The 55,941-nt window shown below is 63.5% G+C and carries 53 protein-coding genes, 1 tRNA gene and 1 pseudogene (1 of these 55 only partly in view); 25 read left to right on the top strand and 30 right to left on the bottom strand.

Going from position 1 to position 55,941, the window contains the following annotated elements:
- The first annotated feature begins 353 nt into the window (after positions 1–353).
- From NKJ08_RS16625 to lpdA, 4 genes are all read left to right on the top strand, one after another.
- Complete coding sequence (locus NKJ08_RS16625) at positions 354–1,586, top strand: 3-methyl-2-oxobutanoate dehydrogenase (2-methylpropanoyl-transferring) subunit alpha (RefSeq protein WP_352528093.1); 1,233 nt, start codon at positions 354–356, stop codon at positions 1,584–1,586.
- A gap of 2 nt (positions 1,587–1,588) precedes the next feature.
- A complete protein-coding gene (locus NKJ08_RS16630; protein WP_352528091.1) occupies positions 1,589–2,602 on the top strand; it encodes an alpha-ketoacid dehydrogenase subunit beta in 1,014 nt (337 codons plus the stop codon).
- An 11-nt stretch (positions 2,603–2,613) separates the two neighbouring features.
- Positions 2,614–3,942 carry a dihydrolipoamide acetyltransferase family protein gene (locus NKJ08_RS16635; protein WP_352528089.1) on the top strand — a complete coding sequence of 443 codons (1,329 nt, stop codon included), beginning with the start codon at positions 2,614–2,616 and terminating at the stop codon, positions 3,940–3,942.
- A 177-nt stretch (positions 3,943–4,119) separates the two neighbouring features.
- Positions 4,120–5,514: a dihydrolipoyl dehydrogenase gene (gene lpdA / locus NKJ08_RS16640; protein ID WP_352528087.1), complete on the top strand. Its 1,395-nt coding sequence runs from the start codon at positions 4,120–4,122 to the stop codon at positions 5,512–5,514.
- A gap of 245 nt (positions 5,515–5,759) precedes the next feature.
- Here the strand turns inward: lpdA and NKJ08_RS16645 are convergent, their stop codons facing one another.
- Positions 5,760–6,863: a saccharopine dehydrogenase family protein gene (locus NKJ08_RS16645; protein ID WP_352782346.1), complete on the bottom strand. Its 1,104-nt coding sequence runs from the start codon at positions 6,861–6,863 to the stop codon at positions 5,760–5,762.
- A 123-nt stretch (positions 6,864–6,986) separates the two neighbouring features.
- Here NKJ08_RS16645 and NKJ08_RS16650 point away from each other — a divergent pair, with 123 nt between their 5' ends.
- The 3 genes from NKJ08_RS16650 (at position 6,987) to NKJ08_RS16660 (ending at position 9,393) form a co-directional block, all read left to right on the top strand.
- Positions 6,987–7,415 carry an Lrp/AsnC family transcriptional regulator gene (locus NKJ08_RS16650; protein WP_352528083.1) on the top strand — a complete coding sequence of 143 codons (429 nt, stop codon included), beginning with the start codon at positions 6,987–6,989 and terminating at the stop codon, positions 7,413–7,415.
- 355 nt (positions 7,416–7,770) lie between these two features.
- Positions 7,771–8,136, top strand: coding sequence for a RidA family protein (locus NKJ08_RS16655; RefSeq protein ID WP_352528081.1), 366 nt, complete (start codon positions 7,771–7,773; stop codon positions 8,134–8,136).
- 21 nt (positions 8,137–8,157) lie between these two features.
- Positions 8,158–9,393 carry an amidohydrolase/deacetylase family metallohydrolase gene (locus NKJ08_RS16660; RefSeq protein WP_352528079.1) on the top strand — a complete coding sequence of 412 codons (1,236 nt, stop codon included), beginning with the start codon at positions 8,158–8,160 and terminating at the stop codon, positions 9,391–9,393.
- Between the two features lie 93 nt (positions 9,394–9,486).
- Here the strand turns inward: NKJ08_RS16660 and NKJ08_RS16665 are convergent, their stop codons facing one another.
- From NKJ08_RS16665 to NKJ08_RS16695, 7 genes are all read right to left on the bottom strand, one after another.
- Positions 9,487–9,873, bottom strand: coding sequence for an ester cyclase (locus NKJ08_RS16665; RefSeq protein ID WP_352528077.1), 387 nt, complete (start codon positions 9,871–9,873; stop codon positions 9,487–9,489).
- Between the two features lie 17 nt (positions 9,874–9,890).
- Positions 9,891–11,678: an NAD(P)/FAD-dependent oxidoreductase gene (locus tag NKJ08_RS16670; RefSeq protein WP_352528075.1), complete on the bottom strand. Its 1,788-nt coding sequence runs from the start codon at positions 11,676–11,678 to the stop codon at positions 9,891–9,893.
- Between the two features lie 145 nt (positions 11,679–11,823).
- A complete protein-coding gene (locus tag NKJ08_RS16675) occupies positions 11,824–13,857 on the bottom strand; it encodes an aldo/keto reductase (protein WP_352782348.1) in 2,034 nt (677 codons plus the stop codon).
- A gap of 57 nt (positions 13,858–13,914) precedes the next feature.
- Positions 13,915–15,012 (bottom strand): ABC transporter ATP-binding protein, encoded by a 1,098-nt coding sequence (locus tag NKJ08_RS16680; RefSeq protein ID WP_352528071.1) that lies wholly within the window; start codon positions 15,010–15,012, stop codon positions 13,915–13,917.
- An 8-nt stretch (positions 15,013–15,020) separates the two neighbouring features.
- Entirely contained in the window at positions 15,021–15,872 is an 852-nt protein-coding gene (locus NKJ08_RS16685) for a carbohydrate ABC transporter permease (RefSeq protein WP_352528069.1), read from the bottom strand.
- On the bottom strand, positions 15,869–16,729 hold the full coding sequence (locus NKJ08_RS16690; RefSeq protein ID WP_352528067.1) for a carbohydrate ABC transporter permease: 861 nt from the start codon (positions 16,727–16,729) through the stop codon (positions 15,869–15,871). Before NKJ08_RS16690 ends, NKJ08_RS16685 begins: the two co-directional genes overlap by 4 nt.
- Before the next feature lie 220 nt (positions 16,730–16,949).
- The gene (locus tag NKJ08_RS16695; RefSeq protein WP_352528065.1) at positions 16,950–18,221 is read right to left on the bottom strand and encodes an extracellular solute-binding protein; all 1,272 of its coding nucleotides are present in this window, start codon (positions 18,219–18,221) and stop codon (positions 16,950–16,952) included.
- 106 nt (positions 18,222–18,327) lie between these two features.
- Between NKJ08_RS16695 and NKJ08_RS16700 the strand changes: the two genes are divergently transcribed.
- Positions 18,328–19,200 carry a helix-turn-helix domain-containing protein gene (locus NKJ08_RS16700; RefSeq protein ID WP_352528063.1) on the top strand — a complete coding sequence of 291 codons (873 nt, stop codon included), beginning with the start codon at positions 18,328–18,330 and terminating at the stop codon, positions 19,198–19,200.
- A 24-nt stretch (positions 19,201–19,224) separates the two neighbouring features.
- On the opposite strand, the gene NKJ08_RS16705 is transcribed toward NKJ08_RS16700, so the two are convergent.
- The 4 genes from NKJ08_RS16705 to NKJ08_RS16720 all read right to left on the bottom strand — a co-directional run bounded on the left by NKJ08_RS16705 (position 19,225) and on the right by NKJ08_RS16720 (position 21,845).
- Positions 19,225–20,460 (bottom strand): M24 family metallopeptidase, encoded by a 1,236-nt coding sequence (locus tag NKJ08_RS16705; RefSeq protein WP_352528061.1) that lies wholly within the window; start codon positions 20,458–20,460, stop codon positions 19,225–19,227.
- 113 nt (positions 20,461–20,573) lie between these two features.
- Entirely contained in the window at positions 20,574–20,864 is a 291-nt protein-coding gene (locus tag NKJ08_RS16710; RefSeq protein ID WP_352782352.1) for a DUF6881 domain-containing protein, read from the bottom strand.
- A 132-nt stretch (positions 20,865–20,996) separates the two neighbouring features.
- The gene (locus NKJ08_RS16715) at positions 20,997–21,281 is read right to left on the bottom strand and encodes a hypothetical protein (protein ID WP_352528057.1); all 285 of its coding nucleotides are present in this window, start codon (positions 21,279–21,281) and stop codon (positions 20,997–20,999) included.
- A 216-nt stretch (positions 21,282–21,497) separates the two neighbouring features.
- A complete protein-coding gene (locus tag NKJ08_RS16720) occupies positions 21,498–21,845 on the bottom strand; it encodes a hypothetical protein (RefSeq protein WP_352528055.1) in 348 nt (115 codons plus the stop codon).
- A gap of 396 nt (positions 21,846–22,241) precedes the next feature.
- Here NKJ08_RS16720 and NKJ08_RS16725 point away from each other — a divergent pair.
- A pseudogene (locus NKJ08_RS16725) lies at positions 22,242–23,109 on the top strand (ferritin-like domain-containing protein).
- 141 nt (positions 23,110–23,250) lie between these two features.
- Here the strand turns inward: NKJ08_RS16725 and NKJ08_RS16730 are convergent.
- A tRNA-Gly gene (locus tag NKJ08_RS16730) sits at positions 23,251–23,325 on the bottom strand.
- Between the two features lie 228 nt (positions 23,326–23,553).
- Here NKJ08_RS16730 and NKJ08_RS16735 point away from each other — a divergent pair.
- From NKJ08_RS16735 to NKJ08_RS16750, 4 genes are all read left to right on the top strand, one after another.
- Complete coding sequence (locus tag NKJ08_RS16735; protein WP_352778625.1) at positions 23,554–24,051, top strand: prolyl-tRNA synthetase associated domain-containing protein; 498 nt, start codon at positions 23,554–23,556, stop codon at positions 24,049–24,051.
- 86 nt (positions 24,052–24,137) lie between these two features.
- The gene (trxA, locus tag NKJ08_RS16740; protein WP_352528051.1) at positions 24,138–25,130 is read left to right on the top strand and encodes a thioredoxin; all 993 of its coding nucleotides are present in this window, start codon (positions 24,138–24,140) and stop codon (positions 25,128–25,130) included.
- 163 nt (positions 25,131–25,293) lie between these two features.
- Positions 25,294–25,965 (top strand): LON peptidase substrate-binding domain-containing protein, encoded by a 672-nt coding sequence (locus tag NKJ08_RS16745; RefSeq protein ID WP_352528049.1) that lies wholly within the window; start codon positions 25,294–25,296, stop codon positions 25,963–25,965.
- A 245-nt stretch (positions 25,966–26,210) separates the two neighbouring features.
- Positions 26,211–26,453, top strand: a complete 243-nt coding sequence (locus tag NKJ08_RS16750) for a Trm112 family protein (RefSeq protein ID WP_352528047.1) — start codon at positions 26,211–26,213, stop codon at positions 26,451–26,453.
- Between the two features lie 221 nt (positions 26,454–26,674).
- Here the strand turns inward: NKJ08_RS16750 and NKJ08_RS16755 are convergent, their stop codons facing one another.
- The 3 genes from NKJ08_RS16755 to NKJ08_RS16765 are packed head-to-tail and all read right to left on the bottom strand — an operon-like array spanning position 26,675 to position 32,437.
- Positions 26,675–29,959: an error-prone DNA polymerase gene (locus NKJ08_RS16755; protein WP_352528045.1), complete on the bottom strand. Its 3,285-nt coding sequence runs from the start codon at positions 29,957–29,959 to the stop codon at positions 26,675–26,677.
- Entirely contained in the window at positions 29,956–31,434 is a 1,479-nt protein-coding gene (locus NKJ08_RS16760; protein WP_352528043.1) for a DUF6504 family protein, read from the bottom strand. Before NKJ08_RS16760 ends, NKJ08_RS16755 begins: the two co-directional genes overlap by 4 nt.
- Entirely contained in the window at positions 31,376–32,437 is a 1,062-nt protein-coding gene (locus tag NKJ08_RS16765) for an ImuA family protein (protein ID WP_352528041.1), read from the bottom strand. The genes NKJ08_RS16760 and NKJ08_RS16765 overlap by 59 nt, the downstream gene beginning before the upstream one ends.
- Before the next feature lie 183 nt (positions 32,438–32,620).
- Between NKJ08_RS16765 and NKJ08_RS16770 the strand changes: the two genes are divergently transcribed.
- The gene (locus NKJ08_RS16770; RefSeq protein ID WP_352528039.1) at positions 32,621–33,043 is read left to right on the top strand and encodes a metallopeptidase family protein; all 423 of its coding nucleotides are present in this window, start codon (positions 32,621–32,623) and stop codon (positions 33,041–33,043) included.
- A gap of 336 nt (positions 33,044–33,379) precedes the next feature.
- Here the strand turns inward: NKJ08_RS16770 and NKJ08_RS16775 are convergent, their stop codons facing one another.
- Together NKJ08_RS16775 and NKJ08_RS16780 are read right to left on the bottom strand one after the other, a co-directional pair.
- Complete coding sequence (locus NKJ08_RS16775) at positions 33,380–33,586, bottom strand: DUF1737 domain-containing protein (protein WP_352458330.1); 207 nt, start codon at positions 33,584–33,586, stop codon at positions 33,380–33,382.
- 25 nt (positions 33,587–33,611) lie between these two features.
- Positions 33,612–34,493 carry an HpcH/HpaI aldolase/citrate lyase family protein gene (locus tag NKJ08_RS16780; protein WP_352782356.1) on the bottom strand — a complete coding sequence of 294 codons (882 nt, stop codon included), beginning with the start codon at positions 34,491–34,493 and terminating at the stop codon, positions 33,612–33,614.
- Positions 34,494–34,776: 283 nt separating this feature from the next.
- On the opposite strand from NKJ08_RS16780, the gene NKJ08_RS16785 reads away from it, so the two are divergent.
- The 4 genes from NKJ08_RS16785 to NKJ08_RS16800 are packed head-to-tail and all read left to right on the top strand — an operon-like array spanning position 34,777 to position 39,784.
- Positions 34,777–36,333: a DUF4153 domain-containing protein gene (locus NKJ08_RS16785; protein ID WP_352528035.1), complete on the top strand. Its 1,557-nt coding sequence runs from the start codon at positions 34,777–34,779 to the stop codon at positions 36,331–36,333.
- A 4-nt stretch (positions 36,334–36,337) separates the two neighbouring features.
- Entirely contained in the window at positions 36,338–37,030 is a 693-nt protein-coding gene (locus NKJ08_RS16790) for a response regulator (protein WP_352528033.1), read from the top strand.
- Positions 37,018–38,586, top strand: a complete 1,569-nt coding sequence (locus tag NKJ08_RS16795) for an ATP-binding protein (RefSeq protein ID WP_352528031.1) — start codon at positions 37,018–37,020, stop codon at positions 38,584–38,586. The genes NKJ08_RS16790 and NKJ08_RS16795 overlap by 13 nt, the downstream gene beginning before the upstream one ends.
- 31 nt (positions 38,587–38,617) lie before the next feature.
- A complete protein-coding gene (locus NKJ08_RS16800) occupies positions 38,618–39,784 on the top strand; it encodes an NAD(P)/FAD-dependent oxidoreductase (protein ID WP_352782357.1) in 1,167 nt (388 codons plus the stop codon).
- 72 nt (positions 39,785–39,856) lie between these two features.
- Here NKJ08_RS16800 and NKJ08_RS16805 read toward each other — a convergent pair whose 3' ends face one another.
- Entirely contained in the window at positions 39,857–40,282 is a 426-nt protein-coding gene (locus NKJ08_RS16805) for a GNAT family N-acetyltransferase (RefSeq protein WP_352528027.1), read from the bottom strand.
- 168 nt (positions 40,283–40,450) lie between these two features.
- On the opposite strand from NKJ08_RS16805, the gene leuD reads away from it, so the two are divergent.
- Positions 40,451–41,056 carry a 3-isopropylmalate dehydratase small subunit gene (gene leuD / locus NKJ08_RS16810; RefSeq protein ID WP_352528025.1) on the top strand — a complete coding sequence of 202 codons (606 nt, stop codon included), beginning with the start codon at positions 40,451–40,453 and terminating at the stop codon, positions 41,054–41,056.
- Between the two features lie 62 nt (positions 41,057–41,118).
- Positions 41,119–42,048: an Ivy family c-type lysozyme inhibitor gene (locus NKJ08_RS16815; protein WP_352528023.1), complete on the top strand. Its 930-nt coding sequence runs from the start codon at positions 41,119–41,121 to the stop codon at positions 42,046–42,048.
- On the opposite strand, the gene NKJ08_RS16820 is transcribed toward NKJ08_RS16815, so the two are convergent.
- Positions 42,045–42,236: a hypothetical protein gene (locus tag NKJ08_RS16820; protein ID WP_352528021.1), complete on the bottom strand. Its 192-nt coding sequence runs from the start codon at positions 42,234–42,236 to the stop codon at positions 42,045–42,047. The genes NKJ08_RS16815 and NKJ08_RS16820 overlap by 4 nt on opposite strands.
- Before the next feature lie 52 nt (positions 42,237–42,288).
- Between NKJ08_RS16820 and NKJ08_RS16825 the strand changes: the two genes are divergently transcribed.
- The 3 genes from NKJ08_RS16825 (at position 42,289) to leuB (ending at position 44,275) form a co-directional block, all read left to right on the top strand.
- The gene (locus tag NKJ08_RS16825; protein WP_352528019.1) at positions 42,289–42,684 is read left to right on the top strand and encodes a RidA family protein; all 396 of its coding nucleotides are present in this window, start codon (positions 42,289–42,291) and stop codon (positions 42,682–42,684) included.
- Positions 42,681–43,031 (top strand): VOC family protein, encoded by a 351-nt coding sequence (locus tag NKJ08_RS16830; protein ID WP_352528017.1) that lies wholly within the window; start codon positions 42,681–42,683, stop codon positions 43,029–43,031. The genes NKJ08_RS16825 and NKJ08_RS16830 overlap by 4 nt, the downstream gene beginning before the upstream one ends.
- Before the next feature lie 140 nt (positions 43,032–43,171).
- A complete protein-coding gene (gene leuB / locus NKJ08_RS16835; protein WP_352528015.1) occupies positions 43,172–44,275 on the top strand; it encodes a 3-isopropylmalate dehydrogenase in 1,104 nt (367 codons plus the stop codon).
- Positions 44,276–44,333: 58 nt separating this feature from the next.
- On the opposite strand, the gene NKJ08_RS16840 is transcribed toward leuB, so the two are convergent.
- Together NKJ08_RS16840 and NKJ08_RS16845 are read right to left on the bottom strand one after the other, a co-directional pair.
- On the bottom strand, positions 44,334–45,047 hold the full coding sequence (locus NKJ08_RS16840; RefSeq protein ID WP_352528013.1) for a DUF805 domain-containing protein: 714 nt from the start codon (positions 45,045–45,047) through the stop codon (positions 44,334–44,336).
- An 87-nt stretch (positions 45,048–45,134) separates the two neighbouring features.
- The gene (locus tag NKJ08_RS16845) at positions 45,135–46,970 is read right to left on the bottom strand and encodes a DEAD/DEAH box helicase (protein WP_352528011.1); all 1,836 of its coding nucleotides are present in this window, start codon (positions 46,968–46,970) and stop codon (positions 45,135–45,137) included.
- A 456-nt stretch (positions 46,971–47,426) separates the two neighbouring features.
- Here NKJ08_RS16845 and NKJ08_RS16850 point away from each other — a divergent pair, with 456 nt between their 5' ends.
- Positions 47,427–48,461, top strand: coding sequence for an aspartate-semialdehyde dehydrogenase (locus tag NKJ08_RS16850; RefSeq protein ID WP_352528009.1), 1,035 nt, complete (start codon positions 47,427–47,429; stop codon positions 48,459–48,461).
- Positions 48,462–48,682: 221 nt separating this feature from the next.
- On the opposite strand, the gene NKJ08_RS16855 is transcribed toward NKJ08_RS16850, so the two are convergent.
- Positions 48,683–49,090, bottom strand: coding sequence for an ACT domain-containing protein (locus NKJ08_RS16855; protein WP_352528007.1), 408 nt, complete (start codon positions 49,088–49,090; stop codon positions 48,683–48,685).
- Between the two features lie 190 nt (positions 49,091–49,280).
- Between NKJ08_RS16855 and NKJ08_RS16860 the strand changes: the two genes are divergently transcribed.
- Entirely contained in the window at positions 49,281–49,544 is a 264-nt protein-coding gene (locus tag NKJ08_RS16860) for a YMGG-like glycine zipper-containing protein (protein ID WP_352528005.1), read from the top strand.
- Between the two features lie 81 nt (positions 49,545–49,625).
- Here the strand turns inward: NKJ08_RS16860 and rpsP are convergent, their stop codons facing one another.
- The 7 genes from rpsP to NKJ08_RS16895 form a co-directional block, all read right to left on the bottom strand.
- The gene (gene rpsP, locus NKJ08_RS16865; protein ID WP_352528003.1) at positions 49,626–50,027 is read right to left on the bottom strand and encodes a 30S ribosomal protein S16; all 402 of its coding nucleotides are present in this window, start codon (positions 50,025–50,027) and stop codon (positions 49,626–49,628) included.
- A gap of 51 nt (positions 50,028–50,078) precedes the next feature.
- Positions 50,079–50,405, bottom strand: a complete 327-nt coding sequence (locus NKJ08_RS16870) for a chorismate mutase (RefSeq protein ID WP_352782361.1) — start codon at positions 50,403–50,405, stop codon at positions 50,079–50,081.
- Between the two features lie 7 nt (positions 50,406–50,412).
- Positions 50,413–52,017, bottom strand: coding sequence for a signal recognition particle protein (gene ffh, locus NKJ08_RS16875; protein WP_352528000.1), 1,605 nt, complete (start codon positions 52,015–52,017; stop codon positions 50,413–50,415).
- A gap of 410 nt (positions 52,018–52,427) precedes the next feature.
- Positions 52,428–53,396, bottom strand: coding sequence for a CPBP family intramembrane glutamic endopeptidase (locus NKJ08_RS16880; protein WP_352527998.1), 969 nt, complete (start codon positions 53,394–53,396; stop codon positions 52,428–52,430).
- Between the two features lie 147 nt (positions 53,397–53,543).
- Positions 53,544–54,146, bottom strand: coding sequence for a DUF1236 domain-containing protein (locus NKJ08_RS16885; RefSeq protein ID WP_352527996.1), 603 nt, complete (start codon positions 54,144–54,146; stop codon positions 53,544–53,546).
- Between the two features lie 64 nt (positions 54,147–54,210).
- Complete coding sequence (locus tag NKJ08_RS16890) at positions 54,211–55,305, bottom strand: zinc-binding metallopeptidase family protein (protein ID WP_352527994.1); 1,095 nt, start codon at positions 55,303–55,305, stop codon at positions 54,211–54,213.
- 91 nt (positions 55,306–55,396) lie between these two features.
- Positions 55,397–55,941, bottom strand: partial view of a flavin monoamine oxidase family protein gene (locus NKJ08_RS16895; protein WP_352782363.1) — the 3' end only. The gene runs 703 nt beyond the window's last position; the window shows 545 of its 1,248 coding nt (coding positions 704–1,248); its start codon lies off the right edge, out of view — the gene reads right to left on this strand; the stop codon is at positions 55,397–55,399.

The following is a 55,941-nucleotide window of genomic DNA, read 5'->3' on the forward strand; positions in this document are numbered from 1 at the left end:
TTTGGGGCGCGGTCCCCCTCTCGGTGTGGGCTTCGCCGAGCCACCTCCCCCCAGTTTCGTGGGGCGAGGAACCCAGGCTGGCATGAAGCCGCGACCTCGGGCAGGACAGTGGGGCGCGAAGGAACTCGACCGAGCGATCCTGCCATAGGCAATACGTGTTCTTGCGCCAGACCAGGCGGGACCATTCGCCAAATTGCGCATGGCGGCGGAAGATAGACAAGAAATTTCGCCGCCATATCTGCATCTTGTCTGCCGGGGGAAGCAGCCTGCGATAGCGAAGCCCTGCCCGACGAATTGGCACTGCTTCGGCGGTGTGCAACTATCCTGTCGGGCAACAGTGGAGGACCGAGACCATGGCCGATGCCGGAATGTTGCGCTTCCATGTTCCGGAACCCGAGGTGCGGCCGGGCGGGACGCCGGATTTTTCGGATGTGACCATCCCCAAGGCCGGCTCGGTGCCGCGCCCGGAGATCGACGTCGATCCGCGCACCATCCGCGATCTGGCCTTCTCGATCATCCGCGTGCTCAACCGCGCCGGCGAGGCCGTCGGGCCGTGGGCCGGGCTGCTTTCCGATGAGGAACTGCTGGAAGGCCTGCGCCACATGATGACGCTGCGCAGCTTCGATGCGCGCATGCAGATGGCGCAGCGCCAGGGCAAGACTTCCTTTTATATGCAGCATCTCGGCGAAGAGGCGGTGAGCTGCGCCTTTCGCAAGGCGCTGGCGGCGGGCGACATGAACTTTCCGACCTATCGGCAGGCCGGCCTGCTCATAGCCGATGGCTATCCGATGGTCACGATGATGAACCAGATCTATTCGAACGAAGCCGATCCGCTGAAGGGCAGGCAACTGCCGATCATGTATTCGTCGAAGGAGCACGGCTTCTTCTCGATCTCCGGCAATCTGGCGACGCAGTACATCCAGGCGGTCGGCTGGGCGATGGCTTCGGCGATCAGCAATGATTCGAAGATCGCCGCCGCCTGGATCGGTGATGGCTCGACGGCCGAGTCCGACTTCCATTCGGCGCTGGTCTTCGCCTCGACCTACAAGGCGCCGGTCGTGCTCAATGTTGTCAACAACCAGTGGGCGATTTCGACCTTCCAGGGCATCGCCCGCGGCGGCTCCGGCACTTTCGCCGCCCGCGGCCTCGGCTTCGGTATCCCGTCGCTGCGCGTCGACGGCAACGACTATCTCGCCGTCCATGCGGTCGCCAAATGGGCCACGACACGTGCGCGCAGCAATCTCGGGCCGACGCTGGTCGAATACGTCACCTACCGCGTCGGCGCCCATTCGAGCTCCGACGACCCGTCCGCCTACCGGCCGAAGGCCGAATCCGACGCCTGGCCGCTCGGCGACCCGATCGTCAGGCTGAAGAACCATCTCATCCAGCGCGGCGTCTGGTCGGACGAACGCCACATCCAGGCTGAAGCGGAGATCCTCGAAACGGTGATCGCAGCGCAGCGGGAGGCCGAGCGCCACGGCACGCTGCATGCCGGCGGCAAGCCCTCGGCGCGCGACATGTTCGAGGGCGTCTATGCCGAGATGCCGCCGCATCTCAGGCGCCAGCGCCAGCAGGCAGGGGTCTGACCATGCCAAGGCGGACTATGATCGAGGCGATCCGCGACGCCATGGACGTGTCGATGGCGCGCGACGAGCGCGTCATCGTATTCGGTGAGGATGTCGGCTTCTTCGGCGGCGTTTTCCGCTGCACGCAGGGCCTGCAGGCGAAGTATGGCAAGAGCCGCTGCTTCGATGCGCCGATCAGCGAGGCCGGCATTGTCGGCTCGGCCATCGGCATGGCCGCCTACGGCCTGAAGCCTTGCGTCGAGGTGCAGTTTGCCGACTATGTTTACCCGGCCTATGACCAGATCGTCTCGGAGGCGGCGCGGCTGCGCTACCGGTCGAACGGCGATTTCACCTGCCCGATCGTGGTCAGGATGCCGACCGGCGGCGGCATTTTTGGTGGCCAGACCCACAGCCAGAGCCCGGAAGCGCTGTTCACCCACGTCTCCGGCTTGAAGGTCGTGGTGCCGTCGAACCCGCATGACGCCAAGGGCCTGTTGATCGCCGCGATCGAGGATCCCGATCCGGTGATCTTCCTGGAGCCGAAGCGGCTCTACAACGGCCCCTTCGACGGTCACCACGAGCGGCCGGTGACGCCGTGGTCAAAGCATGAGCTCGGCGAAGTCGCCGACGGCCACTACACGGTGCCGCTCGGCAAGGCGGTGATCCGGCGGCCGGGCGCTGCGGTCACCGTGCTTGCCTACGGCACGATGGTCTATGTCGCCCAGGCGGCGGCCGAAGAAACCGGCATCGATGCCGAGATCATTGATTTGAGAACGCTGCTGCCGCTCGACCTCGAGACGATCGTCGCCTCGGTAAACAAGACCGGGCGCTGCGTGATCGTGCACGAGGCGACGCTAACATCGGGGTTTGGCGCCGAACTTTCGGCGCTGGTTCAGGAGAACTGCTTCTATCACCTGGAAGCGCCGGTGGCGCGGGTCACCGGCTGGGACACGCCTTATCCGCATGCGCAGGAGTGGGACTATTTTCCCGGTCCCGCCCGGCTAGGCCGCGCGCTCGTCGAAACGATGGAAGCCTGAGGGGGAAGACGATGGGCGAATATGTCATCAAGCTGCCCGATGTCGGCGAAGGCGTCGCCGAGGCCGAGTTGGTCGAATGGCAGGTCAAGGTCGGCGATCTCGTGCGCGAGGACGCCGTGCTTGCCGCGGTCATGACCGACAAGGCGACGGTCGAAATTCCTTCGCCCGTCGATGGCGAGATCCTCTGGCTTGGCGCCGAGATCGGCGACACGGTGGCGATCGGCTCGCCAATCGTCAGGTTGAAAGTGGCCGGCGACGGCAATGTGGCGCCGGAGGATGCCAAGGCGGAAAAGGCTGCAAAGGCCGAGGCGCCGACAAAGGCAGCAGCCTCCAAACCCGAAGCCGCGACACCGGTCCTGAAGCCGTCGCCAAAGATGGCCGAGACACAAGCGAAACCAGCGCCGTCTCCGGTCGTACCGAAAAGCGCGTCGCAGCCCTCGGTCGCCCGTGCGCCGCGTCCGGAAGGCGAAAAGCCGCTGGCCTCGCCCGCCGTCCGCCTCAGGGCGAAAGAGGCCGGCATCGACCTTCGGCAGGTTGTGGGGAGCGGCCCGGCCGGCCGCATCCAGCATGAGGATATCGAGGCTTTCCTGGCGCGCGGACCGCAGCTCGCGAAGGTTTCCGGCCTTGCCCGCAACGAGACAATCGAGGACGTCAAGATAGTCGGCCTCAGGCGAAAGATCGCCGAGAAGATGACGCTGGCCAAATCGCGCATCCCGCACATCACCTATGTCGAGGAGATCGACGTCACCGCACTCGAGGATCTGCGCGCCGCGCTCAACAAGGAGAAGCGGCCGGGCGCAGACAGGCCGAAGCTGACGCTGCTGCCGTTCCTGATGCGGGCGATGGTCAAGGCGATTGCCGACCAGCCCAACCTCAACGCGCTGTTCGACGACGAGGCCGGCATCATCCACCAGCATGGCGGCGTGCATATCGGCATCGCCGCACAGACGCCTGCGGGGCTGGTGGTGCCGGTGGTCAAGCACGCCGAAGCGCGCGACATCTGGGACTGCGCAGCCGAGGTTGTCAGACTTGCCGAGGCGGCAAAATCCGGCACGGCGACGCGCGACGAGCTCTCTGGATCGACCATTACCATCACCTCGCTCGGCGCCATGGGCGGCGTCGCGACGACACCGGTGATCAACCACCCGGAAGTGGCGATCATCGGCGTCAACAAGATGATGGTCCGGCCGGTATGGGACGGCACGCAATTCATCCCGCGCAAGATGATGAACCTGTCCTCCAGCTTCGACCATCGCGTGGTCGACGGCTGGGATGCCGCGGTGTTTATCCAGCGGATCAAGACGCTGCTGGAAACGCCGGCGCTGATTTTTGTGGATTGAAGTAATGAGAACGTTCGCAAAGCCCCCCTCACCCGGCCTCCGCTTTGCTACGGCCACCCTCTCCCCGAGGGGAGAGGAGGTCGCCAGCGCCGGCGCCTGCCTCTTCTCCCCAGCGGGGAGAAGGTGGCCGCGAAGCGGCCGGATGAGGGGGCCTTTCTTCGCCAAAAAGAGCGTGACATGAAAGAAATCTCCTGCAAGCTGCTGGTCATCGGCGCCGGTCCGGGCGGCTATGTCTGCGCCATCCGCGCCGGCCAGCTCGGCATCGACACGGTTATCGTCGAGTTCGGCAGACCGGGCGGCACTTGTCTCAATGTCGGCTGCATCCCGTCCAAGGCGCTGATCCATGCGGCCGAGGAGTTCGAGAAGCTCTCGCATATGGCCGGCGGCAAAAGTCCACTCGGCATTGCGGTCGCAGCCCCTTCGCTTGATCTCGCCGTGACCATCGCCTGGAAAGACGGTATCGTTAGCCGGCTGAACAATGGCGTCGCCGGCCTGCTGAAGAAAGCGGGCGTGAAGACCGTGCATGGCTGGGCGAAATTCCGCGATGGCAAGACCGTCGCGGTCGAAACCGAGATCGGCGTGCAGGTGGTCCGCGCCGAAACGGTGGTGATCGCGACCGGCTCGGCGCCGGTCGAACTGCCGTCGCTGCCGTTCGGTGGCCCGATAATCTCGTCGACCGAGGCGCTGGCGCTGAGCGAAGTGCCGGAGAAGCTGGCGGTGGTCGGCGGCGGCTATATCGGGCTGGAGCTCGGTATCGCCTTTGCCAAGCTGGGGGCCAAGGTGACCGTGGTCGAGGCCTTGCCGCGCGTGTTGGCGCAATATGATGCCGAGCTGACCCGGCCGGTCCTCAAGCGGCTGGCCGAGCTCGGCATCGAGGTGCTCGTGGGCGCCAAGGCCAAGGGGTTGTCGACCAAGGGCGATGCGCTGCTGGTCGAGACGAAGGACGGCAAGAATGCCAAGATCGCTGCCGACAGGATTCTGGTCACCGTCGGGCGCAAGCCAGTGATCGAAGACTGGGGCCTCGAGCAGATCGACCTCGACCGGTCGGGGACATTCATCCGCATCGACGACCAGTGTCGCACCTCGATGCGCGGTATCTTTGCCATTGGCGACGTCACCGGCGAGCCGATGCTGGCGCACCGCGCGATGGCGCAGGGCGAAATGGTCGCCGAGATCGTCGCCGGCCACAAGCGCAGCTGGGACAAGCGAGCGATTCCGGCTGTCTGCTTCACCGATCCGGAGCTCATTACCGCCGGCCTGTCGCCGGAGGAGGCTAGGGGACTCGGCGAGATCAAGGTCGGGCTGTTTCCCTTCGCCGCCAATGGCCGCGCGATGACGAAGATGGGTGAGGATGGATTCGTCCGGGTTGTTGCCCGTGCGGACAACCATCTGGTGCTCGGCATCCAGGCTGTCGGCCAGGGCGTGTCGGAACTGTCGACGGCGTTTGGGTTGGCGCTGGAAATGGGCGCAACGCTGGAGGACATCGCCGGCACCGTCCATGCCCATCCGACACAGGGCGAGGGTTTTCAGGAAGCGGCGCTGAAGGCGCTTGGGCACGCACTGCATGTTTAGTTTGCGACGGTGGCAGAAATGTCTGATGCCGGCGGGACAGCGCCCCCCTCTGTCCTGCCGGACATCTCCCCCACACGGGGGTGTTTGGACCGGGGAGATCGGCCATCACCGGGGCTTTCGCCAATTTTCCAATGTCGTAAGAGTGAGCGAAGCGCCGAAGCTGCCAATCTCCCCCCTCGTGGGGGAGATGCCCGGCAGGACAGAGGGGGGCGCGAAGGATCGCCAACCTAACCTATTCCAGACAGTCACCCCGCAAGCCGACTAACCATCTCATGCTGCGCATAGGCCTTGCCAAAACGATTGGCGAGAAAGGCATCGAGCGCGATGTCCTCCTGCTTGATGAAGCCCCTGGTCGGCAAGCTGCCGTTGGCCAGCATGTCGAGCACGGCGCAAATGGCGGATGCTGTGGTGATCTGGATGGCGCTGCGCACCGTTTCGCCGACGCGCTTGGCGTAGATCTTGTTGGCGTAGGTCTCCTGCAGCAGGCGGCCGTTCTTGCGGCCGCTGACGGTGACGAAGACGATGACGACGTCCTGCAGCGTCGCTGGCAAGGCGCTTTCAAAGATGTCCTTCAGCACGTCGCGGCGGTGGCGCAGGCCAAGGTCGTTGAGCAGCGCCTTCATGATCGCGGCGTGGCCGGGATAGCGGATGGTGCGATAGTTCAGCGTGCGCACTCGGCCCTTCAGCGTTTCCGCCAGCGTGCCCAGCCCACCCGAGGTGTTGAACGCCTCGTAAGTGACGCCGTCGAGCGAGAATTCTTCACGCTCCTCCAGTGGCGGTACTTCCACCAGCTCGCCTTCGACGATCGCCTCGCAAGGCTCGCAATATTCGTTGATGACGCCGTCGGTGCTCCAGGTCAGATTGTAGTTCAGCGCGTTCGACGGGTACTGCGGCAGCGCGCCGACCCGCATGCGCACGCTTTCCAGCGTGTCGAAGCGGCTGGCGAGATCGTTGGCAACGATCGAGATGAAGCCCGGCGCCAAGCCGCATTGCGGAATGAAGGCGCTGTTGCCGGAGCGCGCCAGCTCCTTGACGCGCCTGGTGCTGACGACGTCCTCGGTCAAATCGAGATAGTGCACGCCGGCGCTGGCCGCCGCCTCGGCGATGCGCGTCGTCAGATGGAAGGGCGCGGCGCTGAGCACCGCGAACTTGCCGGCCAAGGCGGCTTCGAGGGTGCCGGCGGCTTCGATGTCGAGTTCCAGCGTCTCTACGCCGGCCGGGAGTTCGGCTGTGCCGAGCTGCGCCGCCGAGCGGTCGACGAGGGTGACGTGATAGTCGCCCGTGGAAGCCAGCATCTCGGCAATGGTTGAGCCGATCTTGCCGGCGCCGACGACAATGATTTTCTTCATGACCGGTCCCTCGCACCAACGTTGAATTGATGGCTAGAATCGCAGCTTGCCTGTCGAAAGGAAGCGTGGGATTGTGCGAAACGCAGTCTCTCTTTGCACAATGTGCCGGCAAGGTTCGTCGAAATGCTTAGTGATGCCGACCAGGCCCTGCTTTCCCTGCTGCGCACCAATGCACGTGCCTCGACCGCCGAGCTGGCGCGGCGGCTGGGCGTGTCGCGGACAACGGTGCAGAGCCGGATCGAGCGGCTGGAACAGCGCGGCATCATAACAGGCTACGGCGTCAGGCTTTCGCCCGATTACGAACAGGGGCTGGTCAGGGCGCATGTCCTGCTCACCGTCACCCCCAAGCTCGCCGACAAAGTGGTGCGCAGCCTGCAGGCGCTGGGACAGGTTCGAACGCTGCACTCGGTCAGCGGCAATTTCGACATGATCGTCATCGTCGAGGCGCCCTCGATCAGGGATCTGGATACGCTTCTCGACCAGATCGGCGCCATGGACGGGGTCGAGCGGACGTCGTCCTCGATCATCCTGTCGACGCGGATCGATCGCTGACCGGCCTGATGTCGCGGGTTCAGAGACGCTGGCGGGACAGCGCCCCCCTCTGCCCTGCCGGGCGTCTCCCCCACAAGGGGGGAGATTGGCCGTCACTGCGGCTTTCGCCAATCTTCACCGTCGTAGGGATGAGCGGAGCGCCGAAGCTGCCGATCTCCCCCTCGTGGGGGGAGATGTCCGGCAGGGCAGAGGGGGGCGCGAAGGATCACCGAGCGCAGTGATCGTTCTGGCGCTCCCGCGGCAAAGCGATATAGGCTTCCAAGATGTTGGATGAGCCTCGCAGAGAGGCGGCGTCCTCTCGTGCCACACAGACAGATCGCGCAGTCGTACAAAGATTTCTAGACAGGAGGCCTCCTTGCCCAAGCAGTGTTTTGGAACGTCCCATGTGCCGTTGTCGCCGGCGGTCAGGGCCGGCGATTTCGTCTATGTCTCCGGCCAGGTGCCGGTCGGCAGCGACGGGCTGGTGGTCAAGGGCGGCATCGCCGAACAGACCGAGCAGGTGCTGTCGAACGTCAAGGCAGCGCTGGCGCTGGCCGGCTGCACGCTCGACGACGTGGTCAAGACGACGGTCTGGCTCGAGGACGCGCGCGACTTCGGCATCTTCAACACCGTCTATGCCAGGCATTTCCCGAAAGACCCGCCGGCGCGCACGACGGTGGAGTCGCGGCTTATGATCGACATCAAGATCGAGGTCGAGGCCGTTGCCTACAGGCCGGCCTGACGAGGAACGGAGACAGGCGCAATGCAATTCGATCTCCTGATAAAAGGCGGCCGCCTCATCGATCCGGCGTCCAGCCTCGACGCGCAACGCGATCTGGCGATTACCAACGGCCGTATCGCCGCCATCGACGCCGAAATCCCCTTCGAACGTGCAGCCCGCGTCATCGATGCCACGGGCTCAATCGTCGCGCCCGGCCTGATCGACCTGCACAGCCATGTCTATTGGGGCGGCACGTCGCTCGGCGTCGATGCCGACCGGCTCGCGGCGAAAAGCGGCACCACCACCTTCATCGATGCCGGAAGTGCCGGCGCCGGCAACTTTCTCGGCTTTCGCCGCCACGTCATCGAGCGCTCGAAAGTCCGCATCCTGGCCTATGTCAACATTTCCTTTGCCGGCATTTTCGGCTTTTCGCAGACCGTAGCGGTCGGCGAATGCAGCGACGTCAGGCTCTGCGAACCGCGCGAAACGGTGGCGGCGGCGCGCGAGCATCGAGACGTGGTAGTCGGCGTCAAGGTCCGCTCCGGTCGCCATGCCGGCGGCAGCAGCGGCATCGCCCCGGTCGATCTCGCGCTCGAAGCTGCCGACAAAGCCGGCCTGCCGCTGATGGCGCATATAGACGAGCCGCCGCCCGGCCGCTCGGAAGTGCTGCCGCGGCTGCGCAAGGGCGATATCCTCACCCACTGCTTCCGGCCGTTTCCCAACGCACCGGTCTTTGCCTCGGGTGCGGTGCGGCCGGACATGCGGCTGGCGCGCGAGCGCGGCGTCATCTTCGACATCGGCCACGGCATGGGTTCGTTCGATTTCGAGGTCGCCAAAGCGATGCTGAGCGAGGGGCTGGCGCCGGATGTGATCAGCAGCGACGTGCATCTCTACTGCGTCGACGGGCCGGCCTTCGACATTCTGGTCTGCATGTCGAAACTGCTGGCGCTCGGCATGCCGCTGGTCGAGGTGCTGCGCGCCGCAACACAGCGGCCGGCCGAGGCGATCGCAAGGCTCGATCTCGGCAGGCTTGCGGTCGGGGCGGTTGGCGACATAGCGGTGCTGCGGCTGCGTTCCGGTCGCTTCACCTTTGTCGATTCCGTCGGCGCATCGCTGGTCGCCGAGCACAGGCTGGTCTCGGACGGCATCGTGGTCGGCGGCACCTGGTGGCCGAACGAGGCGGTGGACGATCTCGGCGAAACCGAGCGCTTGGAAGCGCATGCGCACGACACCCATGTCGATATGGTGAGCCGGCATTTCGGACATAACCACGGCTGAGGTTTATGCCTGCGCTGCCGACTGGCTTCCAACCGCAACCTGCGGCATTTGCGAGCAATTGCGGTGGGGCGAGGGGCGCGATGATCCTTCGCGCTAAAGCTGAGCTTCAATGGCCGCCTTGTCGATGACAGACCATACTTCCACGATCTTTCCGCCGCGAAATTCGTAGATCACATTCTCGGCAAAGGAAACGCGCTTTCCGCTTACAGGTAAGCCAAGGAACGTTCCCTTTGGAGTGCAGTCGAAGCTTAGCCGGCTTGCGATGTAAGGTGGATCGGAAATCACCATCCGGATCTTAAAATAAAGATCCGGGATTTGGTCAAAATCTCTCTGCAGCATCTCGAGATAGCCTGACAACCCGACCGGCCGGCCGTTATGAATCGCTTCTTCATCGACGAACTGTCCCAGCGTCGGCCAGTCCTGCCTGTTCAGGCAGGCAATGTAATCTCGGTAGATGTCGGAGAGGTCGCTTTTGGTCATCGCAAGTCGCCCGTCTTCTACAAGGCCTGTCCCGGCGCTCCATAAACCGGCGTCGGAATGCCTTCCATGCGGGCCTTGATCTGCAGCGCCACGAATTTCGAATAGAAGCGCGACAGCGCCAGATTGCCGCCGTGGAACCACAGCGCTTGCTGCGCGGTCGGCTTCCACATGTTGCGCAATTCGCCTTGCCACGGCCCGGGATCGCCCGTGACGCCGGAGCCCAGCCCCCAGCATGGGCCGACCTTGTCGGCGACTTCGCGCGAGACGATCGCCGCCACTGTTTCGTTCATCGACTGATAGCCGGTGCAGGCGATGATCGCGTCGGCCGCCAGTTCCGTGCCGTCGTCGAAGAGGATGCCTGTCGGCATCAGCGACTTGATCCCGACGCCGCTGCGGATACCGATCTCGCCGTCGATGATCAGATCGCAGGCGCCGACGTCGATGTAGAAGCCCGAGCCGGTGCGGTAGGCCTTCATCAGGAGCCCGGTCTCGTCGTCGCCGAAATCGATGGCGAAACCGGCGCCGCGCAAACGGTCGTAGAAGGCCGCGTCGCGCGCCTTGATGATGTCGTAAAGCGCCCGCTGGCCTTGCGGCAGCAACGCGAAGGGCGTCGAGGCGACGATCATGTCGGCTTTTTCGGTGGTGATGCCGCGGGCCAGCGCCTTTTCCGAAAAGATCTCGAAGCCGACCTCCATCAGCGTGTCTGACTTGACCACCGTCGTCGGTGACCGCTGGACCATGGTCACCTCAGCGCCGCTCTCCCAGAGATCGACGCTGACGTCATGGCCGGAACTTGCGGCGCCGATGACGGCGACCTTCTTGCCGCGAAATTTCTCGCCGCTGGAATATTGGCTGGAATGCAGGATTTCGCCCTGGAAAGCCTCGGCGCCCGGCAGGTCGATCCGCCTGGGCGGGCCATAGGCGCCGGTCGCAAAGACGATGTGCCTGGGCTTTAGCATGATGCGCTCGCCGGCGCGATCGACCTCGACCGCCCAGATTTTTTCGGCGTCGTCATAGGACGCGCTGACGCATGTCGTGGAGGTCCAGTAATTGAGCTCCATGACGCGCGTATACATCTCTAGCCAGTCACCCATCTTGTCCTTTGGCGTGAACACCGGCCAGTTTTCCGGAAACGGGATGTAGGGCAGATGGTCGTACCAGACCGGGTCGTGCAGCACGAGCGAGCGATAACGGTTGCGCCAGGAATCGCCGGCTTGGGCGTTCTTCTCGATAACGATGGCCGGCACGCCGAACTGCCTGAGCCGCGCCCCCAGCATGATGCCGCCCTGGCCGCCGCCGATGACCAGGCAGTAGGGCTGCTGGCTGGCGCCGAGTTCCCGCGCCTCGCGGCGCCTCGCCTCCAGCCAGGTTTCGCGTTCCGGGTCTGCCTTGTGGCGGACACCCAGAGGCCGCGCCGGGCCCTTGCGCTCCTCGAAGCCCTTGAGATCGCTCATCGCCGTAAACAGCGTCCGGCATTTGCCGTCCTGCAGGCGCATGACGCCTTGGCCCCACGCCGATGACGTCTCGAAGGTGAACCACGCTTCGATCGTGCCTTCGTCCGAAGTGGCTTCGCCGCTGAGCTGCCACTGAGCAGGCTTTGTCGTCGCCAGTGTCGCCGCCAGCATGTCGCGGATCCCGGCGCGGCCTGCCATGGTTTTGATGTTCCAGGTGAAGGTCAGCAGATCGCGCCAGTAGCAGTCCTCGACGAACAGGTTGGTTGCGGCCTCGACGTCGCCCGCCTCGAGCGCCCGGGCAAAGGAACCGAGCCAGGTGGCAGCTTGCTTCGATGGTGCGATGTCGAGCATCTGTCTTTCCCTATTTCCAGCGACGTCGGCGCTGCCCTTTATCCTTATCCTCTCTCGCGAAGAACGGGGAGAGGATAGGTGAGGGCAGCGCGAACGGTCTGAAACTTAAGGGCACAGCGCAAGACTGACGCGACTGCCCCTGCCGTCAGGCCCGCGCGCCGGCCTGATCCGAACCGCTATCCAGCCATGCAAGATCGTCCGGCGAAAGCGAAATGTCGAGCGCCTGGAGACTGTCTTCCAGTTCGTCCAGCGTGCGCGGTCCGATCAGCGGGATAGATGGAAAGGGCTGCGCCAGGACGTAGGCGAGCGCGACGTGGATCGGGCTGTTGCCCAGCCGTTTGGCGAGCTCGATGGCGCGGTCGCGGCGGCCGAAATTCTTCTCCGAGTACCAGACCCGGACCAGCTCCTCATTATCGCGCCGGTCGCGGCCGGCGCGGTCGGTGAAAAAGCCCCGGCCCTGGCTCGACCAGGCGAAATTCGGCATCTGCCGGGCGGTCAGCCAGGCCTTCCATTCATCGCTGGAGGAGGTGACGCAGCCTGCCCAGATCGGCTCCAGCATCTCGGCCAATGAGAAATTGTTGGAAAGCGCGCCGGGCTTCTGCTTGCCGGTGCGCTCGGCATAGGCAATAGCCTCGTCCATGCGTTCCCTTGTCCAGTTCGAGCCGCCGAACGGACCGCGAATGCGGCCGGCCTTGACCTCGCGATCCATCGCATCGACGAATTCGTCGACCGGCACGTCCGGATCGTCGCGGTGCATGAAATAAACGTCGACATGATCGGTCTGCAGCCGGTCGAGCGACTGGGTGAGCTGCTTGCCGATGACATCGGGATAGCAGAGCGGCGAGTGCGCGCCCTTGCCGATGACCACCGATTGCTCGCGCACGCCGCGGTTCTTCAGCCATTGGCCGAGTAGCGTCTCGGTATAGCCGGCGCCGTAGACGAAGGCGGTGTCGAACAGATTGCCGCCCGCCTCGAAATAGGCGTCGAGCAGGATGGCGCCCGAGGAAAAGCTGCGGAAATCCTCGAAGCCGAGCGCCAGACACGAAGCCGGTCGCGGCAGACCTGGAATGCTGCGCTTGGGGATGGCGGTTCCGCCGGAGCGTAGCTTCCGTCCGGAGATCGTGTTGACGCGTTTTGCCGGTTTTTCGATGTCGTATTCGAGCCCGATGCTGGTCCGCCATTTGTCGAGCACGCGCAGATTGCCGAGACTGTCGGCCCAGCCCATGCCCGGCCAGGCGAACTCCTGCTTCCCCCCGAGAATGGCCTCGCCGGCGGCGTCGACCTCGAATGCATAAAGCCAGCCGTCTTCGCTGACCTCGACCACCTCGTTACAATCCGAACGGATGATGCGGATTTCGCCGGTGCCGCCTTGCTTGCCGCCGGCAAACCAGAAATCCGCGACCTCGATGCGGCCCTTGCTGCCAAGAATGCGCAAGACATTATCCTGCGCGAGCGAGATGCTGCAGGAGACTTCGGCGACGATGCCGCCGGGAAAATGCAGCAGCGCCGAGGCCCATTCGTCGACGCCGGACTGGCCGAGATGCGCAGCACCGACTACTTTGTCCGGCTCGGCGAAGGGCTTTCCCGCTGCGGCGCCGGCAATCAGCCGCGCCATCGAGACGGGATAGCCGCCGACATCGAGAATGCCACCGCCGGCGAGGTCCTTGGCGTAGAGCCGGTGCTCCGGCATGAAGCCCGGCATGGCGAAGCCGAAGCTCGACTTTATCATGCGTACATCGCCGATCGCGCCGGCCTTGACCAGCTCGACCAGCTTGGCCGTCTGCGGATGCAGGCGGTACATGAAGGCTTCGCCGAGAAAGGTGCCGGCCTTGCGCGCGGTATGGATCATCGCATCTGCCTCGAAGGCTGTCAGGCCAAGCGGCTTTTCGCAAAGCACATGCTTTCCGGCCTCGGCCGCTTTGATCGCCCATTCGGCATGGCTCGGATGCGGCGTCGAAATATAGATCGCGTCGACATCCGGATCGCCAAGCAAAGCCTCGTAGCCGTTGAGGATGCGGGCGCCGGGGAAATCTTCGGCGAGCCCGGCCTTGCCAGGATTGCGCGCGCCAATGGCGACCAATGTGCCGGTGCGCGAATGAGCGATGCCGCCGGCAAAGGCCTTGGCGATGTTGCCGGGTCCAAGAATGCCCCAGCGAACTTTTTCTGGTTTGGAAGTCATGTCAAATCTCCGTGGGGTGGCCGCGATCAATCGCGATCGGACAAAAGAAAAGATGGATTAGCGAATGCGTGCGCCGGTGGCGTCGAAGAGAAGCGAGCGGTCGGCCTTGATCGACACCATCAGGTCGTCGCCATTCGCGCGATACCGCGATGCCTCGCGCCCGATGATCAGTTCCTCGCGTCCGGCCCCGGTTCCGGAATTGGCATAGACATAGCTCACCGATCCCAAGTGCTCGGCGACGTCGGCCTTGACGGCAAGGTCGCAATCGCCCTGGCCGGCGTCGAAGAAATGCTCCGGCCGCACGCCAAGCACGACATCGCCGCCTATCGCGGGCAGGGCATCCGAAAGCGGCTTGCGCAGTCGCGCGCCGCGATGATTGACCAGCTCGATGACCGCCGCGCCGTCGTCGGCCCCGACCATTTTCGCCGCCAGAAAATTCATCTTCGGCGAGCCGACGAAGCCGGCAACGAAGCGGTTGGCGGGGTCGTCGTAGAGATCGAGCGGCGCGCCGATCTGCTCGATATTGCCGGCGTTGAGCACGACGATCCTGTCGGCCAGCGTCATCGCCTCGGTCTGGTCGTGCGTCACATAGACCATGGTAACGCCGAGCTCCTTATGGAGGCGCGATATCTCGACCCGCATCTGCACCCGGAGCTCGGCGTCGAGATTGCTGAGCGGTTCGTCGAAAAGGAACACTTGCGGCTCGCGCACGATGGCTCGGCCGATGGCGACGCGCTGGCGCTGGCCGCCCGACAATTGCCGCGGCCGCCGCTTCATCAGCTCGGCGATGCGCAGGATTTCGGAGGCCCGCTTCACCCGCCGCTCGGTGTCTGCCTTGGGGTTGCCGGTCATTCTCAGGCCAAAACTCAGATTCTGCTCGACCGTCATGTGCGGATAGAGCGCGTAGGACTGGAACACCATGGCGATGCCGCGCTCGGCCGCCTCGACGTCGTTCACCACCTTACCGCCAATGGCGATCTCGCCGTCGCTGATGTCCTCGAGCCCGGCGATCATCCTAAGCAGCGTGGACTTGCCGCAGCCGGAAGGGCCGACGAAGACGACGAATTCGCCGTCATCGATGTCGATATTGGCGCCGTGGACGATCTCGAAGACGCCGAAGCGCTTGACGACGTTTTTGAGTGTGACTGCCGCCATGCTGATCCTTACTTGATGGCGCCGGCGGCAATGCCGGCGACGAAATGGCGCTGCAGAAGCACGAACACGACGAGCATTGGCGCCGTCAGCATCACCGCGCCCGCCATGATGCCGCCCCAGGACACCTTTGTTAGACCGATCAGCGTGCCGAGCGCCACCGGCGCCGTCATCGCGCCCGGCTTGGAATTGATCAGCAGCGGCCACAGATAATTGTTCCAGGAGGCAAGGAACAGGATGATGGCGAGTGCCGCCAGCATCGGCCGCGCCAAGGGCAGGGCGACGAACAGGAATATCCGCCATTCCTTGACGCCCTCGACCTTGGCGGCGTCGAACAGCTCGTGCGGCATCATCGAAAAACTCTGCCGCATGAAGAGCACGCCCAGCGAATTGAACAGCGGCGGTACGATCAGCGCCACCCAGGTGTTGGCGAGCTTGAAGTCGCGCGCGACCATGATGAATTGCGGGATCAGCACGACCGCGTAAGGCAGGGTGATGGTGCCGAGGATGATGGCGACGACCATGCCCTTGCCGAAGAAGTTGTAACGCGCCAGCGCCCAGCCGGCCATCGAGGTCAGCATCACCGACAGGAAGGTGTAGGTGACCGCCACCGAGACCGAGATGCCGATGGCGCCGATGAAATTGGTGCCGCGCTGCAGATTGCTGACATTGTCGAGGAAATTGCCATGGGGCAAAAGCTCGATGTCGGGGCTGAAGATGCCGTTGTCGGGCATCGTCGAAAAGATCACCATCATCCACAGTGGAAAGAGCCAGATCAGCGCCAGCGGCGTCAGGAAGAGATGCAGCGCGATGCTGCGTCCCAATCTGGCTTGGGAACGGCTGACTTTGGAACGCGAGGTCATTTCGGTTCCCTCGTCAACCATATCTGCACCAGCGAAATCGCGATCGCCAGCCCGGCCATGGTGTAGGCGATTGCCGAAGCGTAGCCGAAATTGAGCGACCTGAAGCCCTGGCGATAAAGCAGCAGCCCGAGCGTTTCGGTGCCGCCGCCCGGCCCGCCGCGCTCGGTGATCAGGAACGGCTCGGTGAACAGCTGCATGGTGCCGATGATCGACAGCACGGCGCAGAACACGATGATCGGCTTGAGCAGCGGCAGCGTGATGTAGAAGAACTGTTTGACCTTGCTGACCCGGTCCAAGGTCGCCGCCTCGTAGACATCCTCGGGGATGGACTGCAGGCCGGCGAGCAGGATGATGGCGTTATAGCCGGCCCAGCGCCAGGTCACCGCGATCATGATGACCGCCATCGCCGGGGTGACGTTGGTAAACCAGTCGACACTGGGCAGGCCGATGCTGTTCAGCAATTTGTTGATGATGCCGTAGTCGAGATTGAACATCAGCCGGAAAACCGCCGAATAGGCGACCTCGCCGACCACGACCGGCGCGAAGAACGCAAACCGGAACAGGCCACGAGCCTTGAGCAGCGGCGAATTCAAAAGCACCGCCATCACAATCGCCAGCGAAATCATTACCGGCACCTGGATGACAAGGATCAGCAATGTGTTCTTCAAGGCATTGAAGAAAGCGGGATCGCCGATCAGCCGGGCCCAGTTGAAGGTCGGCGCGAACCGCCACGGCACGGTGCGCGTCGCCTGGAACGAGATCAGGAAGGAATCGATGATCGGCCACAGCCAGAAGATCGAAAAGATCAGCAGATAGGGCGCGAGGAAGCGATACGCCGTGGCGTTCTGGTAGCGCATCGTTTTCCTCCTTTCTATTCGAAAGTGCGACAGGTCTGCTCTCTTCCTTCTCCCCTTGTGGGAGAAGGTGGATTGGCGCGCAGCGCCGAGACGGTTGAGGGGTGCTGGCCGGAGTGCCGTCAGCGCCAAGCTGGAGCACCCCTTGCATCCGTCGCCTTCGGCGACACCTTCTCCCACAAGAGAGAAGGGGAGCCGCCCGCTCGGAGGCGCCTTGTTTAGATCATGACTTGACCGGCAGGCCGGTCGCCGCGGCGATCTGGCTTGCGGCATCGTCCAGCGCTGCCTTGGCGTCGGGATAGCCGCCACCCAGATATTTGGTCTGCACCGCGCGGATGATGATTTCGGCGTCGCTCTGGAACGGCGTGCCGCGGCTGGGAACGACCTTGGGCAAGGTGCCGAGAATGTCCTTCCACACGGCTTGGCCACCCCAATAAGGCAGGCCTTCGGAGACATAGGGGTCGTCGAGCGCCGAGATCAGCGACGGCACCAGGCCGAAGCTCTTCAGCATGGTGATCTGGCCCTCATTCGTCGCAAGCGTATATTTCAGATAGGCGTAGGCAGCCTCCTTGTTCTTCGACACCGAAGTGATGGCGAGCGAGGAACCACCGAGATTGGCGGCACGCGGACCGTCGGCGGTCAGGCTCGGCATCAGGTAGACGCCCCATTTGCCTGCCCCATCGGGCGATTCGGTGCGCACGGTGCCTTCATACCAGCCGCCATACATCTGCGTGGCGACCTTGCCGGCGGTGTTGTTGGTGATCTTGGTGCTCCAGTCCGCCGAGGAAATGATGCCGGCGTCCTTCATCTCCTTGATCTTGGTCATGGCATCGACGCATTTGGGCTGGTTGACCGTGATCGATTGCCCGTCGGCGGAGAAATAGGCGCAGCCCTGCTCGTTGGAGATCATGCGGAAGAATTCGGAATCGCCATTGAAATCAGCGTTTGTCATCGTCACGCCGGGATTGGCGGCCTGGATCTTCTTGGCGGCGGCGATGAAATCGTCCCAGGTCTTGATCGAGGACGGATCGACGCCGGCCTTCTCATAGAAGTCGCGGCGGTAGAACATCGCCACCGGGCCGGAATCCCAGGGCATCGCATAGGCCTTATCGTCAACCTCGAGCTCGGTGCGCTTGAAATCGGGGAATTTTGCCTGGTCTTCCGGGGTGTAGCCGAGCGTGTGCAGGTCGACAAAGCAATCCGGGAACTGGCTCCAGTAGTTTTCGGCTTCGCCGTTCTCGATCGAAACGATGTCCGGCAGACCCTCGCCGCCGGCGGCACAGCCGGCGATCGACTTGTCATAGGTCGGCTGGTTGCCGAGGTCCTCGACCGTGACCTTGATGTCGGGATATTGCTTGTTGAAGCCCGCTATGGTGGCCTTCAGCGACGAAGCGGCGATATTCCAGCTCCAGATCGTGATTTCACCGGACTGCGCAAAGGCCGGGCTGGAGCCCAAGGCAAGCGCGAGCGCGGCGCAGGTCAATTTTATGCGCATTGAAATCCTCCCATTTCAGTTGCTCTCTGTTTGCGAGCGTGGCTAGACTAGGCTTCGGGAAAGCCTTGTCCGCGACAAAGGGAATAAGAAATGAGCGGAAAGTAAGATGCCGGAAAGGCCGTTTTACCAGCCTGGCGCCAGCAGCGTGGAGGGCCTGCCGCTGCTGCTGCAGATGTTCCATACCCAGCCCCTGGTGATGCTCAAGCCGCATTGGCATGCCCAGGTCGAAGTGAATTTCATCGTGCGCGGCACCGTGCATTACCGCATGGACGGACACGGACTTTCGCTTTCGGCGGGCGATATGTGCCTGTTCTGGGGCGGCCTGCCGCACCAGATGGACGAAGCCTCCGACGACGCCATCTATGCCGGCGCGCATCTGCCGCTGGTGCATTTCTTCCGGCTGCATTTGCCCGTCGATGTCCGCAACAGGCTGATGACCGGCGCGACGCTGGTGACCGACGCCACCGACCGGTCGGACGACCACAATTTCGAGCGCTGGAACCGCTATGCCCGCTCCGGCGATCCGGTCAAGGCCGAGCATGCCGTCAACGAGCTTTTGCTGCGGCTGGAGCGGGTGCGATTCGAGCCTTACCGCCTCGTCCCCGAAACACCGGTCGAACAGGAGATAGGCAGCCCTTTCGATCAGCAATCGCTGCGCAATGTCGGGCGCATGTGCGACTTCATCGCGGAGAATTTCCTCTACGAGATCGATTGCGTCGACATTGCCGCGGCGGCCGATATCCATCCCAAATACGCCATGAGCATCTTCAAGAAATCGACCGGCATGACGCTCAACGAATATGTGAATTTGCTGCGCCTCAGCTACGCGCAGGCACTGCTGATGCATCAGGATGCCAATGTGCTGCGCGTCGCCATGGAATCCGGCTTCGGCTCACTCAGCGCCTTCAACAAGTCGTTCCGCAAGCTTGCCGGCATGTCGCCGTCGGATTTCCGCAGGGGCGTGGCGGGCGCCAGGTGAGTCGGCTGGATTCAGCCGATAATCTCAGCCGATAATATTTAGGCTCCTCGGCAGGCGGTTCATCGGCAGCGGCCCGCTGGCGGTGATCAGGAACTGGTCCTCGAGATTGAAGCTGGCGAGACCGTCGATGTAGAGCGGGATCTCGAATGCCAGCACCATGCCGGCTTCTATCTCGACATCGCTGTCGGCCGAGATGAACGGCCATTGCTCGGAAAACACGGAATGGCCGACGCTGTGGCCGAAATGACCGCGGCGATAGGAACGGAGCCCCTGGCGCGCCAGGCTTTCGCTGGCGACGCGATGCACGCCGGCGAGCGGCTTTCCCGGCAACAGCGCGGCAAGCCCGTCGGCGAAGGCGCGTTCAGCTATCGCATGCAATTCGGCCTGTTCTGGCGATGGCGGCCCGAAGGTGAAATTCCGCGACATGTCCGATGCATAGCCGTTCACGCTGCACACCATGTCGGCCTTGAGCGGATCGCCGGCGGCGGCGACCGCATCGGCGCTTTTGGGGCGAGCGCCCAGCGTGACGTATTCCGCTGTCGAGATTTGCTGCGATGACCCGGCGGCCGCGTCGGCGACGCCTTGCCGGTAGAGCGCGACCAGATCCGACTGACGCATGCCGGCCGCTGCATGCTGCTGCAGCCGCGACAGGCCGGCCTCCGACAGAAAGATGCCCTGCTGCAGGAGGTCGATCTCGCTCTGCGACTTGATCGCCCGCAGCCTGTCGAGGACCGGCGAACCGTTGACGATGGTAGAGGTCGGCAGCATCGCCTGCATCGCCGAAAAATTGCTGGCCGAGACAAAATCCAGGTCGATGCCGAGCGTCGCACGCTCCAGCCCGAATTCGGCTAGGATCATCTTCAGCTCGCGTACGGAGCGGGCAAGCTCGAAGGTCGCCGGACGTGAAAAACCGGGCGCGTGGCCAACCAGGCCGGCCTCGATGCGCTCCGCAACGGGACGGCCGGACGTCGCTGGCTCAAGTGACGCGGATTCGATCCAGATCGGATGCGTGCGCAGGACGGCGTCCGGCGCCGCCCGGAGCTGGGCAGCCTGGAAATCCGCCGCCACGACGCCGATCGGCAGGTCGATTCGCTTGGGGATGACCACGAAACCGGCGCCGGCCCGCCGGAACAGCCCGGCTGGACCGATCCAGGCGCCGGTGGCATATTGGAACGCCTCGGGCTCGCAAAGCACCAATGCCTCGATATCGGTGCGCTGCATCAGGTCTGTTGCGCGTTCTCGGTCGACAAAGCCGGTCATGGGTTCCCTCATCTGCGCGACGCCGAAGCGGAGGGTGGCGGACGTCTATGGTGACGATAGCGGCCAATTGGTGCACTCTCGCCATAATTCCACTGTCACCTCAATTCGTAAATCTATTTATTGCGAATATAATTCGATGCTAAATCCCATTGTCTTTCAAATTCTTCCTTTGCTATCTCCGCCGCATCAAACCCCTGTAGCGCATTGATTTCATCTATTGCCTCAAATTTTTCCGGTGATAGTCCCGATTCTTTTGTCTGCATGCCATAGCTAGCCATCTCGATGGTGGAGTCTGGGTATATCTCGATTTTTTTGCTCTCAAAGTCGTCGTCATCTACTTCGTGAAACGTCGTAACAGGAACATCATCCTGATTTAAATTAGACATCACCTTTAAGTATCGCATTAATTCTCTCCAAAACCTATCAAGCGGCCTGCAATACTGAGATCTGTAATGCTTCGCATTTAGAAAAACATGCTCCGTACCTGTTGAATGGGCAATCCATCTATGTCTATGGCAACGAAATTTGTAAATTTACTAGCCTGACGTGATAGGCTGGCGACCCCCCTCAACTGTACCCGTTGCTCCCCCGGCCGCGCCAGCAACAAAAGCATTTTTTTGCGACTTCTTATCGCGCGGATCGATGGCAAAGTTACGGTTTTTCTGAGCTTCCGCCTCGCGGGCTTTGCTCGCTGCCTGCGCCTCTTTACTAGCGCCTTCGCCTCCAACGAGTTCTTTTCCGGTAATGGCATCTACCCTGCGTCTCACCGCCATCGGCATGTCCATTTTGATCGCTCTTGTTGACTGGATCATTCTGGGCATACGCATATCGGTGACGCAATTCCGGACGGAAAACCGTTTCACACTTTTCCTGGAATTACTCCAAGCGTAGCTTCAGCGCCGCTGTGGAGCAGCTTTCTTCGGGAAGCGCTGTTCACCGGTCAACCTAAGGGGCGCCCCTGACAGTTCGCATGCCAGGAACGAAAAAGGGCCGCGGCGAACCGCGGCCTTTCAACGACAAGTGTCTGCTTCGAGCCCTTATTCAGCTTCGTCGGAGGTGTCGTCGGCAGTATCGGCCGCCGCAGCCGCCTTTCTTGCCAGGAAGGCATCCAGCGCTGCCTGCAGGGACAGGGTGGCCTGCGGGGAGGCGGGGGTCGTCGCAACGACCGCCATCGCATGAGCAACTCCGGTCGTCGACTTATCCTTGGCCGCGGCTGAAGTGGCGGCTCCGTGTCCCTGCGATCCTGCCCCGGCCGAGTTTCCGCCGTTGCCGTTGCTGCCGCCATTGCCGTTGCCATTGCCATTGCCGCCGGGAGCAGCGAGGACCGGAGACGCGACGAATGCGAGAGCGGCTACCGTTGCGAATAGAGTGGTTCGCGTTTTCATAATTCCTCCTTCGAGTCGCCCTCCCGCCAGGATGGGGTCCAGATGAGAAACGTGAGGACTTTCCAAAGTGGACGCCCGCTATTTAACAAGCTTCGGTCAAATACAGCATTCTGCAAGACGGACCTTGGTCCGAGGACGACACGCAAAAGTCCTGAATTCTATCGACAGCGTACTTCGCGCGACCGCAGCGACCGGATTTTTGCTGCTGGCAGATGTCCAGCGCCGCTGCGGCGCAGTCTGCGTCGGCTGACATTCGGTTGCGATCGCTGCTCGGCATCGGCGAGATCATCTAAGTTGCAGGGATTGAGGAACATTCCACCCTTCGTGAAGTTGGGAACGCAGGCCCACTTTTGAGGTGCCAAATGTCTGATGCCGGCGGGCTTTTGGGAGGAAGCCATGATCCGCGTCACGCCTTCATTTCGTGTTTCGCGCCGCCGCGCATTGCAGTTTGGCCTGGGAGCCACGCTCGCTTCGGCCGCCCGCTTTGCCCCGATTTCCCGCGCCTATGCGCAGGATGAGGTCAAAGACGAAGACATTTTCCGGTTCGCTCTCAATCTCGAATATATGGAAGCCGAATATTACCTGCGCGGCACAACCGGAAAAGGGATTGACGACCCGGATGCTGGTCCCAAGGCCGGCGCTGTCGTCGGCGGCAAACAGGTTAGCTTTGACACGCCTGCCATCCGTCAATTCATGCAGGAAGTCGCGGAAAACGAACTGGCTCATGTCAGGTTCTATCGCAAGACGCTTGGAAGCGAAGCCGTCGACCGGCCGTCGATCGATTTCGATGCGGGCCGCGGTCGCCAAGGCCGCGGGGCTCGGGGCGGACTTCGATCCTTTCGGCAACCAGATGAACTTCGTGCTCGGCGGCATGCTGTTCGAGGACGTCGGCGTTACTGCCTATGCTGGCGCCGCGCCCCTTCTGAAGAACAAGGATTTCCAGGCCGCCGCCGCCGGCATCCTGGCCGTCGAGGCTTACCACATGGGAATGGCGCGATCGTCGCTTTACCGAATGGGCGAGGATGCCTGGAAGGCCGCCAATGCGGTTTCCGACGCCCGCGACAAGATCGATGGACCGGAGGACAAGGACCAAGGCATCCGAGTGGATGGTAAAGCCAATATCGTTCCATCGACCGCGGATGCGATCGCCTTCACGAGGACGCCGCAAGAAGTGCTTCGGATCGTCTATCTGACCGACCAAGCCGGCGTCAGCAAGGGCGGCTTCTACCCGAATGGGATGAACGGAACGCTCAAAAGCACCTGAGCGGACTGCGAATGAATCTGGCGGCAAATGAAGTTGCGCCGCGGTGCCTGGCGATTTGGCGCTGGTGGCGCGCGCAGAAACGAAAAAGGCCGGAAGGGGATCCGGCCTGTTCGCAACTGCTTGATTTCCCTTGAGAGAAATTGGAGCGGGTGAAGCGATTCGAACGCTCGACCCCAACCTTGGCAAGGTTGTGCTCTACCCCTGAGCTACACCCGCTCGCGCGGCTTTTGGGCCGCAAGCCGCGCCTATATGGCTGAAGAGCGCGGTGATTGCAACAGGGAATTCGCAGGCTTTTGCTTCGCCGGCAATGCGGACAAGCCGTCCTGCGAGACGCCGCAAGGCAATCACTCCCGCGCTGCGCGACGGGCTTGTCTTGGCCGCATCATTGGCCGTAAACGGCGTAAGCCGAACAAGCCGTTGGAAGCGGGCCATCAGAGAAGACCTATGCCGAAAACCGAAGCCGACCTTTTCGCCTTTCTTGCCGAACTCGGGATCGAGGTGTCGACGCGGCGGCATCCGCCGCTGTTCACGGTCGCCGATTCGCAGGCACTGCGTGGCGAGATCGCCGGCGGCCACACCAAGAACCTGTTCCTCAAGGACAAGAAGGACAATTTCTTCCTGGTCAGCGTCGGCGAGGAGGCGATCGTCGATCTCAAGCAGATCCACCATCTGATCGGCGCCGCCGGCCGAGTGTCTTTCGGCCGGCCGGAGATGCTGATGGAGCTTCTCGGGATCGTCCCGGGCGCAGTCACCGTTTTCGGGCTGATCAACGACACAGAGCAAAGGGTCAAGGTCGTTCTCGATGAGGATCTGATGAGCCATGCCGTGGTCAATGCCCACCCGCTGACCAATGAGGCGACGACTTCCATCGCGGCCGCGGACCTGGTCAAATTCGTCGAGGCAACCGGACATGATGCTGTTATCTTGAAAGTCTCGGCATGATCGCCACATGGGTGACTGAAACCGGGTTCTGAAGAAGAATGTTGCGCCTGTCCCTTGGCCGGCGGCGCAACCGAAAGGGCGACGAGATGAGCGACAACAACCCCTTTGGCGGCCCATTTGGCAGCAATGGCGGTCAGTATGCCACCACCGTGCAATATGGCGGCACCGATGCCGCGCGTGAGAAGGTGGCGCTTGCAGAGGCGCCGGCCGATGTCATCAAGGACACGACGACCGCCGCTTTTGCCGCCGACGTGATCCAGGAATCGCGCCGCCAACCGGTGCTGGTCGATTTCTGGGCGCCATGGTGCGGCCCCTGCAAGCAATTGACCCCGCTGCTGGAAAAGGCGGTGAAAGCCGCCGGCGGCAAGGTCAAGCTGGTCAAGATGAACATCGACGACCATCCTTCGATTGCCGGCCAGCTCGGCATCCAGTCGATTCCGGCGGTCATTGCCTTCAAAGACGGCCAGCCGGTCGACGGCTTCATGGGCGCCATTCCCGAGAGCCAGATCACGCAATTCATCCAGAAGGTCGGCGGCAAGGATGGTGGTGCGCCGCAAGTGGCCGAAGCGCTGGCCGCGGCCGCAGAAGCGCGCGACGCCGGTGATGTGCAGACTGCGGCCGACATTTACGATGCCATCCTGGAACAGGCGCCGGAGACGATCGAGGCGATCGCCGGGCTGGGCGATCTGCTGTTCGAGGCCGGCGATGCCGACGGTGCCGAGGCGGTTCTTGCACGGGCGCCGGAAGCAAAGAAGGATGCGCCCCAGCTCGCCGCGCTGCGCGCCAAGATGGCGCTCGCCGCGCAAGCCGCGGCACTCGGCAATCCGGCGGAACTGGAACGGCGGCTGGCCGAAAATCCTGGCGATCACCAGGCGCGGTTCGAGCTTGCCATGATCCAGAATGCCAAGGGCGATCGCACGGCGGCGGCCGACAATCTGCTGGCGATCATCAAGGCCGACCGCTCGTGGAACGATGACGGCGCCAGAACCCAGTTGCTGCAGCTTTTTGAGGCATGGGGCATGACCGACGAGGCAACGCTGTCGGCACGGCGCAAACTGTCGTCGCTGCTGTTTTCCTGAGCCGGCGCAGACTGTTTTGTCGCGCGGGCTTGCGGTCGGCGGCGGCTGCGCCAGATTAGGTTTTCGGACGGCATTCGATCTCGGGTTTCCAGTGTCGCGCCGTGTGCCGGCCGGGAGGAGACGGATTTGGTGCGCTTCCTGACGAAGCGATCGGAGGATTGAGGTGCAGGCGGGAAACGCGCATTACCGGCTCGCTGCGGATCTGCCGTCGACCATGCCGATTTTTCCGCTTGAGGGCGCATTGCTGCTGCCGGGAGGCCGCATGCCGCTCAACATCTTCGAGCCGCGCTATCTGCAGATGGTCGACGAGGCGATCGCCGGGCCGCGGCTGATCGGTATGATCCAGCCCAGCCTCGACGGTGCGCTGCGTCTCGACGGCGAGCCGGAGCTCTGCAATGTCGGCTGCGCCGGGCGCATCATTGCGCTGTCCGAGAGCGGCGACGGCCGTTACCTGATTTCGCTGCAAGGCGTGTGCCGGTTCCGCATTGTCCAGGAACTCACCGTCAAGACGCCGTTTCGCCAGTGCCGGTTGGCGCCCTTTCTCACCGACCTCGACGAGGAGCAGGCGGAAGCCGAAATCGACCGGCCGGCGCTGCTCAAAGCGTTTCGCGCCTATCTGCAGGCCAACGATCTGGAGGCCGACTGGGAAAGCGTCAGCCGCGCCGAAAACGCCATGCTGGTCAACGCGCTGTCGATGATGGCGCCCTACGGGCCGGCCGAGAAACAGGCGCTGCTCGAAGCGGCCGATCTGAGGGTGCGGGCCGAAACGCTGATCGCCATCACCGAAATAGCGCTGGCGCGCGACAATGAGGATTTTGGTTCGAGTTTGCAGTAGGTTGAGTGGAAGGATACAGGGCAATCGCTTTAGACCAATAGCTGAGCGTTTGCGCCGCCCCTTATCTGCCTGCCGGCATCTTCTCCCCGTGCAGGACGGGGAAAAGGGGCTGGCTGCAACGCTGGCGATCCCCCTCTCCCCGTTCTTCACGGGGAGAGGGTAAAGGTGAGGGGCGGCACCGACGCCCGGCGGGTGAGGGACGAGTTCGAACCTGAAGCAATTTGCCCTAGAGAAGGACGGATCGAATGGCGGATGGGCGTGACGGAAAGAACGCCAAGGTCGACCCCAAGCTGCTGGAATTGCTGGCCTGCCCGCTGACCAAGGGGCCGCTTGCTTGGGATCCGGAGCGCGGCGAGCTTATCTCGCGGGTGGCAAAGCTTGCCTATCCGGTGCGGGACGGCATTCCAATCATGCTGCCATCGGAGGCGCGCGTCATCGCCATAGACGATGCCATGCCGCCACCGCCGCGCCTGGGTGGCTCAGAATAAAGGCCGCTCTGCAGCGATCCTTCGCGCCCCCCTCTGTCCTGCTGGACATCTCCCCCACAAGGGGGGAGATTGGATGTCGCCTCGGCTTTCGCCAATCTCCAATGCTGAAAGAGGGCGGGACGACGAAGCTGCCGATCTCCCCCCCTTGTGGGGGAGATGCCCGGCAGGGTAGAGGGGGGCGCTGTCCCGCCGACATTTCGCAAGAGCCGCAGCGCCATGCTCTATTGAAAATTGCGCCCCTTGGGCATGACCCCTTCCGCCTTCCCCGATAACGTCGCGACATCCTGCCGGTCGTTTTGCACGACATGTGCGTCGGACTTTTCCTCAAGCAGCACGGACAGCCACGGCGTTAGGTCCTCGACCTTCTCGGCGACGATATGGATGACGTCCGATTCCGATTGCAGCTTGCCGGTGACGCGGATGAGACGCGCGCCCATGACAATGGGACGGAAGCGGTTGAAGGTTCTTTCCCAGAAAATGATATTGGCGACCGCGTTCTCGTCCTCCAGCGTCAGGAAAATCGCCTTGCCATTGCCCGGCCGCTGCCGCACCAGCACGAGGCCGGCGACCGAAACGCGGCGGCCGTCCCGCACCTGGCCGAGCCGTGCATTGGGCGTGACGCCGGAACGATCCAGCCTTTGACGCAGGAAGGCGACCGGGTGCGCCTTCAGCGACAGGCCGAGCGAGCGGTAGTCGTGGACGACATGCTCGCCGAGCGGCATTGTCGGGAGCCTGGTTGCAGGCTCAAGATCGCGCAAGCGGATCGCCGGCTGGTCGAACAGCGGCAGCCTTTCGGCGGCACTCTTGCCGTCGAGCGCGCGGACCGCCCATAGAGCGTCGCGGCGGTTCAATCCAAGCGAGCGGAAAGCATCGGCCTGCGCCAGTTTCTCGATCTCGTCGACGTTGAGGCCCGAGCGCAGCCAGACGTCACGCACGGATGCGTAGCCGTCGCCGCGTCTCAGCACAAAGGTCTCCATGCGCTCCTTCGACAGGCCCTTGACCTGGCGAAAACCAAGCCTGACCGCATGGCTGGTCCGTATGACGCCGCGCATCTGGGCATGGCGGTCGAGGATGCGGGCCGGGTCGAAAGGCGATTTCTCCAATGCGCAATCCCAACCGGAAAAGTTGACGTCGACCTCGCGGATTTCGACGCCATGATCATGCGCGTCGCGGACAAGCTGAGCCGGCTGGTAAAAACCCATCGGCTGGGAATTCAGGATCGCGGCGCAGAACACGTCGGGATAGAAGGTCTTGAACCAGCAGGAGGCATAGACCAGCAGGGCGAAGGAGGCGGCATGGCTTTCGGGAAAGCCGTATTCGCCAAAGCCTTCGATCTGCTTGAAGCAGCGCTCGGCGAAGTCCCTTTCGTAGCCCTTGGCGACCATGCCGTCGACCATTCTCTTGCGGTAATTGCCGATCGTGCCGGTGCGCTTGAACGTCGCCATGGCGCGGCGCAACTCATCGGCCTCGCCCGGCCTGAAGCCGCCGGCGACGATGGCAATCTTCATCGCCTGCTCCTGGAACAGCGGCACGCCCAGCGTCCTGCCGAGTATTTCTTCCAGTTCCGGCTTTGGGTATTCGGGCTTTTCCTTGCCCTGGCGGCGGCGCAGATAGGGGTGGACCATGTCGCCCTGGATTGGACCGGGTCGCACGATCGCCACCTCGATGACGAGATCGTAAAAATTTTTCGGCCGCAGCCGCGGCAGCATCGACATCTGGGCGCGGGATTCGATCTGGAAGACGCCGATCGTGTCGGCACGGCAGATCATGTCGTAGACATGTTTGTCCTCGGCAGGGAGGGTGGCCAACACATAGGGTTGGCCATACTCGTCCCGCGCCTCCGGATAATGATCCTGGAGCAGCGTGAAGGCGCGCTGCAGGCAGGTCAACATGCCGAGCGCGAGAACGTCGACTTTAAGGATTTTCACCGCGTCGAGGTCGTCCTTGTCCCACTCGACCATCTTGCGCTCGTCCATCGCCGTCTTGACGATGGGCACGATCTCGTCGAGCCGGTCCCGGGTGATGACGAAACCGCCGACATGCTGCGACAAATGACGGGGAAAGCCCATGATCTCGTTGGCGCATTCGATCACATGCCTTGTCGATGGATCGGTCTGATCGAGGCCGCCGGCTTTTGTTTCCTTTTCACCGAGTTCCGAGGTCGACCAGCCCCATATCGAGCTGGACAACGCGCTCCGGACGTCATCCGACAGGCCCATCGCCTTCGCCACTTCGCGCATAGCCGAGCGGCCCCGGTAGCTGACGACGGCAGCGGCCAGTGCGGTGCGCTTGGCGCTGTATTTGGAATAGATGTACTGGATGACCTCCTCGCGCTTTTCATGCTCGAAATCGACGTCGATGTCGGGCGGTTCGTTTCTTTCCTCGGAAATGAAGCGCTCGAAAAGCGTAGCGATCCTCTCGGGTCCCACCTCGGTGATGCCGATGCAATAGCAGACCACCGAGTTAGCCGCGGAGCCGCGCCCCTGGCAGAGTATGTTCTGGCTGCGGGCGAATTTGACGATATCGTAGACGGTCAGAAAATAGCGCGCATAGTTCAGGCGCTCGATCAAGGCGAGCTCCTCCTCGATGCGCTGCGTCACAGAAGCGGGCACGCCTGAGGGGTAGCGGATGACCGCTCCCTCCCTGGCCAGCCTTTCCAGCTCGGCCTGCGGCCCGAGGCCCGATTCCGTCGGCTCGTCGGGATAGTTGTATTGCAGGTCGCTGAGCGAGAAGCTCAGTTCCCCGGCAAAGCGCAGCGTTTCCGCCAGCGCTCGCGGGTGCCGGCGGAAAAGCCGCGCCATCTCCATTGGCGGCTTCAAATGACGTTCGGCATTGGCGTTCAGTTCCAGCCCCACCTCGGCGACGGGCATATTGAGGCGGATCGCCGTCAGCACGTCCTGCAGCGGGCGCCGCTCCGACGTATGGTAGAGAACGTCGTTGGTCGCCATCAAGGGGATGCCGGCCAGCTCGGCCATTGCCGCCGCCTGCTCGACCCGAAAGCGGTCGTTGCCGCGGTAATCCGGCGAAACCGCAAGCCGCAGGGTTTCTCCGAAGCGATCCCTGAGCCGGCTAAGCAAGTCGAAGCCATCCGCACCCGTCGATAGATCCGGCAGGATGGCTAGCGACAAGAGATCGCCCCATTCGAGAAGATCGCTCTGTTTGAGGAGCGTTGCCCCTTTTTCGTTTTCGTCGCGCAAATTGGCTTGCGTCAGCATGCGGCAGAGATGGCCCCAGCCCTTGCGGTTTTGCGGATAGGCGAGGATGTCCGGCGTGCCGTCGCAAAAAACCAGACGGCAGCCGGGATGATAGGAAAAACCCTCCACCTTGGCCTGCTGCCAGGCACGCACGACGCCCGCCACCGTGTTGCGGTCGGCGAGGCCGATCGCCGAAAATCCCAGGAACTTTGCCGCGACCACCAGTTCCTCCGGTTTCGAGGCGCCGCGCAGGAACGAGAAGTTCGACTGGATGCCGAATTCGGCATAGGGAATGGCCGTCAGCGCATTCATGCAAAGATCCCATGCATGAACCAGCGCGGCGGGACTTGAGAGGCGCCGTAGAGGCCCTGGCGGTAGAGCCAGTAACGGCGGCCGTCGGCATCCTCGATGCGGAAATAATCCCGGGTCGGCGCATCGTGCTGTCCCGCCGCCTCTCGCCACCATTCAGGCGCGATGCGCTCCGGCCCTTCGGCGCGCGCGACACGGTAGAGCGCGCGGCGCCAGCGGAAGTTCAAAGGCGGACCTTCCGGCATTTCGGTGGCCGGCACCTCGATCGGTTCGGGCGAACGGAAAAGCCGGATCGGCCGTTCCGGCTGGAAGACAGTCGTGGGGACGTCCTTCGCCTTGCCCGGCTGCTTCGGCGGCGAAGTTCTTTGCGGCGCTTCCGCGAAGGGAATGGTGGCGACGGCGCGCTCCGGCAGATGGCTCTCGACGGCGACCGGTTTTAAGACCGCGCCTTCACCGAGCCGGGCGCGAATGCGGTCGGCAAAAAGCGCGATATCGGCGCCGTCGTCGCTCGTTTCGCCGGCAAGGTCGGCCTGCTGCATGTCGAAGGCGGCGGCGGTCAGCACCGAGAGGCGCACGAGATCGAAGCCATAGCCGGCGTCGATATCCTGTTCGAGCGCGGCAAGCCTTTCGTGGAACAATTTCTGGATCAGCAGCGGCTCGCGCAAGGGCCGCGAGGTGCCGACGGCGATGCGGCTGACGCCGCCATCGACACGAAAGAGCAGCAGCGCCAGCCGCCTTGCGCCCTCGCCGCGGCGTTCGAGATCCCTCTTCAACGTTGCCGCCAGCATGCCTGTCAGCCGCTCGATGTCCTCGGTCAGCATGATCGGCTCGGCAAGATGGCGTTCGACCGAAAGCGGTGCGACCGGCAGGCGCGGCGACACCGCCTCGTCGAGGCGGCCGAGCGCCTGGTCGAGGCGCAAAAGCAGCGATGCGCCGAAGCGGCGGGCAAGCGGCGCGCGCGGTGCTGCCATGACGGCGCCCGCCGTGCGCAGGCCGACGCTTTCAAGGCTGGCGCGGACCTCCGGGTCGATGCGCAGCGCCGCCAGCGGCAACGGCGCGAGAAGCGCTTCCTCCTCGCCATCGGCGACGATGCGGTCGCCGGAAAACCGCGCCGCCGCCCAGGCAGCACCTGGTGTGGCGGCAAGCCCGGCGCGGACATCGAAGCCCTGATGGAAAAAGCGCGACAGGATGTCGTCCAGCATCGAGCGTTCGCCGCCGAAAAGATGGGTGCAGCCGGTGACGTCGAGATAGAGGCCATCGGTTCCATCGAGCGCCACCAGCGGCGTGTAGCGGTCGCACCAGTCGGCGAGGCCTTCGAGCAGGCGCCGGTCGGCCTCCGGATCGGCCTCCACTATGTCGATCGACGGATGCATGGCGCGTGCGTCGGCTATGCCCATGCCGCGCTTCAGATTGAGCGCCTCAGCCCGTTCGTCGAGGGCGGCGATGCGCTGGGCGTTCCTGTCGCGATGGCTGATCACCAGCGGCAGGTGATCCGACGGCCGGGAACGCCAGGACCGCCCCAGACGCTGCCGCAGGATCCTCTCGGCGGCGAGATGCGGAAACCACAGGGACAGGATTCTTTGCCCATTCCTGAGCTCTTCCTTGCTCGCCCCGTCTTTCTTCGAATAGGCGTTCATCGGGGTTCCACTCCAGTGTGAATTGTCCGGGCAAGGCCGTGCGGCTCTTGCCGATGGTAACGGTGAAGGCGGGTCGGCCGATCGAGCCGGCGAGCGGCCCGGCGATTGTCTCGCGCGCTGCCGCGGGTGCCGCCGACAGGACGAGGCGGACGGGCGCTGCCGTCGGCTCGGGCTCGCCGGCCTGGCGCAGCAGGAACAGCGGCCGGCCCGCACTCTGCGCCCGGGCGTGCAGCCGCCGCGTCGCGGTGAGGTCAAGCCGCTGCGGGTTGCCGCGGATTTCGAGGATGACCGCGGCAAGCGCCGTCATCCGGGCAGCCTCCTCGGCGACCCACAACGCATCGAGGAGCCTTGGCGCCTCGGAAAACAGCAATTGCTCCGGCTCGATGCCGAAGAAGGCGTGAAGCCCCCTGGCGTAGGGGAAGCCGGCCTCGCGGAAAATCTCTGATGTGCCGATCCACAGCACCGGCAATCGCGGTCCCTGGCTGAGGATCAGGCTGACGAGCGACAGGACAAAGCCGGCGACGGCCCCGGCATCGCGGGTCGCGGCACTATGAAACTCGCTCAGCGCCGCCTTTGGCAGGCCGCCGCTGAGCGCAGCATCGAGGCGCTCGGCACCGGTGCGCAAAAACGCATCCTGCGAAGCCACGGCGAGGCCGCGCCGGACAATAGTTAGATTCCGAGGGGGCGTCAGATCCCGAGGGAATGTCAGAGTCTGGGGGCTGACATCCGCATCAAACGACGAACCGGCCGGCGCCTCCAGGCGCTCGGGCAAGGTCCCTTCGATCTTCGCGATCTGGCGGCGCAGGGCAAAAACAGTCTCCCGCGCCACGGCGCTTGTCGCCATGACGGTCAGCTTCCACTCACAATTGTTCCTGTTATGTTCCTATAGATTCCAGAGGGCGGCCAAAGAGTCAAGCGGAGTCATGGGGAATTTATTCCTGTAGTGGGAACATGACACGGGCGCTCCAGCCCGGCCATTTGCCGAGTCCGGCCTGAAAGCCTATATGCCGGGATCAAAGGACAACGCATGGCTCGCATCTACCAAACCCGCATCTGGCACGACCAGCTTTCGCCGTCGATGGAGGAAATGGAGTTCCTGGCGCTGGAGGCTTATGCCCATCTGCCGGAGGAATTTCGCAAGCTGACCGGCGAGATCGTCATCCAGATCGCCGAATTCCCGACCGACGAGATCATGGACGACCTGTCGCTGGAAACGCCGTTCGACCTGCTCGGCCTGTTCGAGGGGCGCGGCATCGCCGAGCGCTGGAATCCGCAGACCGGCGAGGGGCCGAACCGCATCACGCTCTACCGTCGCGCTATCCTCGACTACTGGGCCGAGAACGAGGAAACGCTGGGCGACATCGTCACCCATGTGCTGATCCACGAGATCGGCCACCATTTCGGCCTGTCGGACGATGATATGGAGAAGATCGAGGAAGCGGCTGAATAGGGGGCATCAAATGGGCATGACGATCGGCCAATTCGACCGGCCGGTCCGTTAGAGACGATCAATTGTCGATGTTGACGCCGCCCCTCATTGCCCTGCCGGGCATTTCTCCCCGTATAGTGACGGGGAGAAAGAAGCTGGCCGCAGCCTCGGCGCTGTTCTACAACGTTGGTGATTGGCGAAATCGCCGATGAGAGCACCCCTCTCCCCGTCACTATACGGGGAGAGGATGCCGGTAGGCAGGTAAGGGGCGGCGCCAACGGCCTGGAACGGGCGATGGGCAAACTCAACCTGAAGCTAGGGCAGTGGGCCATAGCGCCCACAGGATAGAGCCGAACCCTACCAGTCGCTGAGCTTGGTGTCGGGGCCGTATTCCTGGCCCTCGATGTCCTTCACCACGGCCTGGCCGCAGCGCATGGTCTTGGCTTCCTTGTCATAGGCATAGGTCGGCGAGCCGAACAGGTGCCAGCCCTTGTTCAGCGCCGCCGTCACCTTGTGGCAGAAGCTGGCATCGTCCGGGCCGGACAAAAAGCGGTAGAGTTTCATTTTTCATTCCTGTCGTAAGTGCCAATCATGCCCCGATGACGGCGGCCTTCGCCAGCAGTTTTTCGGCCTGCGCCAAATGCAGCCGTTCGACCATTTTTCCGTTCAGCGCAATCACCGCCTTGCCGGCATTTCCGGCAAGCGCGAAGGCTTCCTTGACCGCGCGTGCCTCGGCCATCGCTTCAGGCGACGGCGCAAAGGCGCGGTTCGCGGCCTCGATCTGGGCCGGATGGATCAGCGACTTGCCGTCGAAGCCCATGGCGGCCGCTTCCGTGCACTCGCGCGCAAACCCGTCCATTTCGCGAAAATCATTGAAGACACCGTCCAGCAGGTCGAGGCCGCCGGCGCGCGCCGCCAGCACCATCTGCATCAGCCACGGCACGAGATAGCGCCGGTCGGGCGTGGCGAGTATGCCGGTGTCCTTGACCAGGTCATTCGTTCCGGCAACGAAACAGACCAAACGGGAGGCCGGATCGCGGCCGAGCTCGGCGATCGGCCCGATGTTGAGCAGCGCCTTGGGCGTCTCGATCATCGCCCATAGCTTGACCTCGTCCGGCGCAAAATTGTCGTCGAGCACGTCGCCGGCCTCGAGGATGTCGCGCGGCGTGTCGACCTTGGGCAGCAAGATGGCGTCGGGCTGGCATTTTGCCGCGGCCAGCAGATCGTCGGCGCCCCATTCGCTCGACAGCGCATTGATGCGCACGACCATCTCGCAACGCCGGCTGGAACGGCCGGCGAAAATCGCCGCGAGTTTTTCTCGCGCGGAAAGTTTATCGGCCGAGGCGACGGCGTCCTCGAGATCGATGACGACGGCATCGCAGGCCAGCGACGGGATCTTGGCCAACGCCTTGTCGTTCGAGGCCGGGACGTAAAGCACCGAGCGGCGCGGGCGGTAGCTTTCGGTGGTCATCTCCGATCTATGCCGCCTGCAGCCGGCCGAGGCAAGCCGTGCATAAAAACTGCACGCAATTTCGGAAAATCTCCTCGTCTCCGCCCCGCCGGACACATGTCGACCTGGCAAAAAGCGGCATGCAAGAGCGCGAGAAACTTCGTTGGTCCCTGCCATACCGGCTTCGCAGCGAGGGCTGGTGGCTCGTCGATCCGCCCTCGGCTTCGGCAAGCCTCCTCCCCTTCGTCCGCAAAGCCCTGCCCAGATATTCCGGCCGCATCAAAGTCGCCGAGAAGGCCCGATCATGACAGCGTTCCTCACGGCAGCGCCGAGCTATTGCAGCCGCTTCGGCGTTGCCGTCCTGCTCGTCGCACTGGCCGATTTTTCCCTCTATGGCCAACCGGCCGGCATCACGCTTTTCCTGTTCGGCGTTGCGATTGCCGCAGCGAGCATGGCTGTCCATCCTCTCGGGGTCTTCAGCGATGGCAGGTTCTGGTTCAAGCCCGTTGTCCTGCTTGTGGCCCTGCTGCCGCTCGTAGAAAATGTCAGTGCTTTGTCCGTTTCCATCGCGCTGGCGGCGCTAGCCATCTTCGCGCTTTCGCTGGGAGGGCGATTGCGGCATGGGCTTGCCCGCATTGCCGGCCAACTCGCGTTTTTCCTGCTCGCAACGCCCTTTCGGTTCGTCCAGGATTTCTTCTGCTGGCGCAAAGCGGCACAGCGGCTCGGCAAAGGCCGCATCCGTTTCGCGACGATCGCCGTCTGGGTCATGCCGCTGACGCTCGGCGCAGTGTTTCTCGCGCTGTTCGGCGCCGCCAATCCGATCATCGAATATTGGTTCTCGCTGATTGATCTCTTCGCCCTGCTCAACCTCATCCAGTTGCCGCGTCTCGCCTTCTGGCTGTTCGTGCTCGTCGGCGTCTGGGCTTTTCTGCGGCCGCGCCTGCCGCGCTTTCTCCGGCGTATTCCCCGCATGGCACTGCCTGCCGGCGCATCGCTGACGCCAACCACCAGGACCACCACAGCCATCGAAGACATCGTCTTCGGCAAAGCCGCCATCCTTCGCGCGCTCGTCGTCTTCAACATCCTGTTCGCCGTGCAGAGCGTACTCGACGCCACCTATCTGTGGGGCGGCATCGCGCTTCCCGACGGGCTGACCTATGCCGCCTACGCGCATCGCGGCGCCTACCCGCTGATCGTCACGGCGCTGTTGGCCGCCGGCTTCGTGCTGGCGGCGCTGCGGCCGGGAAGTGCGACCTCCGGCGATCCGCTCATCCGCCAGCTGGTCTATGTCTGGGTGGCGCAGAACATCGTTCTCGTCATCTCGTCGATCCTGCGGCTCGATCTCTATATCGGCATCTATGCGCTGACCTATTGGCGTGTCGCCGCCTTCGTCTGGATGGGGCTGGTGGCGGCGGGCCTTGTTCTGATCATCGCCCGCATAGCACTCGGAAAATCCAACGAATGGCTGCTTTCCGCCAATCTTCTGACGCTATCGGCGACGCTCTATGCCTGCTCGTTCATCAACTTTGCAGCACTGATCGCCAATTACAATGTCGAGCATTCCTTCGAAATGACCGGCCAGGGCACCCAGCTCGACGTCTGGTATCTGCGCTCGCTCGGCTCCGGCGCCTTGCCGGCGCTCGATCGCTTCGTCCAGCACCAGAGCAGGACGGTTTCCGCCGGTGATCCGTGCACTCGCGAACTCGCCGGCTGGTATGCACAGGACGAAGCACGCTTCCGCGCCGGCCAGGAAAACTGGCGCGCCTGGAGCTTTCGTGACTGGCGGCTCAACCGCACCCTCGACAGGCGTGGCCCGTTCGTGGTTCCTCCGATGTCCGAACCCTTCATGCCGGGCAGCTGATTTGATGCCGCATAACATCCTTGTCGCCGACGACGATCCGCATATCCGCGAAATCATCTGCTTCGCGCTTGAAAAGGCCGGCATGAAAACGGTGGCGGTGCCGGACGGCGGCGCTGCCCTGCGAGCGATCGAATGCCGCGCGCCCGATCTCGTCGTGCTCGACATCGGCATGCCGGAAATGGACGGGCTGGAAGTGTGCCGGCGGCTTCGCCACACATCCGACGTGCCGGTGCTGTTCCTGTCCGCGCGGGATGAAGAGATCGACCGCATCCTCGGGCTGGAAATGGGCGGCGACGACTATGTCACCAAGCCGTTCAGCCCGCGCGAGCTGGTCGCCCGCGTCAACGTCATCCTGCGCCGCGCCCGGCCTGCGCCCGAACCAGCCGACGATCGGCAATTCTCGCATGGCAGACTGGCCTTGGTGCCGGCAAGCCATTCAGCCAGCTTCGACGGCAAGCCGCTGGTGCTGACAGGCATCGAATTCGCGATCCTGAAAGGGTTTTTGGCGCGGCCGGCGCATGTGCTCGGCCGCGACATGGTGATGGCCAATGCCTATGCCGCCAACATCCACGTCGCCGACCGCACCGTCGACAGCCATATCCGCAATATCCGCGCCAAGCTGGTGGCGGTCGGCTGCGTCGATGCGATCGAGACCGTGCATGGCGTCGGCTTCCGGCTCGGCCGATGCGGGGGGTGATCCCGCAGAAATGGCGGCCTCACCTCGCCACGGTCGTCATCGCCATCCTGATCATGGTGATGGCGCTGCCGCTGGCCGGCCTGTTTTTCTTCCGGCTCTACGAGAACCAGCTGATCCGCCAGACCGAGGCCGAGCTGATCGCGCAAGGTGCAGCCCTTGCCGCGATCTATGCGCAACAGGTCCGTGGCGCCGGTCTTGCCCCGGAAAAGCTCGGCGCACCCATGCCTTCACCCGGTGCCAGCGATCGGGCTTCTCCCTACCAGCCGATCGAACCGCGCCTCGACCTTGCGTCCGACAGGATCCTGCCGACCCGGCCCGCGGCCACTGCGGCCAGCGTCGATCCTGCCTTCGCAGCGATCGGCGCACGCCTTTCGGGCATTCTTGCCGAGACGCAGAAAACCACGCTGGCCGGGTTTAGGCTGCTCGACCCCGGAGGCGTGGTCATTGCCGGCCGTGAGGAGGCCGGCCTGTCGCTCGCCGCTGTCGACGAGATTCGCGCAGCGCTTGCCGGCCGTTATGCCAGCGCGCTCAGGCTGCGGGTTCCCGACCAGCCGTCGCCGCCGCTCTATTCGGTCAGCCGCGGCACCAAGGTTCGCGTCTTCGTCGCCATACCGGTTGCGGTCTCCGGCAAGGTCGCCGGCGTGGTCTATCTGTCGCGGACGCCGAACAACATCGTCAAGCATCTCCATGGCGAGCGCGGCAAGGTGGCGCTGGCGGCAATCGCCATCCTTGGCGGCACGCTGCTCATCGGGCTTGTTTTCCTGCGCACCGTCAGCCGGCCGATCTATGCGCTGATCGAGCGCACGAAGCGCATCGCCGCCGGCGACCGTGAGGCGATCAGGCCGCTCGATCACCACGGCACGCGCGAGATGGCTGCGCTCTCCGCCGCCTTCCTAGACATGGCCGAAAAGCTGCACGCACGCTCCGACGGCATCCAGACCTTCGCCACCCACGTCTCCCACGAACTCAAATCGCCGCTGACGGCGATCCAGGGAGCCGCCGAACTGCTGCGCGATTCGGGCGGCGCGATGGACGAGGCCGAGCGGCGGCGCTTTTCCAACAACATCGTCACCGATGCCGGCCGGCTTAACCTCCTGGTTCGCCGCTTGCTCGACCTGGCGCGCGCCGAAAATCTCGAGCCCAGCGGCGAAAGCACGTCGCTCACTGCTGCGCTGGCGCTTCTCCCGGCCGACGACAGGCTGGCGGTGCGCCTCGAGGCGGGCGCCGAGATCGGTCTGCGCATGTCGGCCGAAAACGCCGCGATCGTGCTGGCCAATCTCATCGACAATTCGGCGCGGCACGGCGCGACGCTGGTTTCGGTCACGGCAGCAAGCGCGGACGGCAAGGCCGCCATTCTGGTGGACGACGACGGCGCCGGCATTTCGCCCAGCAACCGGGCGCGCATCTTCGAGCCGTTCTTCACCACGCGGCGCGATTCCGGCGGCACCGGCATGGGCCTCGGCATCGTGCTGGCCCTCCTGAAAGCGCATGATGGCACGATCCGGCTGGTTGACTCGGCGAGCGGCACGCGCTTCGAGATCATCCTGCCGACGTGACTCGGCGATTCAGACCGGAAGGGCGAAAAAAGTGCGCTACGACATCGTCATCATCGGCGGAGCCATCGTCGGCTCCTCGATCGCCTATTACCTGCGCGAGGAAGGGTTTTCGGGCTCGATTGTGCTTATCGAGCGCGACCCGCAATTTTCCCATGCGGCGACCACGCTGTCCTGTGCCTCCATCCGCCAGCAGTTTTCGATCCCGGAAAACATCCGGCTGTCGCAGTTCACACTGAAACTGTTCCGGCGACTCAGGGAAGAGTTTGGCGCGGACGCCGATATCGGCTTTCGCGAAGGTGGTTATCTCATCCTTGCCGGCGAAAACGGGCTGCCGATTCTGCGGGCCAACCACGAGGCGCAGATGGCCGAGGGCGCGGACATCGTGCTCGAGGATGCGGAGGCGCTCGTCCGCCGGTTTCCCTGGCTGTCGGCCGAGGGCATCACTGCCGGGGCCTACGGCCGCAGCGGCGAAGGCTGGTTCGACGCGCACGCGATGCTGATGCTGTTCCGCAAGGCGCTACGGACGAAGAACATCGACTTCATCACAGCGTCGGTGACCGGTATTGAGCGGCGAGGCGAGCGCATCACCGGTGTGACTCTCGACAATGGCGAACGGCTCGAGGCCGGCACCGTCGTCAACGCCGCCGGGCCGAATGCCGGCAAGGTGGCCGCAATGGCCGGGCTGACACTGCCGGTGGAGCCGCGCAAGCGCAACGTCTTCGTCTTCGAGGCGCGCGAGAAATATGACGACATGCCGCTGCTGGTCGACCCGAGCGGCATCTATGTCCGGCCGGAAGGCTCGGTCTACATCACCGGCGGCGCCGAGCCGGAAGAGGGCGAAGGACCAGCCGACCCCGGCGATTTCGAGCCCGACTGGCCGCTGTTCGAGGAGGTGATCTGGCCGGTGCTGGCGACCCGCATTCCGGCCTTCGAGGCGATCAAGCCGACGCGGGCCTGGGTCGGCCATTACGACTACAACACGCTCGACCAGAACGCGGTGATCGGCCCGCATCCCGAGATCGGGAATTTCCTCTTCGCCAACGGTTTTTCCGGTCACGGCCTGCAGCAGGCGCCGGCGGTCGGCAAGGCGCTGGCCGAGCTTCTGGTGCATGGCGGCTATCGCACGGTGGATTGCTCGGCGTTTGGGTATAGCCGGGTCGCCGAAGGACGGGCGTTTCGGGAGTTGAACGTGATTTGAAGCGGGCAAGCCGCTCAGAAATAAGCCGTTCTGTCGAGTTCCCGCCCACCCCCTCTGGCCTGCCGGCAGCCGTCAGCGCTCACGGCCGAACCAGAATGCGTCCGGCATGCGCGTCATGCCGATGCGTTCATAAAAGCCGACGGCGTCGGGCATGGAAAGCAGGCTTATGGCAACGGAAGGCCCGAGTTGCCGGCGTGCCTCATCCATCAGGCCCTTGCCGATGCCCAGCCCTTGCGCCGATACGGAAACAGCGAGCTCGGAGATATAGCAGACCCAGGAAAAGTCGGTGACGCCGCGAGCGACACCAACCAGTGGCTTGCCAGGCGCATCGAGGCGCGCGGTCAACACCAGACCGGCACGGGCAAGCATCGCCCTCAAACGGGATTCGTCATCGACGGGGCGGTTCGCGCCGAGGCCGGATTCCACCAGAACGCGGCGGAACTCGGCTGTGCCGAGGCCCGGTTCGCTGGCGTAGAGGACCTTGGATCGTGTTGTCATGCCGACAAAAGTGCACCATGGGCCGGTGGTTTTGAAGCTGTTTTGTGCCGATCTTGTGTTTCGATGGACGACGAAGGTCCAAAAACAGCCGCCTTTTATTTGCCCGCGGCTTTGTGTAAACCGGGCGCAAGCAAATTCCCCGCAACGAGAAGAAGACGGGCAAGGACCATGGAAAAATTCACCAAGCTCACTGGCGTCGCCGCGCCGATGCCGATCGTCAATGTCGACACCGACATGATCATTCCCAAGGATTATCTCAAGACGATCAAGCGCACCGGGCTCGGCAGCGGGCTGTTCGCCGAAATGCGCTACAAGGACGACGGTTCGGAAAACCCGGACTTCGTGCTCAACAAGCCGGCCTACCGCAAGGCGCAGATCCTGGTCGCCGGCGACAATTTCGGCTGCGGCTCGAGCCGCGAGCATGCGCCGTGGGCGCTGCTCGATTTCGGCATACGCTGCGTCATCTCGACCTCGTTCGCCGACATTTTCTACAACAACTGCTTCAAGAACGGCATCCTGCCGATCACCGTCAGCCCGGAAGACCTGGAGAAGCTGATGGACGATGCCTCGCGCGGCTCCAACGCGACGCTGTCGATCGATCTCGAGGCCAAGGAAATCCGCGGGCCGGACGGCGGCGTGGTCAAGTTCGACCTCGATGAGTTCAAGCGCCACTGCCTGCTCAACGGGCTCGACGATATCGGCCTGACCATGGAGAAGGCCGGCGCCATCGCCTCGTTCGAGAAGAGGAATGCCGAGCTGCGGCCCTGGGCCTGAGCGGTACGATCTGAACGGGATAGCCCAGCCGCTGCAGGCCGGCTTGGTGGCGGAGGACAGTCATGACACGTTCGCTTGTTGCCGGCGCCTGCGCGCTGGCGTGGATTCTGATGCCGGTGGCTGGCGCGCATGCACAGACCGACATGGTGCTCGTGCCGGCTGACGATGCGTCCGGCGGGGCCGCCGACCAGGGCGCGTCGAGCAATGCGGCCCTAACCGACGATGACAGCCAAGGACCGATCCCGTTCGAGGGTGGGCAGCTGACCATCACCCAGCAGGAGGAGTATGGCGAGAAGGCGCTGGCCTATGACGGCAAGCCGCTGGCCAGCAATTACGACGTGTTCTTCGATAAGGTCGTCAAGGTCGGCGGGGTCAACGTGGCGCTGGTCGATGTCGGCGACGGCGGCAACCAGTGCGGCCCCGCCAAGGTGATCGTCTGGAAACCGGAAGGCGGTACCATCCAGAGCACCACGGTCGAGCAAGACGAATGCGGTGCGCCGCCGGCCGCGGTGTCCGACAGCGCCATCTATTTCGTACCCTATCTTTTGCCCGGCGATTCCAAGCCGGCGCTGCGATGGTCGCCGACGGACGGGCTGACGAATTCCGGCAATCTCACCTACATGCCGGAGCCGGGCACCGACTGGAAAGACATCGATCCATCGAAATACGACAACATCGTCGACGCCTTCCATAACGAAGCGGTCTACAGGCTGGCCGAGACGCTGCTCAGCAAGGATATGCCCGACATGGCAACCAGCCTGCTGGTCGGCGGCGGCACGGAGAAAACCGCGTCGGGCGCCTTTTTCGCCAGTGGCTGCGTGCCGCACGATTGCGGCGGCAATGACGGCTTCATGGCCGTCGACCCGGCCAAGCACAAGCTCTATTTCGCCCGGCGCGGCGACAAGCCAGAGCCGGACGCCTGGCCGGCGGTGAGTACCTGGCCGGCGGAGATCAAGGAAGCGCTGGACAAGGAACTGCGTTCGGCGAATTAGGCGCTTGGCGCGGCGATTGCCACCACGTCTTCGTCACCATGGACGATGATCCATACCCTGGCCTTCGCCAGGAAGGCGGCGGACCAGAATTCTGCACCGCCGAGTTTCTTCCCACCCCCCTCTGCCCCGGCAGGTGCTGTCCCGCCATCATCAATGGTTGCACAGCCCATCCACAGCGTCTGGCCCATGGCCTGATCGGCTCATTCCCTGCAAGATAGCCGCTACGATCGTGAGGAAGCCATGCGAAAACTGATCTCCACCGGCTCGCCCTTCGAGAAGACCGCCGGCTATTCGCGCGCGGTGGTGCAGGGCGACTGGTGTTTCGTGTCCGGAACGACCGGCTACGACTATGCGATCATGTCGATGCCGGAGACGGTCGAGGCGCAGACGCGCAATTGCCTGGCGACGATCGCCAAGGCGCTCGGGGATGGCGGCTTCGAGATGGCCGACGTGGTGCGGGCGCATTACTACATCACCGATGCGGCTTTCGTCGATGTGGTGTTCCCGATCCTCGGCGAGATCTTCGGCGAGATCAGGCCGGCGGCGACGATGATCGTGTGTCAGCTCAACAAGCCGGAGATGAAGATCGAGATCGAGGTGACGGCGCTGCGGCGTACGGTTGGAGCGCGGTCATGAAAGTCCGGCGTATTGTTGCCAACATCGAAACGCCTGACATCGCAGCGGGAAAACGCTTCTATCAGGATGTGCTTGGTCTCGACGTGCTCATGGACCACGGCTGGATCACGACCTACGGCTCGCAAGAAAAAATGAACGTCCAGGTCAGCTTTGCCGTCGAGGGCGGCTCCGGCACGCCGGTGCCTGACCTGTCGATCGAGGTCGACGATGTCGACGCTGCACTTGAAAGCATGAGGAAGGCCGGCTTCGCCGTCGAATACGGTCCGGCGGACGAGCCCTGGGGCGTGCGGCGCTTCTTCGTGCGCGACCCGTTCGGCAGGCTGGTCAACATCCTTTCGCATCTATAGGCGTTTTTGTCTTGAGCATGGGATTTTCCCAAAACCGGTTTCCACTTTTGGGTCCGATGCTCTGAACCGTAGGCTTGCGCGTCGGCCGCTTGGCGTTTAGCAAGGCCGCGTTCATGCGCTAAACGATTGGGACGGTTCTCATGGCTTCGAAAAATCTTCTCCTGCTTGCCGGCGACGGCATCGGCCCCGAGGCGATGGCCGAGGTGAAGAAGCTGATTTCCGCCATGAACGACAAGTTCGGCAGTGATTTCGTCACCGATGAGGGCCTTGTCGGCGGCTGCGCCTATGACGCGCATGGCGCGGCGATTTCCGATACCGACATGGCCAAGGCGATGGCCGCGGACGCGGTGCTGTTCGGCGCCGTCGGCGGGCCGAAATGGGATGCGGTGCCTTACGAGGTGCGCCCGGAGGCAGGTCTTTTGCGCCTGCGCAAGGACATGGAGCTGTTCGCCAATCTCAGACCCGCTATCTGCTATCCGGCGCTGGCGGCGTCCTCCTCGCTCAAGCAGGAAGTCGTCGAGGGCCTCGATATTCTCATCGTGCGCGAGCTCACCGGCGGTGTCTATTTCGGTGAGCCGAAGCAGATCATCGATCTCGGCAACGGCCAGAAGCGCGGCATCGACACCCAGGTCTACGATACGTTCGAAATCGAACGCATTTCGGGCGTTGCCTTCGAATTGGCACGCACGCGCAAGAACCACGTCACCTCGATGGAAAAGCGCAATGTGATGAAATCAGGCGTATTGTGGAACGAGGTCGTTACGCAAACCCACAAGGCGCGCTATGCCGACGTCAAGCTCGACCATATGCTCGCCGATGCCGGCGGCATGCAGCTGGTGCGCTGGCCCAAGCAGTTCGACGTCATCGTCACCGACAATCTGTTCGGCGACATGCTGTCCGACATCGCCGCCATGCTGACCGGCTCGATCGGCATGCTGCCTTCGGCCTCGCTCGGCGCCCCCGATGCCAGGACGAAAAAGCGCAAGGCGCTCTATGAGCCGGTGCACGGCTCGGCGCCCGATATATCAGGCAAGGGCATCGCCAACCCGATCGCCATGATCGCCTCCTTCGCCATGTGCATGCGCTATTCCTTCGGCATGGTGGCCGAAGCCGACCGCCTGGAAGGCGCGATCGCCGCCGTGCTCGACCAGGGCTTGCGCACCAGGGATATTTTGTCCGAGGGGATGACCGAGGTCGGCACCACCGAGATGGGCGACGCGATCATCGCCAAATTCCTGGGCTGAGCCTGTGGCGGTCGACGTCCGCTGGGCGACGACTGAGGATGCGGCGGCACTCCCGCGGTTAAATTTGGACACCCGCCGGCACCGGACCCCACTGGTTTTCGCGCGGCTGGGTCGGGATCAGCGCAAAGATCAGGATGATCACGGTGCCGAAGGTCGGGATCAGGAAAAGCAGGAAGAGCCAGCCGGTCAGGCCGATATCGTGCAGGCGACGCACGTTGAGGCCGAACCACGGCAGGGCTGTTGCCAGCAGGAAGAGGCCAAAGAGGCCGACCGTCACTGCCGGCAATTCACTGTTGTCGAGATTGCCCATGGCGTCGTCGGTGAAGACGCCGAGTCCTATCGCCACGATCAGCGCGATCGTCCAGAACAAGCAATAGCCCCAATATTCCTTGCGGCGGGCACGGCCGGCGAAGTTGAAATAATTCCCGGTCAGGCCCAGCCAGAAATAGCTCCACAGGCCGGTGGATCCGGCGGGACTGTTGTCAGCGGAGCGGCCGAAATGTTGCGGCTGACGTGCCGCGGGCGCATTGCCGGCCTGAGTTGGGGCGGCGGTTGCAGCGGGGGCGTCGGTGGGTGCACTGGCAGGTTGGGCGCGGATCGAAAAAACATCGCGTGCCCGTCCGCCAGCCGGCTCGAATTCGACGGGCGTGCCTCCGGCAACCGATGCTTCGCGGCGCAAGTCCTCTCGCGCGAAGCTGTAGCGGTTGCCGTCGGCTCCGGTAATGAAACCGAAGGCCTGGTCCTCGTCATAGTGAAGAACTTCGCCGCGCATGTCCTGCCACCCCATTGCCCCGCCCCAGACTGTGCAAAGTTGCGGCAGACCGCAAGGGGCCTGCGCGAAATGGAGGGTGCCGGCCATTTACCCCGGCCGTTTCTTCGATTTCTTGTGTTTCGCCGGTCCGCCTTCGAACTTCGCCTTGGCCGATTTCCCGGCCCAGGGCTTTGCCTCGAATGCCGGGCGCTGGTCGGCCGATGGAGCGCGCTTCTCGAATTTGGGCGCGTTTTGATCGAACGTGCGCTTGCCGCGATGCGGCTTCTTGTCGGGCCGTGGCTCCTGATAGCCGGCCCGCGACAAATCGGGCGTGCCGTCCAGTCGCCTGACCGCAATATTGCCCTGCAGCTTGCGGTCGGGGCCGATCGCCGCCAGGAAACGCTCGGCCCAGTCCGCTGCGATCTGCACGAAAGTTTCTTCCGCCTGCATCTTGATGGCGCCGATCTCGCGCTTGGAGATGCCGCCCGTCCGGCACAGCATCGGGATCAGCCAGCGCGGCTCGGCATTCTGCCGGCGTCCGACCGACAGCGAGAACCAGACGCTGTCGCCGAAATCGTCGCGGCGGCTCGGTGCCTCGTCCCGGCGCGCAAATTTTTCGCCCGACGGCGTGAACGGCGCCACGTCGAGAAGATCCTCGGGCGCCGAACGGCTGGAGCGGCACATCCGCACGAAGGCGGCGGCGATCTGTTCTGGCCCGTGCTGGTCGAGAAGCGCCTGGATGAAGCCGCGCTCGTCCTCCTTCATGGGCTCGCCGAAGGCCGGATCCGCGAGAATGCGCTCGTCGTCGCGGCGTATCACGTCGTCGGCCGAGGGCGGGCTCGCCCAAGTCGCCGCCAGACCGGCACTTTGCAGCAGCCGTTCGGTGCGCTTGCGGGCGCTGTTGGGCACGATCAGCGCGCTGACGCCTTTGCGTCCCGCCCGGCCCGTGCGTCCGCTCCGGTGCAGAAGCGTCTCCGGGTTGGTCGGCAGGTCGGCATGGATCACCAGCTCGAGATTGGGCAGGTCGATACCGCGCGCTGCGACGTCGGTGGCGATGCAGACCTTGGCGCGGCCGTCGCGCATCGCTTGCAGCGCATGGCTGCGCTCGTTCTGGCTCAGCTCGCCCGAAAGCGCCACCACGGAAAAGTTGCGGTTGTTGAAGCGCGCCGTCAGGTGATTGACGGCAGCACGGGTGTTGCAGAACACAAGCGCGTTCTTTGCCTCGTAAAAGCGCAGCACGTTGATGATGGCGTTCTCCCGGTCGGCCTGGGCAACGCTCAGCGCCCGGTACTCGATGTCGAGATGCTGCTTCTCCTCGCCGGAAGCCGAGATGCGTACGGCGTCGCGCTGGTAGCCCTTTGCGAGGGTGGCGATAGAGCGTGGCACTGTGGCGGAAAACATCAGCGTGCGGCGCTCGGCAGGGGCGGCGTCGAGGATGAATTCGAGGTCCTCGCGAAAGCCGAGATCGAGCATCTCATCGGCCTCGTCGAGCACAACTGCCTTGAGCGCCGACATGTCGAGCGAATTGCGGGTGATATGGTCGCGCAGGCGGCCGGGCGTGCCGACGACGATATGGGCGCCGCGCTCCAGCGTGCGCCGTTCGGTGCGCATGTCCATGCCGCCGACGCAGGACGCCACCGTGGCCCCGGTCAGCTCGTAGAGCCATTCCAGCTCGCGCGTCACCTGCAGCGCCAGCTCCCGCGTCGGTGCGACGGCCAGCGCCAGGGGCGCCGCGGCGTGGGAAAAGCGCTCGGCACCATCGAGAAGCGTCGGCGCCAAAGCCAGGCCGAAAGCGACGGTCTTGCCGGAGCCGGTCTGGGCTGAAACCAGCGCATCGGCCTGGTCAAGTTCGAGAACGGCCTTTTGCACCGGTGTCAGCTCGACATAGCCGCGTTTTTCCAGCGCCTTTGCCAGCGCGGGAACAATAGCTTCGAAGTTGGACATCTCACTCTTTCGGAATTCGGATTCTCAATACCCGGCGACGGGTCAAATGTCGGCATGCGCCACGCACGGGCGCCACGAGCCAGACGATGCCCGTTCGTACTTCGTGCCGTGGCCATTGTACAGGGCAGTGGTCCGCCTGGTTGCGATTGACTCTTGACGCAAACTGCGTAAAAGCCGGCACCGAACGGGAATGGTTTTTCGATGCGCGGCCTTTTGATGGCGCTCCTTGCCTTCGATATCCCCGGCCCCAATGCGAACCATTGGGCTGGACGCCTTAGCGCGTCTTTCCGTTCCAGCAAAACCACGTTCTTGGTCAAAAAAACCGGTAAAACGACCACCAAAACGGTCTGATTCCCTTGGCCTAACCACCCTCTCCCGGGTCCGGCCCGGGGGTTGAAACCCGCATCGGCCGCGGGTTTCTCCAGAAACCGAGCGGAGAGGGACAGGAGATTTTCGATGAGTTTCAAGGTTGCGATCGTCGGTGCCACGGGCAATGTGGGCCGGGAAATGCTCAACATACTGGAAGAGCGCGGCTTTCCGGTGAGCGAGGTGGTGGCGCTGGCCTCGCGGCGCAGCCAGGGCACGGAAGTGTCGTTCGGCGACCGCACGCTGAAGGTCCGGACGCTCGACCAGTATGATTTTTCCGACACCGACATCTGCATCATGTCGGCCGGCGGCAACGTCTCCAAGGAATGGTCGCCGAAGATCGGCAAGCAGGGCTGCGTCGTCATCGACAATTCGTCGGCCTTCCGCTACGACCAGGACGTGCCGCTGATCGTTCCGGAAGTGAACCCGGACGCGATTTCGCTGTTCACACGCAAGAACATCATTGCCAACCCGAACTGCTCGACGGCGCAGCTGGTTGTGGCACTGAAGCCGTTGCACGACTTCGCCACCATCAAGCGCGTCGTCGTCGCCACCTACCAGTCGGTCTCCGGCGCCGGCAAGGAAGGCATGGACGAATTGTTCACGCAGACGCGGGCCGTGTTCGTCGCCGACCAGGTCGACGTCAAGAAATTCACCAAGCGTATCGCCTTCAACGTCATCCCGCACATCGACGTCTTCCTCGACGACGGCTTCACCAAGGAAGAGTGGAAGATGGTGGCCGAGACCAAGAAGATGCTCGACCCCAAGATCAAGCTGACGGCGACCTGCGTGCGGGTGCCGGTGTTCATCGGCCATTCGGAAGCGGTCAATATCGAGTTCGAAAAGCCGATCACCGCCGATGAAGCGCGCGAGATCCTGCGCGAGGCGCCGGGCTGCCAGGTGATCGACAAGCGCGAGGACGGCGGCTACATCACGCCGCTGGACTCGGCCGGCGAGGACGCCACCTTCATCTCGCGCATCCGTGAGGATTCGACCATCGACAACGGATTGTCGATGTGGATTGTCTCCGACAATCTGCGCAAGGGCGCGGCGCTCAATGCGGTGCAGATCGCGGAGCTGCTGGTCGAGCGCGGGCTGATCCAGCCGAAGAAGAAGGCGGCATAGTTTTCGCTCACTGGCTCGGCCTTCGGCCGGTTTAGTTTCGCTCACGGGCCGCACCGCCGCTTCGCGGCCGGCCCTTCGCGGGAGCGCCGGAAAGCCGGCGGCCCGCAGTCGCGGGCTCGGCCTTCGGCCGATAGCTCCCTTCTCCCCGCTCATGAGGAGAAGGTCCCGGCAGGGGGATGACGGGCGGCACCGGCATCTGAAGTAAACAGCAGGTGCCGGCGTCACAGCGGGCTCTCCTCCGCCAGCTTCTCCAACATCGCCAGCGCCTCCTCCGCCCGGTCGGCGGGCACGAACAGATAGTCGTGGTAGAAGGCCGAGACCGGATTGACGCCCATGCCGGCGGTAGCCAGCCGCGCGGTGATGGCGGCGAGGAAGCCGACCGCTTCCAGCGACGAATGGACGTTCAGCGTCAGCATCCGGCAGCGGAATGTTGGTTGCAGGCCGGCGGCTTTGGCCTCGTCCTCAGGCACGATCAGCGTCGAGCCCTCGTGCTCGTAAAGCAGCATCAGCGGATGAAGCTCGCCGGGAATAGGCGCACCGGGCGGCAAGCTGGCAAAGACATAGACACCGGCTGTCAGCTCCGGTTGCATTCCGGCCAGCAGCGTCTTCAAATCGGTTTCGCCGGCCATGCCATGCCTCCCGGATATTGTGCGGATCACCCTGCCGAGAACCCGCGTTTTGCGGCGATGATTTTGCGGGCCACTTGATCACACGAGACCCGCTTGGTCTGCCGCCGACCTTCTTCATTGGATCAAATCGCCAGGTTGCGAGTTAGGGGGTGCAGCGGCGAGGACGGTACCCTGTTGGAGAGGAACGACAATGAAAAAGGTGATGATCTTGATGGCCCTGCTGGTACCGCTCGGTGCCTGCTCCCGTACTGAGCAAGGCGCGGCAGTCGGCGGCCTGGGCGGTGCGGCGGTCGGCGCCGCAGTGGCCGGCAACCCGACCCAGGGCGCGGTGATCGGCGGCGCGGCCGGCGCTTTGGCCGGTGCGCTGATCGGCCGTGCCAGCGAAAGCGGCCAGTGCCGTTATCGCGGCCGCGACGGTCGTGTGTACATTGCGAGCTGCCCACAAGGATATTGATCGGGCCGCGTCATACGGATCAACTGGCAACAGCAAAACGGCGGGCAGAGGCCCGCCGTTCTGCGACTGGGGATGGATGAATTATTCGGCGCTGGCGGCTTCCGCCTCGGCCGGGGCGGCGGTTGCGGCGGCAACAGCGGCGGCGGCATCTTCCTGCGCCTTCTTCAGCAGCGCTGCGCGCTCCTGCGTCTTTTTGCCGGGCTCGGCCTTCTTCGGGTTGGAGCGGGCTTCGCGCTTGGCGATGCCGGCTTCGTCGAGGAAGCGCAGCACACGGTCGGTCGGCTGGGCGCCGTGCGACAGCCAATGCTTGACGCGCTCGGCGTCGACCTTGACGCGTTCGCCGTCCTTGGGCAGCAGCGGGTTCCACGAGCCGAGCGACTCGATGAAACGGCCGTCGCGCGGCGAACGGGCATCGGCGACGACGACGTGGTAATAGGGACGCTTCTTCGAGCCCGCACGGGCCAGTCGGATTTTCAGTGGCATTTCTTTTCTCCTAAAAAGCTCTGATTTGGTTGATCGGTTGGTGGCTGGTCCTCAGCCGGTTTTCGTCACGCCGTTGGAAGCGGCGATCTGCTCGTGATGGCGGATCACTTCGCGGACGACGAAGTTCAGGAATTTCTCCGCGAAATCCGGGTCGAGATGGGCGTGCTTCGCCAGTTGGCGAAGGCGGGCGATCTGCTCCTGCTCGCGTGCCGGATCGGCCGGCGGCAGCCCATGTTCCGCCTTCAGCACGCCGACCGCTTTGGTGCAGCGGAAGCGCTCGGCCAGCATGTGGATCAGCGCCGCGTCGATGTTGTCGATCGAGGCGCGATAATTGACTAGCGCCGCACGCGCGTCGGCCATGTCCTTTTCTTCGTTCATGGCGCCCTCATTTCTTCTTGCCGAGGCCGGGTAGGCCGCCGCCAGATCCCGGCAAACCAGGAAGCTTCATGCCGCCGGGCAGCCCAGGCAGACCACCGCCACCGGGAAAGCCGCCGGGAAGGCCCTTCATGCCGCCGAGCCCGGCCGCCTGTGCCTGCTTCTGCAAGGCTTCGAGCTGCTTGGGATCCATCTTGGAGAGGTCCGGCATGCCGCCGCCCATCATGCCGCCGGGGCCGCCCGGCATCATGCCACCGAGCCCCATCTTGGAAGCAAGCCCGCCCATCATGCCGCGCATCAGGCCGCCGCCTTTGCCCTTGCCGCCCATCGCCTTCATCATGTCGGCCATGCCGCGATGCATCTTCAACAGCTTGTTGATTTCGGCCGCGTCGGTGCCGGAGCCGGCGGCGATGCGCTTCTTGCGCGAGTGCTTCAGAATATCGGGATTGGCGCGCTCGGCCTTGGTCATCGACGAGATGATGGCGAGCTGGCGGCCGAACATCTTGTCGTCGAGACCGGCGGCGGCCATCTGGTCCTTCATCTTGCCCATGCCAGGCATCATGCCCATGATGCCGCCCATGCCGCCCATTTTCGACATTTGCTGAAGCTGGCCGGCGAGGTCGTTCAGGTCGAACTTGCCCGACTGCATCTTCCTGGCCATCGCCGCCGCCTGCTCGGCGTCAATGTTCTCGGCCGCCTTTTCGACGAGGCTGACGATGTCGCCCATGCCGAGGATGCGGTCGGCGATGCGCTTGGGGTGGAATTCCTCCAGCCCGTCCATTTTTTCGCCGGTGCCGATCAGCTTGATCGGCTTGCCGGTGACGGCGCGCATCGAGAGTGCTGCGCCACCGCGGCCGTCGCCGTCCATACGGGTCAGCACGAGGCCGGTGATGCCGACGCGCTCATCGAAGCTTTTCGCCAGATTGACGGCGTCCTGGCCGGTCAGCGAATCGGCGACCAGCAGGATCTCGTGCGGCGACGACACCTTCTTGATGTCGGCCATCTCGATCATCAGCGGCTCGTCAATATGGGTGCGGCCGGCGGTATCGAGGATGACGACGTCATGGCCGCCGAGCTTTGCCGCCTGCACGGCGCGGCGGGCGATATCGACCGGCGTCTGGCCGGCGACGATCGGCAGCGTGGCGACCTTGACCTGCTCGCCGAGTTGACGGAGCTGCTCCTGCGCGGCGGGACGCCGCGTGTCGAGCGATGCCATCAAGACCTTCTTGTTCTGGCGCTCGGCCAGGCGCTTGGCGATCTTGGCCGAGGTCGTCGTCTTGCCGGAGCCCTGCAGGCCGACCATCATGATGACGACCGGAGCCGGTGCATTGAGGTCGATGGCGACGCCCTCGGCGCCGAGCATCTCGACCAGCTCGTCATGGACGATCTTGACGACCATCTGGCCGGGCTTGATCGACTTGACCACGGCGGCGCCGACGGCCTTCTCGCGCACCTTGTCGGTGAAGGAACGCACCACTTCCAACGCCACGTCGGCCTCGAGCAGCGCACGGCGCACCTCGCGCAGCGCCGCCGAGACATCCGCCTCCGACAGCGCGCCGCGGCCGGTGAGGCCGTTCAGGATCGAACCAAGGCGCTCTTGCAGGGACTCAAACATTGGTCAAACCGCCGTGCGAGAGCGCCTTGGATTCATGCTGATCCCCGTCGGGCCTGCGGCCCTCCACGCCTCTTGTGCGTTCCTGTAGCGATTCAAACATTCTTTTTCCTTTTCCCTGGCACCCGGATGATGCCCGAGAGGTAATGCGTTCGCGCCGACTGTCCAAGCAAAAGCCGGTCCGGGCAAAAGCCCAAAGCCAAAAAGCACCCGGGGGCGCACAGCGCTGCCGGGTGTTGGCCTCCGGGATCGATTTACAGCACTTCACCTCAAAGAGGTTTCGGCGTCCCGGTCGGTTTGCTCGGAGGAATACTCGTCGCGGAATTTGCGGCGTGTAGACAGGAAATCGGCCGCAGAGTCAAGCTTTGGTCAGCGTTGTGCCAGATATGCTCAGGGCGACCAGGCAACGCGCATCAGCGCACGCCGCCGGCGCGCGTCATATCCGGTTCCACTTTCAGCGGTGAGCGCGGATGCAAAAGCAGCAGAACGGTCAACAGGCTGCTGACGATGCCGATCGCGGCGATGAGGACGGCGTCTAAAGCCGTCCAGCCGGCGGCTTCGAGCGGCTTGGCGTTGAACAGGGCGAAGGAATTATAGCTTTGCTGATGCGAAATCAGCAAGAAGCCGGTCAGATTGTTGCCGAGATGGGCGCCGAAGCCAGCACCCAGATTGCCGGTGGCATAGACCAGAAGCGTCAGCAACAGTGCAAAGGCGGCGATCGAGGCCAGCACGCAGGCGTTGATGGCGGTCGTCGAGCTCGGGCTCCAATGCAGGGAGGTGAACAGCAGTCCCGGCAGCAGCGCCCAGATAAATGGATTTTGGAACCGGCTCGCCAGACCCCTGAGCAGATAGCCGCGGAACAGCATCTCCTCCGACGAGGTCTGCAGAAAGGTCAATGCAGCGATCGGGATCAGGAACAAAAGCCAGGACGACAGGCCGATCGTACCGCGCGCAATATCGGGCTGCAGGCCATAAAGCAGGATCTCGGAAAGCAGCGAAGTGATCAGCACCGCGGCCAACCCTTTCAGGAACCCCGACCACGAAATGCGCCGGCTGATGCCGATCAGGGCCGTCAGCTTCTCGCGATGGATCCAGCGCATGGCAGCCCAAAGGCCGAGCCAGATTCCGGCAAAGGAAGCCAGCGCCGCGAGGATGCCCGCGGGCGATGCCATGAAATCCTGCACCGCCCCTCCAGCTGGCGGGGAGGTGCCTGACGACGCCTGCCAGACGGTAAAGGCATAGGTGCCGCCGAACAGCACGGCGACGGTTGTTGCGACCCAGAACAGGACGACGATCGCCGTCCCGAGCAGGAGGCGAGGCAGGGTGGTCTTGTTGTTGGCGGTGTGCCGGTACTGTTGGAAGGCAGTTGGATCGATGGTCACGCGGGCTCGCTGGCTGGTGCTTCGGCTCGCATGGTCTAGAGCATCGGACGCAAAAGTGAAAACCGGTTTTGCAGCAGCAATGCCGGCTGTGGCAATGTCGGGAGTCTGAGCGGCCGCCACTACAGGGCGACCGCTCTGTTGGCGACGTCAGCGCACGACGTACATGATGCGCCTTGTGTCCGGATCGACCAGCGCCGGCTGGCCGTTCACATAGACGTAGCGGTAATTATAGTCCGGAATCTCGCGCAGCTCGACGGTGTCGGGCAAGGTCGCGCCGGTAACCACCTCGCCCTCGAGATAGACCGGATCGAGTCGATTCGTTTCGACATACGTGCGAACCTCGGCCGGCGGTCGCCGGATGGGCTCGATCGCCTCGCCGGCAACGATTGCTCCGGTATAGTTGTCGGAATATTCGACGCTATCGGCGGGCGCTGTCACGACGGCAATGTCGGCGCTGGCCGGACGCTGCGTCAGGACCACGCGGCTGCCGCCGAAATCCGCCGTCACATAGTCGGAATAGACCCAGCCCTGGCCGTTGGCTTCGGCGATGGTGCACCATTTGCTATTGGCAATGCAGCCATCGAGCGTCGCAGACTGGCCGGCGGCGAGCACGCCGATAACCGGATATTGCGGGCCGGGGCCGGCGCGTACATTGAGATCGGTGATGGCCGAGACGGCGGTGTCGGCCAAAGCAGAGCCCGACATCGCTGTGAGCGCGCCGGCCACCGCCGGAAACAATATGCGTTTCATGATCTTCTCTCCGTTTGCACAGTCCCTCGGGACCGAAAACGAAGCAAAGCCGCATGCGTTCCGGCTAAAAAGCCTCCGCCGGCTCACGATTTGTTCCAATAATTTTCGGCAGGTCGGTCAAAAGCTCGTGAACAAAAGCAAGTTTTTGCGCCGCCACGTCCGAGATTACGAAGGGATACAGGTCGGGCAGGCCCATGCAGCGGTTGATCGAGTTGGAAGCTTCCGACAGCACCAGCCAGCGCGCGAGGATATTCTCGAAAGGCTCTGGCCTGGCGGCGGGTTCCGATGGTGCCGGCTGCTGCTCGCCGCCGGTGTCAGCACGCGACAGCTCGTTGGCTTCAACGGTCTCCAGCCGGCCGAGCGGTAAATTCAGAGCATGCACCATCTCCAGCGTGTCCGTGATATGCATGTGATGCGCCCAGGTCTCGGCCCAGTCCTCCCATGGGTGCGACGTCGCATAGGCCGAGATATGGCGCTGCTGCCAGTCGGGTGGCGCGCCATCGGCATAATAGGCCTTCAACGCCTGTTCATAGTCGGCACGGTCGTCGCCGAATAAAGCGCGAAAGCCGGCAAGCTTTTGCGGATCGTCGCGGATCAGGCGGTCCCAGTAATAATGGCCGAGCTCATGGCGGAAATGGCCGAGCAGCGTGCGGTAGTTCTCACCCATCTCGACGCGCCGCCGCTCGCGCTCGGCCGAGTCCGCCTCGGCGACATTGAGCGTGATCCGGCCGTTGTCATGGCCGGTCAGGATGCGCTCACCGCCGGGACCGCCACCGATCGGATCGGCAAGAAAGTCGAAAGCGAGGCCGATCTCGTCGCCGGGGTTCTGCTTGGGTGTGACCGGCAGACCGAAGGCGAGCAGCGAATAGACGGCACGCTTCTTTGCCGCCTCGACACGGATCCAGCGGCGGCGGTTGCCGTCGACCGACAGATCTGGGATCAACTGGTTCAGCACGCAGGCGCGACAGAAGGGTTGGCCAGGCTCCGCCATCCAGTTGCAGGCGCATTCGTCGGCATTGGTGCAGTGGAAGACGTTGGCGCCGGACAGCACAAAGCGCGCATCCTCGGCATTATAGAGCACGAGGCTGGCGCAGTTCAGGCATTGCGCGTTCTCGAAATAAAGACGGTGGCCGCAATGCGGGCAGTCGAAAAGCTTCATTGGCGTCTCAAATCCATTCGGAATGCGGAGGACGATGCGAGCAGGAGAACGCCAAACGCCTGTCACCTGCCTGCGTTCCCGCCGGTTGACGCTATTTTGCCGCAAGGAGTGTGACCACCTCCCTGGCCACTGCCTCGCCCGATAGTCTGGCGCCGCCGCAAGTCTGCATCAGCGGACCGGCCAAATGCTCGCCGGCGAAGAAGATCTTTTCCGCCACCGGCTGCATCAGCGTGGCGCGCGCCTGCGAACGGCCGGGTCGCGCCGTCGCGTAGGCGCCGCGCACGAACCGCTCTGCGCCCCAATTTGTCATTATCGCGCGTCCGACATGTTTTCGCACGTCGCCGCCAAAGATGCCGCAGAGCCGGTCGACGACGAAGTCGATGCCGGCCGCCTCGCCCGCCGCCGACATCTCCCAGGCGAAATCGCCGCCGACGAAACCGACCATCAGATCGAGGTCGAAGGGAAAGCAAAGGAAGTAGATGTCGTGCCGGGCCAGCCGCTCGATCAGCAAATCGTCGAACGGCTCCAAGCCGAGCCTTGTGCCGGATATTTCGACAGGCAGCTTGGTCAGCATGCCCATCGGCAGGTCGAAGAAGGCGGCGAAATGCGCATCGGGGAGTACCGGCGAGAACGCAA

Origin of the sequence: Mesorhizobium sp. M0244 (assembly GCF_040321795.1) — a bacterium.
GTDB lineage: Bacteria > Pseudomonadota > Alphaproteobacteria > Rhizobiales > Rhizobiaceae > Mesorhizobium.

Bases quoted from the DNA above. Each gene is read 5' to 3' on its own strand.
- NKJ08_RS16625 (WP_352528093.1), top strand. From the start codon at position 354: ATGGCCGATGCCGGAATGTTGCGCTTCCATGTTCCGGAACCCGAGGTG.
- NKJ08_RS16630 (WP_352528091.1), top strand. From the start codon at position 1,589: ATGCCAAGGCGGACTATGATCGAGGCGATCCGCGACGCCATGGACGTG.
- NKJ08_RS16635 (WP_352528089.1), top strand. From the start codon at position 2,614: ATGGGCGAATATGTCATCAAGCTGCCCGATGTCGGCGAAGGCGTCGCC.
- lpdA (WP_352528087.1), top strand. From the start codon at position 4,120: ATGAAAGAAATCTCCTGCAAGCTGCTGGTCATCGGCGCCGGTCCGGGC.
- NKJ08_RS16645 (WP_352782346.1), bottom strand. From the start codon at position 6,863: ATGAAGAAAATCATTGTCGTCGGCGCCGGCAAGATCGGCTCAACCATT.
- NKJ08_RS16650 (WP_352528083.1), top strand. From the start codon at position 6,987: ATGCTTAGTGATGCCGACCAGGCCCTGCTTTCCCTGCTGCGCACCAAT.
- NKJ08_RS16660 (WP_352528079.1), top strand. From the start codon at position 8,158: ATGCAATTCGATCTCCTGATAAAAGGCGGCCGCCTCATCGATCCGGCG.
- NKJ08_RS16665 (WP_352528077.1), bottom strand. From the start codon at position 9,873: ATGACCAAAAGCGACCTCTCCGACATCTACCGAGATTACATTGCCTGC.
- NKJ08_RS16670 (WP_352528075.1), bottom strand. From the start codon at position 11,678: ATGCTCGACATCGCACCATCGAAGCAAGCTGCCACCTGGCTCGGTTCC.
- NKJ08_RS16675 (WP_352782348.1), bottom strand. From the start codon at position 13,857: ATGACTTCCAAACCAGAAAAAGTTCGCTGGGGCATTCTTGGACCCGGC.
- NKJ08_RS16680 (WP_352528071.1), bottom strand. From the start codon at position 15,012: ATGGCGGCAGTCACACTCAAAAACGTCGTCAAGCGCTTCGGCGTCTTC.
- NKJ08_RS16685 (WP_352528069.1), bottom strand. From the start codon at position 15,872: ATGACCTCGCGTTCCAAAGTCAGCCGTTCCCAAGCCAGATTGGGACGC.
- NKJ08_RS16690 (WP_352528067.1), bottom strand. From the start codon at position 16,729: ATGCGCTACCAGAACGCCACGGCGTATCGCTTCCTCGCGCCCTATCTG.
- NKJ08_RS16695 (WP_352528065.1), bottom strand. From the start codon at position 18,221: ATGCGCATAAAATTGACCTGCGCCGCGCTCGCGCTTGCCTTGGGCTCC.
- NKJ08_RS16700 (WP_352528063.1), top strand. From the start codon at position 18,328: ATGCCGGAAAGGCCGTTTTACCAGCCTGGCGCCAGCAGCGTGGAGGGC.
- NKJ08_RS16705 (WP_352528061.1), bottom strand. From the start codon at position 20,460: ATGACCGGCTTTGTCGACCGAGAACGCGCAACAGACCTGATGCAGCGC.
- NKJ08_RS16710 (WP_352782352.1), bottom strand. From the start codon at position 20,864: ATGCGATACTTAAAGGTGATGTCTAATTTAAATCAGGATGATGTTCCT.
- NKJ08_RS16715 (WP_352528057.1), bottom strand. From the start codon at position 21,281: ATGCCCAGAATGATCCAGTCAACAAGAGCGATCAAAATGGACATGCCG.
- NKJ08_RS16720 (WP_352528055.1), bottom strand. From the start codon at position 21,845: ATGAAAACGCGAACCACTCTATTCGCAACGGTAGCCGCTCTCGCATTC.
- NKJ08_RS16735 (WP_352778625.1), top strand. From the start codon at position 23,554: ATGCCGAAAACCGAAGCCGACCTTTTCGCCTTTCTTGCCGAACTCGGG.
- trxA (WP_352528051.1), top strand. From the start codon at position 24,138: ATGAGCGACAACAACCCCTTTGGCGGCCCATTTGGCAGCAATGGCGGT.
- NKJ08_RS16750 (WP_352528047.1), top strand. From the start codon at position 26,211: ATGGCGGATGGGCGTGACGGAAAGAACGCCAAGGTCGACCCCAAGCTG.
- NKJ08_RS16755 (WP_352528045.1), bottom strand. From the start codon at position 29,959: ATGAATGCGCTGACGGCCATTCCCTATGCCGAATTCGGCATCCAGTCG.
- NKJ08_RS16765 (WP_352528041.1), bottom strand. From the start codon at position 32,437: ATGGCGACAAGCGCCGTGGCGCGGGAGACTGTTTTTGCCCTGCGCCGC.
- NKJ08_RS16770 (WP_352528039.1), top strand. From the start codon at position 32,621: ATGGCTCGCATCTACCAAACCCGCATCTGGCACGACCAGCTTTCGCCG.
- NKJ08_RS16775 (WP_352458330.1), bottom strand. From the start codon at position 33,586: ATGAAACTCTACCGCTTTTTGTCCGGCCCGGACGATGCCAGCTTCTGC.
- NKJ08_RS16780 (WP_352782356.1), bottom strand. From the start codon at position 34,493: ATGACCACCGAAAGCTACCGCCCGCGCCGCTCGGTGCTTTACGTCCCG.
- NKJ08_RS16785 (WP_352528035.1), top strand. From the start codon at position 34,777: ATGACAGCGTTCCTCACGGCAGCGCCGAGCTATTGCAGCCGCTTCGGC.
- NKJ08_RS16790 (WP_352528033.1), top strand. From the start codon at position 36,338: ATGCCGCATAACATCCTTGTCGCCGACGACGATCCGCATATCCGCGAA.
- NKJ08_RS16795 (WP_352528031.1), top strand. From the start codon at position 37,018: ATGCGGGGGGTGATCCCGCAGAAATGGCGGCCTCACCTCGCCACGGTC.
- NKJ08_RS16805 (WP_352528027.1), bottom strand. From the start codon at position 40,282: ATGACAACACGATCCAAGGTCCTCTACGCCAGCGAACCGGGCCTCGGC.
- leuD (WP_352528025.1), top strand. From the start codon at position 40,451: ATGGAAAAATTCACCAAGCTCACTGGCGTCGCCGCGCCGATGCCGATC.
- NKJ08_RS16815 (WP_352528023.1), top strand. From the start codon at position 41,119: ATGACACGTTCGCTTGTTGCCGGCGCCTGCGCGCTGGCGTGGATTCTG.
- NKJ08_RS16820 (WP_352528021.1), bottom strand. From the start codon at position 42,236: ATGGGCCAGACGCTGTGGATGGGCTGTGCAACCATTGATGATGGCGGG.
- NKJ08_RS16825 (WP_352528019.1), top strand. From the start codon at position 42,289: ATGCGAAAACTGATCTCCACCGGCTCGCCCTTCGAGAAGACCGCCGGC.
- NKJ08_RS16830 (WP_352528017.1), top strand. From the start codon at position 42,681: ATGAAAGTCCGGCGTATTGTTGCCAACATCGAAACGCCTGACATCGCA.
- leuB (WP_352528015.1), top strand. From the start codon at position 43,172: ATGGCTTCGAAAAATCTTCTCCTGCTTGCCGGCGACGGCATCGGCCCC.
- NKJ08_RS16840 (WP_352528013.1), bottom strand. From the start codon at position 45,047: ATGCGCGGCGAAGTTCTTCACTATGACGAGGACCAGGCCTTCGGTTTC.
- NKJ08_RS16845 (WP_352528011.1), bottom strand. From the start codon at position 46,970: ATGTCCAACTTCGAAGCTATTGTTCCCGCGCTGGCAAAGGCGCTGGAA.
- NKJ08_RS16850 (WP_352528009.1), top strand. From the start codon at position 47,427: ATGAGTTTCAAGGTTGCGATCGTCGGTGCCACGGGCAATGTGGGCCGG.
- NKJ08_RS16855 (WP_352528007.1), bottom strand. From the start codon at position 49,090: ATGGCCGGCGAAACCGATTTGAAGACGCTGCTGGCCGGAATGCAACCG.
- NKJ08_RS16860 (WP_352528005.1), top strand. From the start codon at position 49,281: ATGAAAAAGGTGATGATCTTGATGGCCCTGCTGGTACCGCTCGGTGCC.
- rpsP (WP_352528003.1), bottom strand. From the start codon at position 50,027: ATGCCACTGAAAATCCGACTGGCCCGTGCGGGCTCGAAGAAGCGTCCC.
- NKJ08_RS16870 (WP_352782361.1), bottom strand. From the start codon at position 50,405: ATGAACGAAGAAAAGGACATGGCCGACGCGCGTGCGGCGCTAGTCAAT.
- ffh (WP_352528000.1), bottom strand. From the start codon at position 52,017: ATGTTTGAGTCCCTGCAAGAGCGCCTTGGTTCGATCCTGAACGGCCTC.
- NKJ08_RS16885 (WP_352527996.1), bottom strand. From the start codon at position 54,146: ATGAAACGCATATTGTTTCCGGCGGTGGCCGGCGCGCTCACAGCGATG.
- NKJ08_RS16890 (WP_352527994.1), bottom strand. From the start codon at position 55,305: ATGAAGCTTTTCGACTGCCCGCATTGCGGCCACCGTCTTTATTTCGAG.